Origin of the sequence: Streptomyces sp. KMM 9044 (assembly GCF_024701375.2) — a bacterium.
Classification (GTDB): Bacteria; Actinomycetota; Actinomycetes; order Streptomycetales; family Streptomycetaceae; genus Streptomyces.
On sequence record NZ_CP113910.1, the window covers coordinates 7058037 to 7113624 of the forward strand.

Below are 55588 nucleotides of genomic sequence, written 5' to 3' on the forward strand. Positions count from 1 at the left end.
GGGTGTCCGGCCTGCGCCCACGCCAGGGAGCGGCTCTCGGGCCGGTAGCGCAGACAGAGGCCGCTCCCGAGGGCGGGCTGCCCGGTGGCGTCCAGTAACCGGTTGAGGCAGGTCATCAGAGGTCCGGGCTCGGTGCCGGACATCGCCATGCCACGCATGGCGCCGAGCAGCATCGCCATGCCCGAGGCCACACCGACGCCCTGCCCGGTCAGTCCTCCGACACTGAGCAGGGTGGTGCCGTCGGACAGTTCGAGGGCGTCGTACCAGTCCCTGCCGGTTGCCGTGCCCGTCGCCGACGGGAGGTGCCGGGCGGCGACGTCGAGGGTCCGGGGCCCCCTGCGCGGGAGCCGCAGGGAACCGCACCACGCCGGCAGCACGGCTTCCTGCAGCTCGACCGTGAGCCGGTGCTCGGTCCGCGCCGCGTCCTGTTCCCGGTGGTGCAGCGAGTCACGGGTCTCGACGACCGCCCGTCGGCACCGGCGCAGGTCGCTGACGTCCCGCAGCACGGCCCACATCGAGGCGGTGCTGCCGTCAGTTCCGAGGACCGGTTCGCCCATCATGTGCACGGTCCGGACGCTGCCGTCCGGGCGTACCAGCCGGAACTCCCCGTCAATGGGCCGTGCGTCGACGAGACAGCCCGTGACCATTGCCGTCAGCCTCGGCCGGTCCTCGTGGTGCACCAGCGACGGCAGTTCGTCGAGGGTGAGCGGCGGGGTGGCCGGGTCGCGGTCCAGGATGCGGTACAGCTCCCCGGACCAACTGGCCTCGTCCGTCAGCAGGTTCCACTCGGCACTGCCGACCCGGCCGAGCAGGGCGTCCTGCCTCGGCGCGGGCGCCGTGGCGGGCGACCGGTCCGGCCCCGCGGGAGCGGCCGACGCGGGGACGGACAGCGGGCCGTCCCGCAACTGCGCCAAATGCTCGTCCAGGTCGTCGAGCTGGTGCAGTGCCAGGTCGTACAGGGCGCGCTGCCAGCGGTCCCGCGGGTCCGAGGTGTCCGCCGGGGTGCCGCGCCGCACGGCGTCCACATCGTCCTTGAGCCGCCGGGTCTGCGAGATGAGCGCGTCGACCGGGCCGCGTCCTGGCGGCTGGGCTGCTGAGCGGTCCGCGGAGAGGTGGGGCGGCATGACGCACTCCGATGTGGGACGGTTCGGGCCAGAGTCGGACGGAGGAACCTTTACGACTGTTGCACAGCTCGCGATGCTCTGTAAGGGATTCGGCAAGACACCTCAAGGTCATGCCCTTGGCATATGTCACCGTCTTCGCAGGATTACTAGAGGGGATGTTCCGGGCGCCGACATGTTCGGTCAACCCCCGTGATGTGTAAGTGACTTGATGAGTGCTCCGGTCTGCATTTCCCGCTCGTGCGCATGTTCGACGGATAGGAGTTCGTTTGCGAAAGTGATCTGCATGGTCCCCGTCCCGGGGTGTCCGACCGGATTCTGGCCGGGCGTCTCGGGACGGGCGGTGGGCACCTCCCGGCGGTACGCGCGACACCCTGGGGCCCGCCGGCTGCGGACGGCCCTCAGTACCGCAGTACGCCTGCGATCCGGGCCTCGTCCCCGAGGGTGCCGTCCGGGACGAAGCGGACCTCGGCACCCGTCTCCAGGCACTGCTCGACCAGCTCGTCCACGATGTCCTCGAGAGCGTCCAGGTCGCCGGGCTCGGCGGCGACCAGATGCTCGCCCGCCTCGCGCACCGTCACCCGGAAGTTCTCCTCGACGGCCAGCAGTTGGACCCGGCCGTCCCGGGTGTTCTGCCACAGCTCGTCGACCCCGGCCGCGAACCTCTTGCGTCCGCGTGCCGTCTCCAGTGTCCCGACGACGGCCTCCGCACTCTTGCGGGCCTCGCTCTCGAGCGCGGGGCGCAGGGCCTGCCGCACCGCGTCGGGCGTGCCGTGTGCGAGACCGCCGTGCTGGACGTGCACCGCGTCCCGGGTCACGCTGCCGGCCTCGCCCAGCAGGGACAGCGCCGCAGGCTCACCGGTGACATACAGGGGTCGCGGGTGCCCACGCAGGACCGTGGCCATCGCGGTGCCGGCATCGCGCAGGAACCGTCGGGTGCCTTCGTCCCGGAAGGTGCTCGGCTGATCGCCGACCCGCTCCAGGCGCTCAGGGTCGAAGTTCTCCTCGGCCCGGGTCAGCGGGAAGCCCCCGATGTGCTCCTCGGTGACCCGGTCCGTGCTGCCGTTCCACAGTGTGACCCGGTCCGCGGAGACGGACAGTACCCAGAAGGGGCGCTCTGCCCTGTGGGCGGACACCAGGTTGCGGGTAAGGAAAGTGTCCGAGAGCACCACGCGCTCCGGCACCGGACGGGCGAGCGACCACACCTGGTGCTCGCCCGGAGCGGCGAAGATGACCAGGCCGTCCTCGGCGTGCGCCAGATCGACCTCGGTCAGGGCCTGGTCGAGCTGCAGTTCCACCTCTCCGCGCCGGTCCCTGGTGACCGCGGGATCGGCTTCCAGCTGTTTCTTGGCCCTGGCCACCACATTGCGCAGCCGGACCGGATCCTGGGCGTTGAAGGGCTTGCGCCGGTGCGCCGGTGTCAGCACCGACACCGCGGGGTAGGGGCGCGGGCGGCGAAGCTCGGCAAGGGTCGTGGGACTCAGATCGTGCTCCATGACAGCACCATAGAGCCGAATCACGAATAGGGCATTTGGGGCATTCTTGCGCCGTCCGGGTGTGGACTCACGAACGGGTGACCTCCTCGTCTCCGCAGGAGCTGCCGCTGGGTGGCAGGGTGCCGTAGAGGAGGAAGTCGTCGACCGTGCGGTGGACGCATTCGGACGATCCGTAGCCGGTGTGGCCCTCGCCCCGGTTGTCCAGCACCACCGCGGACGGGCCGAGCCGCTCGGCCGTCTCCACCGTCCACCGGTACGGTGTGGCCGGGTCGCCCCGGGTGCCGACCAGCAGCATCTTCGGCGTGTCGAGGTCCTTGACCTCTTCGCGGATGAAGTCGGTCCCCTCGGGACGGCCGTGGCACATCAGGACCTGGGCGAGCCGGTAGCGGCCGAAGACCGACGAGGCCTCCTCGTAGGCGGTGCGCAGCCGGGCGAGGTCCCGGGTCACCTGCTCGGCGGCCGGGCGGTCGGGGTCGTCCGCGCAGTTCACCGCCATCAGCGCGGCCGGCAGGTTGTCCAGGGGCACCTCCTCCTCGTCGACGAGCGGATCGTCGGCGCGGTGCGGCAGGGGGATCGCCACTCCGCCGGTGGCGAAGGCCTCCACCCCGCGCGTGTCCCCGCCCTCCATCAGCTCCGCGAGCGCCCGCTGCAGCAAGGGCCACAGTTCCTTGCTGTAGAGGCCCTGGCCCAGGGCGACCGCGAGGTCCTGGCCGGTGAACCCGTAGCCGAAGTCCGTCGGTACGGGGTTCTCGTCGAGCGAGTCGACCAGTTTCACGACCGATTCCCTCGCCTCGCGCGGATCCCGGCCGAACGGGCAGACGATGTCCTCGGCGCACCAGGTCAGGAAGTGCTCGAGCGCGGTCTGCTGGCCCCGCACGCCCGCCAGCCCCTGCTCCGCCAGCGGATCGGTCAGTGTGTCCACCCCGTCCAGCACGAACCGGCCCACCTTCTCGGGGAACCGGGCCGCGTACACCGCGGCCAGCCGGGTTCCGTAGGAGAACCCCAGGTAGTTGAGCTTCTTGTCGCCGAGCACCTGCCGCATGACGTCCAGGTCGCGTGCGACGTTCACGGTACCGATGTGCGGCAGGACCGGGCCCGAGTGCTCGGTGCACTCGGCAGCCACCTCACGCAGCTGGGCCAGCGTTTTCCGCGGATCGGACATGTCGTCGCCGCCGGTGGCCTCCAGCGCCTGACCGGTGGCCTCCGTGCCGCAGCTGACCGGTGAGGAACGGCCGACGCCGCGCGGGTCGAAGGACACCACGTCGTACTCGTCGGTGAGGCCCATGAACTCCTTGCCGCCGTGGGCGAGTCCGAGCACGCCCGAACCGCCCGGCCCGCCGAAGTTCAGCACCACCGAGCCGCGGGGCTCGCCCGTGCCGCGGTAACGGGCGAGGGCCAGGTCGAGGGCGCCCTTGCCCGGGTCGGCGTAGTCGACCGGGACGGTGATCTTCCCGCACTGCAGGTCCTCGGGCAGGTCCGTGCCCTCGCACGCCGACCACGTGATCTTCTGGTCGTAGAACCGGTCGAGGCCCCGGTCGTCGGCAGCGGCCGCCGGGAGACCCGCGCCCAGCAGGGCCAGCCCGACCGCTCCGGTGACCGCGCAGCGTCGGAACGGGAGTCGCATAGAGAGCTTGACCAGCATCGATGCCTCCAGGGGCGCCCCACAGCGGACCGGGAACCGGCACCCTCGATCACGATACGGGGGGCTCATCGGCCCCGCCTGTCGGCCGAAGGCGTTCCACGGTGCCCGGCCCGGTACTCCGGAGCCCCGGCGGCACGCGTCTGATCGGCGACCAGTACCCGAGTTCGAGCAGCGGGCGCTCCACTGAGTGAACGGCGTGCGACTTTCGGACAAGCCACAACCCGGTTGGTGCAACCGCGCTCCCTCCGGTGCGGGCGAGCGCCCGCGGCCATGTCCGGAAGGCAGGCAACCTATGACACGGGTTACCCGAAGCGGTCTGATCGCCGTCGCCGTCGCCGCCGCGACGGGCACGATGGCCTTGGTGACACCGACGCACGCCGACGCACGCCGACGCCGCCCCGGAGGGCTCCCCCCGGGGCGGTCTCCGGGAACACCGTCCAGCTCCCGGTGCGCATCCCGGTCAACGCCTGCGGGAACACGATGGACGTGATGGGCCTCCTCAACCCGGCAGCGGGCAACACCTGCGTCAACGAGGGAGCGGACGAGCGGGGTGGGGACGAGGGGGCCCACGGGTCCTCGGGCGGTGCCGCAGCCGACGGCAGCACGCAGGGCGCAGGTCGACGGCCACCTTACGCACGGGCATCGTGCGGACGCGATGCCGTCCTGTCGTCCGGCGCGGGGACCCCGGTCCTCTCATGCCGGGCTCGCGGGATCCGGCACCGGACCCCGATCCCCGGTCCGGCGGCCTGAGCCGAGCGAAAGACCCTAGGTCCTCGGGGCGCTCCTGGACGCCGTGACGGCGCACACGAAGCCGAGCGCCAGCGTCAGGGCACCGATGACGATGTTGTTCCAGATGACGCCCGCGTCCGGATTGGTGCCGACGATCCACGGTGAGACGATCATCCACACGCCGAGGGCGCACATCGCTCCGCTGAGGCCGTACATGCGCGCCGGCGCGGCGGTGAAGCCGAGGGCGAGCAGGCCGATCGCGATGCCGACGATCAGGTTGTGGGGCGCCAGCGCGGGCTGGCTCGTCGTGTAGTGGAGTATCCAGGGGGACACCGCGCAGTAGAGGCCGAGCAGGAACACCGGCCCGTCCACCAGGACCACATCACGACCGCCGAGCATACGGTCGTAACGTGCCTGCATTTCCGGAGCATCGGGGTGGCTCGCGATGTCACCACGGGGATGCGAGACGTTGGCCATGAGTCGTCTCCTTTGACTGACCGGCCTCACCGCTTCTGGGGTGGTGTGCGGCAAGCGCCACTTAGGGTCATTCTGCACTTTTTTCCCTTTTATGTGTAGAGGCTGGGGGCCGTAGCCGCCGAGCGTGTCTTCCGGCTGACGTGTGCGACGCGCGTGGCGGGTTCGGTGCGCCTTCCGGAGGGAGGCGGCGGGGCCGGTTCGTCCGACTGGTCTACACCCTTGACTGGTACAGACCAATGCGGTTGAGTGTGTCCGACACCCCCCACCACGGCCGCCCTCATCCCGTGGCCGGCTCCGCCGGCGCGTGCGGCAAGACCCCGCTCGGGCACGTCATCGCCCGGGATCGGCCGTGTCCCGCGAAGGAGTTGATCCCTTGACGAGACGCCGCACCTCCTCCGTCCTGGCCGCCGTCGTCATCGCCGCCAGTGCACCCGTGCTGCTCCCCGCCGCGACCGCTTCGGCCGCCCCCGCCTCGGCGTCCGCCGCGTGTTCCAGCTATCCGAACTGGGTGGCCGGGCGGTGGTACAACGCCGGCGACATCGTCCGCTACACCGACGGCCGGGCCTACGTCGCCGAGCACGGCAACCCGGGCTACGACCCCGTCATCAGTACCTGGTACTGGGAGCCGTACTCCTGCGACAGCGGCCCCGGAACGCCGGTCGGCAACTTCGTCGTGACCGAGGCGCAGTTCAACCAGATGTTCCCGAACAGGAACCCCTTCTACACCTATGGCGGTCTCGCCGCCGCCCTGAGCGCCTATCCCGGCTTCGCCAACACGGGCGGCGACACCGTGAAGAAGCAGGAGGCCGCTGCCTTCCTCGCCAACGCCAGCCACGAAACCGGCGGCCTGGCCCACGTGGTGGAGCAGAACACCGCCAACTATCCGCACTACTGCGACTGGAACCAGCCCTACGGCTGCCCGGCCGGCCAGGCCGCCTACTACGGTCGCGGTCCGATCCAGCTGAGCTGGAACTTCAACTACAAGGCCGCGGGCGACGCGTTGGGCCTCGACCTACTGGGCAACCCCTGGCTGGTGCAGAACGACTCCTCCGTGGCCTGGAAGACGGCGCTGTGGTACTGGAACACCCAGAACGGCCCCGGCTCCATGACCCCGCACAACGCCATGGTGAACCAGGCCGGTTTCGGCCAGACGATCCGCAGCATCAACGGCTTCCTGGAGTGCGACGGCCGCAACCCCGCACAGGTGCAGAGCAGGGTGGCCAAGTACCAGCAGTTCACCCAGATCCTCGGGACGTCACCCGGCGGCAACCTGTACTGCTGACGCAGGGTGGGCGGACATGATGTCATGCCCCTGACTATCTGAGATCCGGCCGCGTGCCGTCCACGTTCCCCGCGTACGTGGACGGTGCGCGGCCGTCCTCCGGACCGAAGGGCACCCGTCATGCGCACCCCCCACGCCCTGCTCGCCACGACCGTCACGACGACCGCGCTGGTCGCGGCGGTCCTGGCACCCACCCCCGCCGCCGGGACCGAAGTGGTACCCGAGCCCGGCACCTTCTACGTGCAGAGCGCCGCCACCGGACTCAACGCCGCCGGCAACGCCGGAGCCGTCGAACAGCACCGGCCCCGGGGCAACGAGGACCACCAGCAGTGGAACCTGAGGGCCAACGGCACCACCCACCTCCTGGAGAACGCGGACGTCCCGGGCACCTGCCTCGGCCGCACCGGCGACCAGGCCAGGACCGTCCCCTGTGCCGGCGCCGACGCGGCCTGGGTCATCGCCCCCGCCGCTGCCGACCGGTTCACGCTCGCCGTCCCCGGCGCCGACCGGCGTCTCGCGGTCGCCCCCAGGCCCTCCGGCGCCACCCACCCCGCCCGGCTCACCGTCGCCGAAGGCTCCCCGGACCTCGCCCACTGGTATCTCACTCCGGCCTCTCCCCCCACCCGGCCCATGCCGCCCCAGGGCGGCCGCACCCTGGACCAGGTCACCTTCCTCACCTCGCACAACGCCTACGCCAACGGAGTCGACGGAGGTTTCGCCCCGCCCTTCGTCAATCTCTTTCCCAATCAGACGCGCGGCATCGAACGCCAACTGGCCGACGGGGTACGCGGATTCATGCTGGACATCCACCAGACCCCGGACGGCGCGATCCTCTGCCACACCAGCTGCGCCCTGGTCAGCAGGCCCGTCGCGCTCTGGGTCGACCTCCAGCGCATGGTCGACTTCCTCGAGGCCCATCCCGACCAGGTGGTCACCGTGTTCCTGGAGGACTACGTCGACCCGGGTGTGCTGCGTGCCGAACTCGCCCGCGTCAACGGCCTGTCGGACGTGCTCTACCGGCCGGACCGCACCGGCGTGCGGGAGAACGGCTGGCCGACGATGGCGGACCTGACCGCCGCCGGAAAGCGCCTGCTGATCTTCAGTGACCACAGCCGCTCCGCCGACCAGTCCGCCGGGCTGACCCGGGACAGCTTCGGCGTCATGTACCAGCGCGAGTGGACCGTCGAGAACCACTGGTCCATGGGCTCGGGCGTCGGCGCCTCCGACTGGTCGTGCTACAGCCGTTGGTACGACGCCGGTACCAACATCCCGCTCACCCGTACCGAGCCGGGGTTCCGTCCTCTCTTCGTCATGAACCACTTCCGGGACGCCCCGGTCGCCGTAACGGCCGGTACGGACAACGGCAAGCTCGCCGACCGCGCCCGCAGGTTCTGTCAGCCCGCCGCCCGCAAGAAGCCCAACTTCCTCGCCGTGGACCGCTACGACCTCGGCAACCCGGCGGCCACCGTCGACGCACTCAACACATACGTGTACCCGTAGGCCCGGCTCGGGAGCCGGCACCCCGCCTGCCCGCCCCGGTTGCACGCGTGCCTGTACCGGCACGCATTCCGCCCCGCCCCCGCCCGCCCACCGCATCGGCTCCCGTGCGGTGCGGCGGGCGGGCGGCGCCGTCCGGGGTGACGGGCGCGTGCCTGGGTGGTACGTATCACCTCTGCCGATCGATCCCACCCATCGCTTTCCGGAGAGGTCCCGATGAGACGTGTCGCCCTGGTCACCCTGGTCGTCGACGACTACGACGAGGCGATCCGCTTCTACACCGAGGCTCTCGGATTCCACCTGGCCGAGGACACCCCCCGGCCCGACGGCTCCCGCTGGGTCGTCGTCGAACCGGACGCGGGGACCACCGGCACCGGCCTGCTGCTCGCCCGCGCCAAGGGCGACGACCAGGGCGCCCGGACCGGTGACCAGACCGGTGGACGCGTCGGCTTCTTCCTGCACACCGACGACTTCGACCGCGACCATGCCCGGATGACGGCCTCGGGTGTGACCTTCCTGGAAAGGCCGCGCCACGAGCCGTACGGCACGGTCGCCGTCTTCCAGGACCTCTACGGCAACCGCTGGGACCTGCTCCAGCCCGCCGGCTGACCCCGTACTCCGACACCGGCTCCACCACCGACACCGAACCGCCGAGAAACGCCCGCCCATGACCGCGCCCCGCATCACTTCCGACACCGGGGCCCCCGCCGCTGCCCAAGGCCGTACTGCACGACCACCTCGACGGCGGGCCGCGTCCCGCCGCCGTGGTCGAGCTCGCGGACACGACCGGTCACACCCTGCCCACCACCGACCCGGACGAGCTCGCCGCCTGGTACGTCGGGGCCGTCGGCTCCGGTGACCCGGTGCGCTATATCGCCACCTTCGAGCACACCCTCGCCGTCATGCAGACCCGCGAGGGCCTGCTGCGCACCGCCGAGGAGTACGTACTCGACCTCGCCGCCGACGGTGTCGTCTACGGCGAGGTCCGCTATGCCCCCGAGCTGATGACGAAGGGCGGACTGGCCCTGCCCGGGGTGGTCGAGTCCGTGCAGGAGGGCCTCGCGGCCGGCATGGCCGGGGCCGCCGCCGCGGGGACGCCGGTGCGGGTCGGGACACTGCTGTGCGGCATGTGGAGTTCGGCCGGACGCGGGAGAACGCCGACCTGGTGGTGGCGTTCCGGGACGCCGGGGTCGTCGGTTTCGACATCGCCGGTGCCGAGGGCGGCTTCCCCGCCGCCGATCACCTGGACGCCTTCGAGCACCTGCGCCGCGAGAGCGTGTCCTTCACCATCCACGCCGGCGAGGCCCACGGCCTGCCCAGCATCCACCAGACCGTCCAGTTGTGCGGCGCCCAGCGCATCGGTCACGGCGTGCGGATCACCGAGGACATCGTCGACGGCAAGCTCGGCCGGCTCGCGGGCTGGGTCCGTGACCGCCGGATCGCGCTGGAGGTGTGCCCCACCTCCAACCTCCAGACCGGCGCCGCCGGTTCGATCGCCACGCACCCCGTCACCGTGCTGAAGGACCTCGGCTTCCGGGGCACCCTCAACACCGACAACCGGCTCGTCTCCGGCACCACCATGACCCGTGAGACGTCCCTGCCGGTGGAACAGGCCGGCTGGACCGTCGAGGACCTGCGGACCGTCACGGTCAACGCCGTCAAGAGCGCGTTCCTCCCGTTCGACGAGCGCAACGCCCTGCTCAGGGACGTGGTCCTGCCCGGTTACGACTCCGTACGCCGAAGAAGGCCCCGCACGTAGGCGGCCTGTCCGGCGTGCTGGAGATCGTCGGACAGGCCGCTGCCCAGGCGCACCCCCAGGCTCACCGGCGGATGCCAGCGCTCGTCCACGACGCGCGCCAGGTCCTTGGCGGCCAGTGCGCGCCGGACGTCCAGCGTCTGCTCGTGCACCGCGTCGTAGGAGCCGGTCAGCAGGCCGCCCGAGTCGCCCCGTGCCCCGGCGGCCTGCTCCGGGGTGTGGCCGTATCCGGTGTCGTGACGGGGCAGACCGAGCGCGAACCGCTTCTCGAAGCCCTGGGCGAGCCGCACCTGGTCGCGTCCGAAGGCGTCCGCGACATGGTCGTCCCGGATCCGGGTGAGGTGCCAGACGAGCCGGGCGATGGAGCTGGTGCCCGGGACCGGAGGGGTGTTCAGGGCGTCGGGGCCGAGTCCGGTCACGGCGGCGTGGACCTCTTCGCGGACGCGGCCGTAGCCGTCGGTGAGGATGTCCTTGGCAGGCATGGGACCACCCTCGCGCATCCCGCCCCGACACGCGCCCGGTGGACCCGCCCCCGTACACGCGCCGCCCCCGCGCCCGCGCGGTCGTCCCTACGCCTCCCCGCTGTCCAGCAGAACCATCAGTGCCCGCGCCGCCGGGCTGGTGGCCTCTTCCGCCGGGACCAGCACCACGCTCTCGTACACCGACTCACCGGTGTCCTTCAGCGGCAGCGCGGTCAGCGCCGCGCGCTTGTGCCGGAAGTGCTGGGGGACGACGGCGATACCGAGGTTCTCGTCGACCAGGTCCAGCAGGCTGTGCACGTCGTTCACCTCCAGCGCGACCGTGCGCCGCACGCCCGCGGCGGCGAACGCGGTGTCGGTGGCGCGGCGCGGGCCCCAGTCGGGGTGGAAGTCGACGAACACCTCACCGCCCAGATCGTGCGGGGTCAGCGGCGCCCCGGCCCGTGCCAGCCGGTGATCGGGATGGCAGAGCACGGTCATCGGCTCACTGGTGAGCGCCACCGACCGCAACTGGTCGGGGTCCGCGTGGGTCCGGTAGGCGAAGGCCAGGTCGAGGCGACCCGCTGCGACCTCCTCAGCCAGCGCCGTCGAGCCCCACTGCCGCAGCCGGATCTCCACGTCCGGATGGCGCCGCCGGAAATCGGCCAGCAGATCCGCCAGGTCCACCCCGGCGATGCACTGCTCGGCACCCAGGGCGAGTGTGCCCCGCAGCACCCCCTGCACCGCGGCCACCGCCTCGTGCGCCGCCCGTACCTGCGCCAGGATCCGCTCGGCCTCCACCAGCAGCGCCCGCCCGGCCTCCGTGAGTGTCACCCGCCGTGTGGTCCGTACGAACAACGGTGTCTGCAGCTCGCGCTCCAGGGAGCGGATCGACGCCGACAGACCCGACTGGGAGACCAGCAGCCGCTCCGCCGCCCGGGTGAAGTGCTGGTCCTCGGCGACGGCGACGAAGTGCTGAAGGTGACGCAGTTCCATGATTGAGAAGCGTATCCGCTGAATTCCATCGGATTCTTCTGTTGGACCGCTGCACGTGGACCGCGCCAGAGTGGAGCCCAGGTCCCGGTCCGGTTCTGGGGCCACGAAACCGGACACCCGTGTCGCCCGCCTGTGTGCCAACCTCTCTGGAGTCGCGTTGTACACCCCGCACCCCGACCGTTACGCGGACCTGCCCTACCGGCGCACCGGACGCAGCGGCCTGAAGCTTCCCGCGCTCTCGCTCGGCCTGTGGCACAACTTCGGCCCCGACCGCCCCGCAGAGACCCAGCGCGCCATCCTGCGCCGCGCCTTCGACCTCGGCGTCACCCACTTCGATCTCGCCAACAACTACGGCCCGCCCCCCGGCGCGGCCGAGTCCGCCCTCGGCGAGGCCCTGCGCGCGGACTTCGCGCCGTACCGCGACGAACTGGTGATCTCCACCAAGGCCGGCTACCTGATGTGGCCCGGTCCGTACGGCGAATGGGGCTCGCGCAAGTACCTGCTGTCCTCGCTGGACCAGAGCCTCGACCGGATGGGCCTCGACCACGTCGACATCTTCTACTCGCACCGCTTCGACCCCGACACTCCGCTGGAGGAGACGATGGGGGCCCTGCACTCGGCGGTCCAGCAGGGCAAGGCGCTGTACGTCGGCGTGTCCAACTACTCCGCGGAGCAGACCCGCGACGCCGCCCGCGTCCTCGGCGAGCTGGGCACCCCGCTGCTGATCCACCAGCCCCGCTACTCGATGCTCGACCGGCGCCCGGAGGACGAGGGTCTGCTGGACGCCCTGGACGAGCTCCAGGTCGGCTCCATCGCCTACTCCCCACTGGAACAGGGTCTGCTGACCGCCCGCTACCTCGACGGCATTCCCGAGGACTCCCGTGCCGCGAGCGACAGCCCGTTCCTGGACACCGACGCGGTTACCGGTGAACTGGTGGAACAGCTGCGCACGCTGAACAGAATCGCCGAATCCCGCGGCCAGACCCTCGCGCAGATGGCACTCGCCTGGGTGCTGCGCGGCACACGCGTGACCTCGGCCCTGGTCGGGGCGAGCAGCCCGCGGCAGCTGGAGGACAGCGTGGCGGCCACCCGCAACCTCGAATTCGACGCGGACGAACTGGCCCGCATCGACGCCGTCGTCAAGCAGTAGGACCGAGCCCGGGCAGGTTCTTCCCGGCCGCGTCGTCATCGTCGTGACGGCGCGGCCGGCGCCGTGCCGGGCCCGCTCCTTGGCGTGCCGCACCCACTTGCTGCCACGCCGTGCACCGAGAACACGCCATTCCGGCCAACAGGAGGGGCGAATATGCCTGGAGAGTGGCCGGAAAGGCGTGGTGACAGTGATTCGACGGTGAACATACTCGACAACGAGGGCGCTTCACCCGGCGCGACGGCGCCCTCACGCACCGCACGCGACCCGCCGGAGGGACGGCCCGGTCGGCCGACGGGCAACGCAACCGGGGGAGGAAATCGTGCACGACGAGTTCCTGTGCCACGTCACGGCGTACGGAGTCTGCGACGGCCGCCGCATCGGTGTACCCCTCGGCACGTACCGCGCCCCCACCCTGGCCCTCGCCCTGTGGTGGCTGCGCGACCGCGCCTCCTGGATCGCCGAGCGGCTCGACCCGCGGCCCGAGGCCGAGCGCTTACCCCCGGGCGCGCTCGTCCCCGTCGCCGACGGCGTGCCCGACGTGCCCGCCGTGCTGCGTGCCTGGTGCGGCGACGTCGCCCGACAGGAGGAGATGGCCGAGGCCCTGGCAGCCGGACGGATGGTGCGCCTCGCCACCGGCGACGACACCACCGAGTACGAACTCCTGGCCGAATCCGTGGACGCCCTGCGCATGCAGCGCGCGGCCCCGGTGCTGGGCGTCCCCGTCGCCTGACCGCCATCGCATCGCCCTCCCGCCCCGCCCCCACCCGCCGCGCCAAGCACTCGAACGGACCAGTCGGTAGAATCCAGGCATGGTCGAGCGCCGGGTCGCACCGGAGCTCCTCGTGGAGACCGGCAGCGGCTCCACCCTGGTGAGCCCGGGCCGCGACTACATGTCGGACGCGACCCGTTGAGCGACATCGTCATGGACGACGCCCGGGTCTCCTGGCATCACGCGGTGCTCCATCCCGAAGACGGCCACCGGACCCTTGAGGACGAGCACAGCGCCAACGCCACCTACACCGACGGCCACCTGCTGGTTGCGGTGCCCCAGGACCCGCCCGCCCCCGAAGCACCCCTGTCCCGCACCGCCGACCCCCGGCCGCTGCTCACCCGGGCCGAGGAGGTCCTGGCCGGTTACCGGGCCGCCGTCGAGGCACGGGCCGGCGGTCTTGACGGCGAGGGCTTTCGCGTACGCACCCGAGGCCTGCGCGTCGGCCTCGTCGTCGACGGGGAGTCCCTGTGGTTCTACGACTCCGACCACGGGCGCTGGATCTACACCGACGGCACCAGGCTGCACATCTACGCCGTCGACGAACCTCCCCGCGCCACCGAGGCCCCGGAAGCCGTGGGGCACGCTCCCACCCGGATCGTTCCCGGCGAACCCGTCCGGTCCGTACCCGCCGAACCCACCCGCGTCGTCACCTCGGGCCCTCCCGGAGCGTGACGACCGATGACGCACGACACCGGCCTCTTCGCCGGCCGGCCCTCCGAGCTGACGGGGCAGCAGGTCGCGGGCTACCGCATCGAGCGCGAGATCGGCCGTGGCGGCATGGCCGTTGTCTCCCGCGCCCGGGACCTGCGCCTCGACCGCACCGTCGCCCTGAAACCGCTCGCCCCGGAACTCGCCCGCAACGACACCTTCCGCCGCCGCTTCACCCATGAGTCCCGCACCGCCGCCATCGACCACCCGCACATCGTTCCCGTCTTCGAGGCCGGTGAGACGGACGGCGTCCTCTACAACGCCATGCGGTACGTCGAGGGCGGCGACCTGCGCCACCTCCTCGACCGCGAGGGGCCGCTGCCGTCCCGCACGGCGTTGCGCATCGCCGCGCAGGTGGCTTCGGCGCTCGACGCCGCCCACGAGCACGGCCTGGTCCACCGGGACGTCAAGCCCGGAAACATCCTGGTCGCCCGCGGCACCGACAGCGACCACCCCGAGCACGTCTATCTCACCGACTTCGGCCTGACCAAGAAATCCCTGTCCCCGACGGGGTTCACCACCGTCGGCCAGTTCGTCGGCACCCTCGACTACGTGGCCCCGGAACAGATCTCGGGGCGTCCGGTCGACGCCCGCTGCGATGTCTACGGGTTCGCCTGCGTCGTCCACGAGATCCTCGCCGGTCATCCGCCCTTCCGCCGGGACGACGACATGGCCCTGCTCTGGGCCCACCAGTACGCCGACCCGCCACCCCTGACCGCGGTGCGCCCCGCGCTCTCCCCCCCCCGCCGCCCGCCCGCCCAGGTCAGCCGTCCGACCGGCCCCGACGGCGCGTCCTTTGGGCCAGCAGCGCGCCCGCGAAGCCCGCCGTCAGGCCCCACAGGAGGGCAGGCCCCAGCGCGGTCGGCAGGCGTGGTTCCAGCAGGACCTGACCGGAGAGCCCCGTGCCCAGGTCGCCGATGCCGAGCACGGACAGGCCGAGCCGGGCGGAGATCCGGCCGGTCAGGCAGATCATCAGCACCGTCAGCGCGAGTGCCACCGCCAGGCGCACGGCGTGCTGCCAGGCCCGGACCCGGGCCGGTGACAGAGCCGCCATCGCGAACGCCACGGCCAGCAGCAGGACCGCGGCGGCCACCGGCAGCCACCACACCCTGCCGTCGTGCTCGGCGAGCGTGCTCAGGTTCAGTGCCGAGACGTCCCCGGTGCGCAGCACCTCGTCGAGGAGGTGCGGCATGGGCAGCCCGAAAGGGCCTTCCACCCTGCCGTCCCAGGTGGCGCCCAGCCCGATGGTCAGCGCGAGCCAGGTCACGTTGGGCAGGCCGAGCAGGAGTACGGCGAACGTCTCCGCCGGGCGCCCCCGCGTCGCCGCGACGACCAGTGCGATCACGACACCGATGACGACGAAGACGAGCAGCAGTTGCAGCATCGCGTGCGCCGCGGGCCGTACCGCCGTCTGGAACCGGAGCAGCCGGCCCGGCAGCGGGGCGCCGCGCGACACCAGCAGGGCCAGCACCAGGACACCCGCCACCCAGAGCAGGCCGACGAGTACGGTCAGCGGCACATCGGCGGCGAAGCCGACCTCGGGGGTGACCCCGAACAGATCACCGAGATCACCCAGGGCGCCTTCCCCGAGGGAGATCTCGAACGTGTGCCGGGCGGCGAACGCCAGCCCGAGCAGGGCGATCAGCCAGAGGGCGACGATCCTCGCTGCCCATCCGGCCAGCTCCGGCGCCCCGGTGACGGCCCGGTGGCGCAACGGGCGCAGAAAGGCCCAGCCGATGAACAGGGCGCCGGTGAGGGTGACGGACAGCGGCATGACGGTCAGGCCACCCTCCGTGCCGGCCAGGTCCCCCGCGTCGCCGGACAGGTGCACCGACCCGCCGACGGCCGTGACGACGGTCGCCGCGAGCACCTCGGGGAAGGAACCGTCCGGAAGGTCCGCGGCACCGGTCGCCCACAGTCCGAGCGCGGCCACGACTCCCATGGCGATCAGCCCGCCCAGCACCGTGACGAGGGCCTGCGCCCAGCCGTGTCGGGCGATCGCCAGGTCGGCGAGGGTGCGTGAACTCACCCCTGCACGCTAAACAGGCCCCGCACGGGACGCCTGCCGGGAGGTCCGTCCGCGGCGGAGGCGCGGGGCCGTCCGGGCACGGCCCGCGGCCGTGGTGGAAGTCCGTAACCGGGCTCGGGGCGCTCGCCGCGGCCGTGGCGGTGGCCGTGGTCCTGCGGCCGATCAGCTCGTGATGCGGCGGGGCCGCGGCCTGTGCGGAGGACGGGACCGCGATCAGCATGTCCGGGCCGACGGCGTCCAGCGCACCGCAGGCCGGCGCGATCTCCCTGCGCAGCCGTACACGCCGCACCCGTACATGTGTGACGGTGCCGGAGGCCACGTCGACCGTCAGTGTCCGTACGACACCGAGCCGGAGCCCCTCACCCGGGGTCAGCACCGGCAGCCCCCGCACCCGGGAGAACAGCATCACGGCAGCAGGCCCGTCCGCCGGGTGTGGAACGCGCCGGCCCGGGCCACGAGGTCCGGCAGATCGTCGGTGACGCAGGTGGTGGCGTGCGCGGGGACGACCGGCGACCGGCCGGAGACGGACACCGCCTCACCGCGGGGTACGTACACCCGCTACCGCCGGTGCCTCGGACCCGGCACCAGATCCCGGTGCGCGGCAAGCCGGAAGGCGACGCCCCGGCCGCTGGTGCCTCCCTCGACCAGGACGTCGAGCACCGCGCCGAGCGCGTCGCCCTCGTCGGCGAGGACCTGTGCGCCGAGCAGCCGCCCGCGCGGGGCGTCGCGGCGGGCCACCGACAGGGGCAGGTCGCACAGCGCCTCCTCGTCGCGGACCATGACCGTGTGACGGCCGAGGGAGTGCACCGCCGGCCAGGGCAGGTCCCGGGGCAGCGGGCCCGACGGCAGAGTCCGGCCGGTGAGGGTGAAGCTCGTGTTGCAGCCGGCCACGGGGCCGAGGACGGTGTCCTTGACGTGAGCGACGGCATCGCCGCCGAGCGTCACCACGGGCAGCGTCGTCAGGCACCGCACCGTCAACAGCTCGCTCATCGGTCGCCCTTCCCGTCGTTGCCGCCTGCCTCCGGACCCGGCTCCCGCCCTGCTGGAACCGGGCTCCCGCCCTGTGGCGCGTTGAACACCGATCAGGGGACTGAGCAGCCGGACTCGGGGTACGTGCACCAGTGCAGATCGTCCGGCAGTCCGGCTTCCCAGAGAGAACCGCATGACCGACCACCTGGACGGGGCAGTGATACCGACTGGTTTCGATGTACCCGTTGAACCGCTACGGCGGACAGCACACTTCACCGGCGAGCCGGGTTGCATCGCCGAGGCGCGTGCCTTCGCCACGCTGTTCCTCGAACAGCTCAGGGCCGAGTGGTGTGCCACGATCGGTGAGCGGACCGACGGCGCGGCGCTCCTGATCGTGAGTGAACTGGTCACCAACGCCGACCGGCACAGCAACGGCCCGTACATCCTGGAGCTGGAGGGTACGGACGAAGCGATCACGGTCACCGTCTACGACAGCAGCGGCACACTGCCCCGCGTCTACCCCCACGACCCCGAGCGCATCGGCTGCCACGGCCTGGAGATCGTGCAGGCTCTCGCACGTGACGTTCTCGCCGAGCGGATACCGGTCGGAAAGCGGGTCCGTGCTGCGCTGAGCCTCGACGCCGGATGAGCGGCACCGGAGGCCGGAGCACTTTTCCCAAGCGTGCCACCGGGCGGTCTGCACACACCGGACATGGGACATGACACGACGAAAGCGGCTGCCGGCCCCTCAAAGGGGCCGGCAGCCGCTTTCGTCGTCCTCCGGTTTCTTCGTCCTCCGGTCAGGCGCAGCCCAGCTCGCCCAGCATGCCCTCGCGCAGACGGCCGATGATCCGCTTGATCAGCCGGGAGACATGCATCTGCGAGCACCCGAGCCGTTCGCCGATCTCCGCCTGGGTGGCCTCCTCCACGAACCGCATCCGGATGATGTCGCGGTCGCGGTCGCTGAGCTCGGCCATGAGCGGGGCGAGCGCGTGGAAGTCCTCGACGAGCTGCAGCCCCTCCTCCTCCATGCCGATGAAGTCGGCCAGAACGGACTCGCCGTTCTCGGGGCCGTCACCGGTGAGGGCGGCGTCCAGCGACGACGAGTTGTAGCCGTTCGCGGCGAGCCGACCCTCGTTGACCTGTTCCTCGGTGATGTTCATCAGTGTGGCGAGCTCGGCGACCGTGGGCTCGCGGTCCAGCCGGCTGGCGAGTTCCTCGCGGGCCTTGGCGAGTTCCACCCGCAGCTCCTGGAGCCGGCGCGGCACATGGACCGCCCAGGTGGTGTCACGGAAGAAACGCTTGATCTCGCCGACGATGTACGGCAGCGCGAAGGAGGTGAACTCGACCTCGCGCGACAGCTCGAAACGGTCGATCGCCTTGATCAGACCGATCATGCCGGTCTGGACGATGTCCTCCATGTCGTCGCCGCGGCCGCGGAACCGTCCGGCCGCGAACCGTACCAGCGACATGTTCATCTCGATGAGGGTGTTGCGTGCGTACTGGTACTCGTGCGTGCCCTCCTCGAGCTCCGCCAGGCGACGGAAGAACTGACGGGAGAGCTCCTTGGCGTCGCGCGGAGCGACGGCCAGAGGGTTGGCGACCCCGGGCAGGCTTCCGTCGCCCGTCCCGGTCTTGGCGTCCTTCTCGACGACCTGCGCCTGCGACCGGATCACGACGGTTTCCATTGCCTCTCCCCACGAAAGTCCGATGGACATGCCATTTGGCTCTTCGGAGGTGCGGTTACCCAGCCGCAGCCCGAACACTCCTCACGACTTTCAAAAACCTTCGCGGTGACGCACGGTGCCACCCCCTTCACTCAGGGCGGAACGCCGCTGCCTTCCCCTGGGGGCGAGGATTCCTACGCTGGAGGGGTGAGCAGACAAGTGCCCCTCGACGCCCGTGTCATCCCTCTGCGACCCGCACAGGCGCGCCATGTGCCCACGCGCCGCGCCACCGCCCCACCGACCCCGGCCCCCGCCCCCACCGCCCCCACTCCCAAAGAACCCCTGTGGCGCGACCTGGTCGGCGACGCGCTGCGCCGGGAGCGGCTCGCCCAGGAGCGGACGCTGAAGGACGTCGCCGACACGGCCCGGATCTCCCTGCCGTATCTGTCGGAGGTGGAGCGGGGCCGCAAGGAGGCCTCGTCGGAGGTCCTCGCGGCCGCCGCCCAGGCCCTCGGCCTGGGCCTGGGCGACCTGCTGTCGCGGGCCCAGGACGAACTCGTCCGCGTCACCGGCCGGCGGGCTCCCGCGAGCCGGGACACGACCCGCGCCTCGTACGACGGACTGTGCCTGGCAGCCTGACGCGACCGTGCCGGGGCCGGCGCCTCATCCACCCGCCAGGCGCCGGCTCAGCACCTCGTCGGCCAGGCCGTACACCACGGCCTCCTGCGCGGTGAACACCTTGTCGCGGTCCATGTCCGCCCGCAGCGTCGCCACCTCGTGGTGGGTGTGCCGGGAGAGGACCTCCTCCACCTGGGCGCGGATCCGCAGCATCTCCTTGGCCTGGAGCGACAAGTCGGAGACCGTGCCCCGCTGCCCGCCCGCGGCCGGCTGCCCGAGGAGCACCCGCGCGTGCTCCAGGACGAACCGGCGCCCCACGTCACCGGCGGCCAGCAGCACGGCCGCCGTGGACACCGCCTGCCCGACGCAGTACGTCGAGATCGGCGCCTGGACGAACGCCATCGTGTCGTAGATCGCCATGAGCGAGGTGTACGAGCCGCCCGGGGAGTTGATGTAGACCGCGATCTCGCTCTCCGGGGCCGACGACTCCAGATGGAGAAGCTGCGCGATGACGACGCCCGCGACCCCGTCGTCGATCTCGGTGCCGAGGAAGATGATCCGCTCGGACAGCAGCCGGCTGAACACGTCGTAGGACCGCTCGCCCTGCGGGGTGCGCTCGACGACGTTCGGAATCGTGTACGTCCCCATCGTCACAGCCCCATCCTGCGTCGCGTCGCGGCCGGGCGGACGTCGTCGAGCGACTCCACCACCCGGTCCACCAATCCGTACTCCCTGGCTTCCTCGGCCGTGAACCAGCGGTCGCGATCGCCGTCCCGGGAGACGGTCTCCGCCGGCTGGCCGGTGTGCTCGGCGGTGATCCGTTCGATCGTCCGCTTGGTGAACTCCAGGTTCTCCGCCTGGATCTCGATGTCGGCGGTGGTACCGCCGATCCCGGCGGACGGCTGGTGCATCATGATCCGCGCGTTGGGCAGGGCATACCGTTTGCCCGGCGCGCCCACGCTCAGCAGGAACTGGCCCATGCTGGCTGCAAACCCCATGGCGAGCGTCGAGACGTCGTTGGGGATCAGCCGCATCGTGTCGTAGATCGCCAGGCCGGCGTGGACGGACCCGCCGGGGCTGTTGACGTACAGGCTGATGTCGGTGCGCGGGTCCTCCGCGGACAGGATCAGCAGCTGCGCGCACACCCGGTTGGCGGAGACCTCGTCGACCTGCGTCCCGAGCAGGACGATTCGCTGGGCGAGCAACTGGGCGGCCAGGTGGTCGTCGAACCGGGTCGGAGGGGTGTCGCCCTCCTCGGCCCGGGGCAGCGGGGCCGGCGGCCGGCCGGTATGGAGCCCGGCCGCGAGGCCGGATGCGCGTCCGGTGGTGAGTCCGGTACTGAGCGGAGACATCGGCGCTCCCGTGGGTGTCGGTGTGTGACTGTCCGGCGGTGCCCGTGTGTGCCCGGGCCGCTCACCGGTAAGCGGCCGGTACGACCGCGTCCCTCCACTCTTGACGGGAGACGGGGACCCGTGGTGATTTCTCTGCCCGCAGCAGATTCGCCGAGGGCAGAGGCCAACCAACCCGGCGCCGTGGCCCCGCAAGGGCTCCGCCGTCGCCGATGAGTTCCGGGTCCCGGACCGGTCTACACCGATGACCGCGTTCCACACCCCGGGAGGCATCCATGACCACCGACGGATTCACCACGTGTCTCTGGTACGACGGCCGGGCCGAGGAGGCCGCGAACTTCTACGTGTCCGTGTTCAAGAACTCCGGCGTCGGCCGCACCCTCCGGTACACCGAGGCAGGTCCCGGACCCGAGGGCTCTGTGCTCACCGTGGACTTCACGGCCAACGGCCAGCGGTTCGTCGCGCTGAACGGCGGGCCCGAGTTCAAGTTCACCGAGGCGATCTCCCTGCAGATCGACTGCGCCGACCAGGGCGAGGTCGACTTCTACTGGGACAAGCTCGTCGAGGGAGGCGGCGAGCACGGGCCCTGCGGCTGGCTCAAGGACCGGTTCGGCGTGTCCTGGCAGGTCGTTCCCACCCGGCTGACCGAACTGATCGCCGACCCGGACCCCCGGAAGGCGGCCCGCGCGATGAAGGCCATGATGGCGATGGGCAAGCTCGACATCGCCGCCCTGGAGAAGGCCTACACGGGCGAGTGACCAAGGGGGCGCGGCTGGCGGGGCCGCGGGAGGGCCCCGCCAGCCATGCTGCCCGGGCCCTTTGCCTGCCGTATGCCGGCGCCCCGCGCGCCGCCCGCCCGTCTGTCCCGTCAGCGGGCGCGGGCGTGCTCCCCGATCACCCGGGTGATCTCCCGTGCCATGCGCAGGATGCCGGGCGAGCGGACAGGGCAGGGCTTCGGTGTCGACGTCGTGGGCGCCAGACAGAAGTGCAGGTAGTCGTCGTCCCGGTGCAGGGCCGTCCGGTCACGGTCCCGCTGGGTGCAGTACTCGGGATGGACCCGCTCGTAGGCGTTGCAGGGCAGGTACTGCGACCAGGTGTGGCGCGCCCCCGCCGGACTCACCGCCTTGCCCGCGTCCGCCAGGAGGCCGCCGCCGGCGGCGGCCCGCTTCTCGTAGAGTCCGTTCACCCGGCGGATTCGGTCGGGGGTGATCGGGTCGGGGCCCTGCAACATCCACACGATGCGCGGCGGTCGGGCCACGTCGGCCGCGGTGATCTGCTCGGTGAGGCGCCGTGCGTCGGCCGCGTACCGCTCGAGGTACCGCTCCCGGGAGGCATCGTAGGTGACCCCGCCCATGCAGGGGGTGTAACCCCAGGCATTGCCCCAGAACTGGAGCACCACGTAGTCCGGGCGCAGCGAACGCACCAGCGCCGCCGCCTTGTCCGCCGCCGGGACCAGGGAGCGCTCGGCCGTACCCTCCAGGTAGTCGCACAGGGTGGTGCCCGAGTAGGGCGCACTCGTGTAGGACGCGCGTAACTCCCCGCGCAGCTCCCGCCCGAAGACCTCCTGGTTCTCCATCGCGAGCGAGTCGCCGAGGTACAGCACGGAGGGCGGCTTCCCGGCGGATCCGGTGCCGGGCGACGACGTGGCACCGGGGGAGGAGTCCTCGGCGGAAGCCGCGTCGGGAGAGGCCGCAGCACGCTGGTGCGTGGCGGCCGATGCCTCGGGGGCGGCCGACGGCGGTCCGGCGGCCGGTGCGGACGACGGATCCCCGCACGCACCGAGCAGCACGGCGGCCAGCGCCACCCCCACGACCCACGGCTTGCGCATACGTGACTCCCACCCCGTCCGGCCGGAACGGCACCCCAGGCAAGCACAACCCGGCCCGGAGGGGAAGACACGTTTCAGGACAGTCCGTTCACCGGGTCCCGGCCGGTTCGGCGCGCGGGCCCGGGCACCGGCGACGAGCGCGGGGCAAGGACCGACCACGTTGCCGGGCCGCCCGCACGGACATGGCATGATCGGGCGCATGCGTGAACGTGTTGTGGCCGCGTGCGACGGGGCTTCCAAGGGCAACCCCGGACCCGCCGCCTGGGCCTGGGTGATCGCCGACGCCTCCGAGACCCCGGTCCGCTGGCAGGCGGGCGCGCTCGGCAGAGCCACTAACAACGTCGCCGAACTCACCGCGCTGGAGCGACTGCTGACGGTCACCGATCCCGACGTGCCGCTCGAGGTCCGGATGGACTCGCAGTACGCGATGAAGGCCGTCACCACCTGGCTGCCCGGCTGGAAGCGCAACGGCTGGCGGACGGCGGCCGGCAAGCCGGTCGCCAACCAGGAACTGGTCGTCGGCATCGACGAACTCCTGCAGGGCCGCTCGGTCGAGTTCCGCTACGTCCCCGCCCACCAGGCCGACGGCGACCGCCTCAACGACTTCGCCGACCGCGCCGCCAGCCAGGCGGCCGTCGCCCAGCAGGACGCGGGCAGCGACGCGGGCTCGCCCGAGCCGCCGCCCTCCCCGGACACCCCGCCTGCCGGTGCCGCCAAGCGCAGGTCCCCCGGGCCGAAGACGTCCTCCCGGCCGCGCGGCGGCTCCTCGAATCGCACGATCAAGGCGAAGTTCCCGGGCCGCTGCCTGTGCGGTCGGCCCTACGCGGCCGGCGAGCCCATCGCCAAGAACGACAGCGGCTGGGGTCACCCCGAGTGCCGCACGGCCGAGAGCGCCTGAGCACGGACGGACCGGCCGGCCGGACGCCTCACCTACCCGAGGCGCGCCTGTGTGCCGAACCGGCCGTGACGGGTGGCAGACTGAGGTCATGGACGAGCGCACATTCGACAGGTCGGGTCAGCACGCCTCCGTGATCGGTCTCGGCACCTGGCAACTCGGTGCGGACTGGGGGGATGTCGACGACAAGCAGGCCCTCACGGTTCTGGAGGCCGCCGCCGAGTCGGGGGTCACCTTCTTCGACACCGCCGATGTGTACGGGGACGGGCGCAGCGAGCAGACCATCGCGTCGTTCCTGAGCGGACGGCCCGACCTGCACGTACTGGTCGCCACCAAGATGGGCCGCCGGGTCGACCAGATCCCGGAGAACTACGTCCTGGACAACTTCCGCGCGTGGAACGACCGCTCGCGCCGAAACCTCGGCGTCGACCGTGTCGACCTGGTTCAGCTGCACTGCCCGCCGACCCCCGTGTACTCCACCGACGAGGTCTTCGACGCTCTCGACACCCTGGTCGCCGAGGAGCGGATCGCCGCGTACGGGGTCAGTGTGGAGACCTGTGCGGAGGCGCTGACCGCGATCGCCCGGCCGAACGTGGCGAGCGTGCAGATCATCCTCAACCCGTTCCGCATGAAGCCGCTGCGCGAGGTGCTCCCGGCGGCCCGCGCGGCGGGCGTCGGCGTCATCGCCCGCGTCCCGCTCGCCTCCGGCCTGCTGTCCGGCAGGTACACCAAGGACACCGTCTTCCCCGAGAACGACCACCGCACCTTCAACCGGCACGGTGAGTCGTTCGACCGGGGCGAGACGTTCTCCGGTGTCGACTACACGACCGGCGTCGAGTCCGCCGCCGAGTTCGCGGTGCTCGCCCCCGAGGGATACACCCCGGCACAGCTCGCCCTGCGCTGGATCGTTCAGCAGCCCGGAGTCACCACCGTCATCCCCGGCGCACGCTCGCCCGAGCAGGCCCGCGCCAACGCGCACGCCGCCCGGCTCCCGGAGCTGTCCGAGCAGACGCTCGCCGCGATCGACGACCTGTACGAGCGGCGGGTCAAGGAGCAGGTGGAAAACCGCTGGTGAGACACCGTCCCGGCAGCCCGGCGGTGAAGGGCAGGGCGGACACCTGCCGGTGACGGAACCGGTGGGAGCCCGCTCACGCGTGACTGCCAGGCGGTAAAAGCCCCGGACGGTGGGCACCCGAGGGCGAGACGGGCCGAGGCCGTTCCTCACCCCGGGAGGCGCGCCGTGTCACACACGCAGCAGGGCGAGAGCGGTCGCAGAGGCCTCGACGAGAGCGAGGAGGAGCGCGCGGACCGGATGTGGCAGGAACTCGTCCAGGAAGTCCGCGTCGCCCAGACGGGCGTCCGGATCCTCCTCGGATTCCTGCTGACCGTCGTGTTCACCCCCGAGTATGCCGAACTGTCCGACGTCAACCAGAAGATCTGCATCGTCACGGTCGTCCTCGGGGCCTGCGCCGCCGGTGCGCTCATCGGGCCCCTCTCCCTGCACCGGCTCGTGTCCGGGCGGCGGGTCAAACCGCAGGCGGTGCGATGGGCGGCCCGGCTGACCATGCTCGGCCTTCTCCTGCTGCTCGCCACCGCCGCCACCTCCCTGCTGCTCGTCCTGGGGGTCGCCACCGACGACGACTTCGTCCCGTACCTGGTCGCCGGAATGGCCGCCTGGTACCTGCTGTGCTGGTTCGCGCTTCCGATGTGGACCCGGCACCGGCACACGGCACCGTGACCAACGTTGTTCAGTGGCCCGTGAGGACCTCCGTGAGGAAGTCGTCGAGGCGGGTCTCCTCACTGCCGGGCGGGACCGAGTGGAAGGTGTCGCACAGGAAGTCCCCCACCGTGCCGGCCCACGCGAACACCACCGCGTGGTGCCGGCTGCCGTCGGCGTGGGTCTCACCGAGGAACTCCATCCGCAGCTCCCGCTCCACTCCTCTCGACTCCGGGCGCAGTCGCACGTCACCGGTTCCGACCGGGCGGGTGAGGCCGTCGGCGAGCATCCCGCGGTCGAGCCGCCAGCGCGCCAGGACCCGGCCGTCGTGGCTGAAGGCGAGCGTGACGGCGAACGGGTCGGAGGAGTCGTAGCTCAGGTGCGTGAGCACGGGAAAGCGGTCCGTGACGCCCGTCTGGAGCTCCATCACCAAGGTCTTGTGCACTGCCGCGTTCATGGGAGGCCTCCTGGTAGTACCGGCACAGGGACCTCTCCTACCCCGAAGGCGCGGGCATGCTCAGCCGTCCGGGGGATCGATCCGCATCCCGGTGCCGACCCGCCGGGCGGTCCCCACCCACCACCGCCCGCCCGACGGTGCGTCGAGTCCGGTTGGCAGGGCAGGATCCACTCCATGACTGCTCACCCGCTGCCCACCGGCACCCCCGCCGCGCTCGGCGTCGACGCTTCCGGTGTCCACGCCTTCCTCGACGCACTCGGCGACACCCCGGACATCGAGCCGCACAGCCTGATGATCCTGCGCCACGGCCGACAGGCCGCCGCCGGCTGGTGGGCGCCCTACACCCCCGAGCGGCCGCACCTGCTCTACTCGCTCAGCAAGAGCTTCACCGCCACCGCCGCCGCCCTCGCCGAGGCCGAGGGGCTGATCGACTTCGACGCCCCGGTGATCTCGTACTTCCCGGAGTTCGAAGCGGACATCACCGATCCGCGCAGCCGGTCGATGCTGGTCCGGCACGTGGCGTCGATGGCGAGCGGCCACGAGACCGACACCATCGACGTGGCCTACGCGGTCGACCCCGCCGAGCCGGTACGCGGGTTTCTGCTCCAGCCGCCCGACCACGACCCCGGCACGGTCTTCGCGTACAACCAGCTCTGCACGTACACGCTCGCCGCGATCGTGCAGCGGGAGACGGGACAGCGGCTGACCGACTGGCTGCGACCCCGTCTGCTGGACCCGCTCGGCATCGGTGAGACCCTGTGGCAGCGCGACCGCACCGGCCGTGAGCTGGGCTTCAGCGGGCTGCACGCCACCACCGACGCGATCGCCCGGCTCGGCCTGCTGTACCTCGACGACGGGGTGTGGGACGGTAAGCGGCTGCTGCCCGAGGGATGGGTCGCCAGGGCCTCGCGTCCGCACATACCGACCGCCGGGGCCATGGGGGAGAGCGGCCGGCAGGACTGGGACCGGGGCTACGGTTTCCAGTTCTGGATGTCCCGGCACGGGTTCCGGGGCGACGGGGCGTACGGCCAGTTCTGCCTCGTGCTGCCCGAGCACGACGCCGTGATCGCCACGACGGCGGCGACCGAGCGGATGCAGCAGTACCTGGACCTGGTCTGGCGGCATCTCGTACCGGCGTTCCACCCCGGCCCGCTCACCGGACGGAACGCCGAGGACCGGGCCCTCGGCGAGCGTCTCGCCCGGCTCGCTCTGCCGCCGGCCGCAGCAGGGGGACCGGTGCCACCGGAGGGGGCGCGGGACCGGGCCGCCGCGCGCCTCACCCCGTACGGCGGGGTCTGCGCGGAGCATCCGACGCTGACCGCCGCCGAGGTGGCGAAGGACGCCGGGGGCGGCTGGACGCTGAGCCTCGTGGACGACGGTCACCGCCTCGATCTGCCGTTCGGCGGCACGGGGTGGGCGGTCTCGGAGCAGCCCGGCCCGATCGCGGTGAGCGGCGGCTGGGCCGACGACGGCACCCTCGCCGTGGACGTGGCGTTCCTGGAGACCCCGCACCGCCTCCGGGTCACGTGCTCCCTCACGGACCGGACCTTCACGGCCCACTGGCGCACCCGCCCGCTGGGTCAGCCGTCCCTGCGCGGGCTGCGCGCACCGCGCGGTTCGGTCTCAGCACCCGGATCAGTCGGAGGACGGCCGGAAGGTCCGCAGGAACGTCCGTAGCGCCTCCCGGTTCGCGGAGTCCTCCCAGTCGGCGGCCGGGGTCGTCCAACGCAGCGAGAAGCCGCGCCCGCCGCCCAGCAGGAACCCGCGGCCGAAGGTGCGTACCCGGGAGCCGTCGTCCATCGAGAGCCACTCCATGTCGGCGGCCTCGCGCCTCTGGTACGTGGTCGCGCGGATCGCGCCGATCCGCTCGTAGCCGGCCGTCTGTTCCAAGGGCGGCTCCACGTCGTCCCGCCACACGGCCACCGGGTCGGTCCCCACCCGCTCGCTGTAGGTGACCGCGAGGGTGCGGGCGCCGTCGTCCGCGCCGAAGGTGATGCGGTAGGCGAGGTCGGAGACGCGGGAGGTGTCCACGCGCTCGAAGTCCTCGGGAAGCGCGACGGAGAATCCCTCCGGTGCCCGCAGGACGCGATAACCGGGCGGGAGGTCTCCCGTCCCCGAGGGCGCCGGGGTGGCCGGGGCCGACGGGGGCGGGGGAGTGCCGGTGGCGGACGGCACGGGTGTCCTTCGGCCGTCCGGGTCACCGGACGGCCCGGATGCCTGGGGCACGTCCGACGGGGCGGCCGGAGCGGAGGCGGGCGGCACGCTCGGAGTGTCGGTGGCGGACTCGGAGCCGGGCAGCCCCTGGGTGGCCGTGGTGAGCACGGCGACCACAATGGTGACCACGGCCAGGGTGGTGCCGAGGACCGCCGTCCGTCCGCTTCCGTCGAGGCCGACGGTTCTGAGGAGGGTGGGGTACGCGCGGCGCAGCCGAGGGCGGTTCGACACGGCGTCAGGGATCGGTCCGGGGTTCTCCGCGAGAACACGGCCGAGCGCCTCGCGGACCACCTGCCGGGGCAGCCGTTCCACCGGGTCCTTGCGCAGCAGCCCCTGGACGACCTGGGTGAGCGGTCCCGCGCGCAGGGGCGCGTGTAACGGCAGCCGGTCCACCCCCCTCAGTGTGGCCCCCGGCCGCCCTCGGTCGCGGAAGGGCGGGCGCCCCTCGGTCATCGTGTGGAGGAGGGCGCCCAGCGCCCACAGGTCCGCCTCGGGCCCGGTCTCCTCCCCGCGGGCCTGCTCCGGCGCAGCGTACGACGGAGCCGTGAGCCGCTGGGCCGGGCCGGTGCCCGCCAGGCCGAACCCGGTGACCACGACCGGACCGGTCTCCCGGACGAACACCTGGCCCGGGCCGAGTTCACCGTGCGTCACGCCCGCGCTGTGCGCGGCGTCCAGCACGTCGAGCAGTTCCAGCCCGATGCGCGCAGCTCGGACGAAGGGGAACGGGCCCTGCTCGGCCAGGAGTTCGCCGAGGGGAGCGCCGTCGACCCAGGCGGCGGCGGTCCACAGAAAGCCGTTCTCGTCGACGGAGTCGAGGACGGCGGCGATCCGGCCGGGGCACAGCTGCGTCACCGTTTCGGTCGTACGCAGGACATGGGAGGGGATGTGGGCGCGGGGCCCGTCCTCACCCGGGTCCCCGGGTAGCACGACCTGCGTGACCAGGCAGGGGCGGCCCGTCGTGAGGTCGTCGGCGTACCAGCTGACGTGGTGGGTCTCGCGGTGGATGATCTCGACCAGCCGGTACCGCCCGGCGACCGGCTGATGTGTGGAGACGTGCGTCCTGCCCATGGTCATCCCTCGTCGAAGCCGCTGCTTCCCGCCTTTCCCAGTGGTACGCGGGACCGCACGGCCTCCGTTCAAGGGGCGGCGCCCGAATCCCGGCTCCGGCGCATTACTGTCCTTCGGTCAAACTCAGGGTGTGTCCCGGAGCCAGGCCTCGAGCCCGGTCCCGCGCCGGGTGAGGGGCGGACAGGACGTCACGCCCGGGCATCACGGCGACCCGGCCAAAAGGCTCAGCGCAGCCCGAAGCGGACCGCCCAGGCGATCATGTCGCCGGTGGTCGCGTTGCCCCCGCACACCACCAGTCCGATCCTGGCCTCCTCGCCGACCCGCTCCAGCACCCGTCGCGCGGCGGGCAGCAGAGCGCCCGCGGCCGGCTCCGTCCACACCTTGGCATGGTCCGCCAGGTCGAGCGAACCCCGCACGGCCTCCCGGTCGGATACCACCAGCACCTCGGTGACCAGCGCCGACACATGTTCGTACGTCAACTGTGACACCGTCGGGGCGCTGAGCGTGGAGACGATCGACGACAGCCCGACCGGCACCGGCCCGCCCGCCGCGAGCGCTTCGGACATCGCCTGGGCGCCCTCGGTCTCCACACCCCAGATCCGGATCCCGGGCCGCCGCTCCCGCAGTGCCGCCGCCACACCGGAGATCAGCCCGCCGCCCCCGATACTCACCAGGACGTCGGTGAGGTCACCGGCGTCGTCGGCGAACTCCAGTCCCACCGTGCCCTGCCCGGCGACCACCACCGGGTCGTCGAAGGGGTGGACGAGGGTCAGCCCCTCCTGCTGGTACCGCGTCATCAGGGCGAACGCGCCGTCCATGTCGTCGGCCAGCCGCACCGACGCGCCTGCGCTCTCCGCGACCTCCACGGCCCGTGCGGGCGCCGACCGCGGCATCACCACCGTGGCCTTGACGTCGAGGGCGGCGGCCATGACCGCGACGGCGATCCCGTGATTGCCGCCGCTCACCGCCACCACCCCGGCGGCCCGTTCCGCCTCGCTCAGCGACAACAGCTTCGCCACCGCGCCGCGGGCCTTGAACGAGCCGGTGCGCTGCAACAGTTCCAGCTTCGCCGTGACCGGGGCGCCCAGCAGCGCCGACAGCCCGGGGCTCGGCACCGTCGGCGTCCGTACCACGTGCCCGGCGATCCGCCCGGCCGCGGCCTCGATCTCCGGCATCCCGATCACCACAACCACCCTCCCCGGCACGGAGGACATGAACCGTGCCGAGACGAACCTTGACCCGGCCGGACCACCGAGGTCAACACGGTTCGCCCGGCGGGTCGTGCACACCGCGGGCGCGGCCGCACCGGAAGCCGGAGCGGGGTTCGGGGACGGCCCTCAGTGCTGCTGTGCCTTCGACGGCGTGGCCTCGCTGGGCCGCACGATGACGTACCCCTCGCCCTGCAGCACCAGTTGCACCGCCTCGCCCGAGCCGCCGCGCAGCATCGAACCGAGCGACTGCGAACGGTGCAGGGTGGTCGACAGGCCCGCCGTCCAGCCGACGATCGCGTCCGTGTCGACGTGGACCGGGTACTGCGGGGAGACCGGGAGGACCAGCGGGTCGCCCTCGCACACCAGACCCAGCAGGCCGTGTCCCGTGAAGACGCTGTTGAACAGACCGCCACCGGTGATGCCGGCGCCTTTCACGGTCGTGATGCGGTACGACAGCGTGGAGTCGAAGCACAGGACGTTGCGGCCGTTGACGGTGAACTCGTCGCCGGGTTCGACCTGGACGATGAAGCAGTTCTGCGCCTCGTGCGCGAACCAGGCCTCGCCCTGCCCCCGCACCGCCATCAGCGGCAGACCCTCGCCGGTCACCGCGCGCTTGAGCATGCCGCCCACGCCCTGGCCCTTGCGCTCGAACTGGAGCCCGCCGCGGTAGGCGATCATCGCGCCCTGCCGGGCGTGCATCTCACCTTCGACCACGTAGCGGATGCATTTGGCGTTCTCGACCGTCATACCCGGGGCCGAGGCGGGCTGCACCATGTGCTGGCTGGAAAACAGATCACCCTTCATGCAGGCATCCTCACCCGGAGGGACCCCGTCCGCCAAGATCCGGGGCCGCCTCCGCGTTCTATGCCCCGAAGAGCGGGGTCCAGTACGTGCCGGCGCGCCCGCCGCCCGCGCAGCCGACGCCGATGTGGGTGAAGGCGGGCTTGAGGATGTTGGCACGGTGCCCTGGGCTGTTCATCCACCTCTCCACCACCTCGGCGGCCGAGCGCTGACCGCAGGCTATGTTCTCGCCGGTGGTCCGGCGCGCGGAGCCTGCGGCGGCGGCCCGGTCCCAGGGCCGGCCGCCGCCGGGAGCGGTGTGCGAGTAGAATTCGCGGGCCACCATGTCGGCGCCGTGCGCCTGCGCGGCCGTGACGAGCGGCGAGTCGACGGCCAGTGGCGGCAGCCCGGCCCGGGTGCGCTCACGGTTGGTGCGGTCGACGACATCCGTCACCGTGCCCGGGCCAGGCCGGCCGGGGTGAGCGGGGCGGCCCACAGCGCCGTCCAGTAGACGTCACCGGCGGGGCCGCCGCCTGCGTGCGCCAGGCCCGCGTGGGTGAGGGCGGGGCCGTGCAGGGTGCGCCGGGAGGGCTCGTTGCGCAGGCAGTGGGCGACGAACTCGGCGGGGGTGCGCGGACCGGACACCAGATGCTCGCCGGCGGTCAGATACGTGGAGCGGGCGGCGACGACCCGCTGGTGGACGGAGACACCGTCCCGGCTCTCGACGGCGAGGTGCCGCTGTGCCGCCATGGGCGCGGGCCGCCGACATCAGCCGCGCGTCGAGCGCGACCGGCGGTGAACCCGCCTCGGCCCGAGCGGAGTTGACCGGGCCGAGGAAGCCCGCCGGACCGGGGACGGCCGACGGCGCTGCGGCGGCCGGAACCCCGGCCGTTCCGGCCGCCCCGAAGCTCCCGCCCGTCCCTGTCTCCTCCTCGTCGAGCACGTCGACGCCGGAGTCCCGGGCCAGACAGGCCAGTCCGCCGGCGTATCCCTGGCCGAGGGCGCGCAGCCTCCAGCCCTCGCCGCGCCGGTAGATCTCCGCGAGAAGCAGCACCGAATCCTGCCGGGGCCGCGCCGGCGAGAACCGGGCGAGGGAGCGCCCGCCGGCGTCGGTGACCTGGAGGACGGGCGGGGGCGGGTCGCTCAGCGAGGCGGCGGGGTCGGCGGCGCTGACGGCCACCGTGCCCCGGACTGCGCCGGGCCGCAGGGCGCGCGGATCGACGGTGAGCGTGTCGCCGTGCAGGAGGGCGCCGGGGGCGGAGGGATGGTTGAGGAAGACGAAGTCGGCGTCGTCCCGGACCCTTCCGCCGTCATCCGTGATCAGCGCGGACACGTCGTAGGGGCCCGGCACCCGGACTGTCACCGTGCCACCCGGAAGGGCGGAATTGCCGCCGGGGACCAACTCGCTCATCACACCGCCCTGCTGTCGTCAGCCGTCAGGGGTCCTTCGTCGTCACGGACCGGTGAGGGGCGTCCGGACAACGGTCGGCGACGGGCGCGGGTTCCCGGGAGATCGGCCGACCCTTGACGCAGAAGGCGGACTCCAGTGTGCTCATCACCGGGCGTCGTTCGAGGCGGTGGCGAGCGCGGTGAGGCCGCGACCGCCGTCCCTCGAGGTGAACGCGTAGGTGCAGCAGCCCCGGACGGCACCGGTGTGCCCGTACACGGGGAGACTCCGCACGGCAGATCGCGGCGCCGCAGCCCCGGCCCTTACGCCTGACCGTGCCCGCGGGCACCCGGCGCTGCATCTGCTCCGGGCCGGCCGGCGAGCGGCACCGACAGGAAGGTGTTGAGGTCCCGTGTGCGCGAGACGACGGCGCCCGCGCGCTCCGCGCCCAGGCCACCATCTGCTCGGTGGCGTCGACGAGTGCCGTCGCCGGTGCGTCCGGAGTGAGGCAACCGTGCGTGTTGCTGCCGGGGATCGTGGTGCGGGGGTGCGGGTGGGACGTGTCGCTCAGCCCGGGCGGATCGACGGTCCGGCCGCCGTACCCGGTCGCGAGGGAGCGGCCGGTCGGCTTCCCGATGAGCAGGCCCGCGACGACGAAGTTGGTGCTGGAGCAACTGTGGGCGCCGCCGGGGCGGTGGAACTCCGGCGACGGTTCCACCGGCCGGCTCAGGGTGAGGGTCTTCGTGTGGACCGCCCCGAAACCGGGCACCGTCCGTACGAACAGGTCGTTGCTGCAGTCGTACAGACCGCTGCGGTGGCTCAGCACATGCACGTAGCCCCGGGACACCGCGCGGCTCAGGCGTCGCGTGAGGAGAGCACGCAGAACCCGTCGCCTTCCGGGTCGGCCGCGTCCACCGCTACCTGCTCCCGGGCCGAAGTCATGGAGGCAGGTCAGGGAAGACTGGACCGCGCGTAGTGGACACGACACAGGAGGAACCGCATGACACGCCCGATCACGGCAGGGGTCGACGGAACCGAGGAGAGCCTTGCCGGACTGGCCTGGGCGGCGAGGGAAGCGGTCCGCCGGGGGCGGCCGTTGCGGGTGGTGCACGCCTGGCGCTTCCAGACGCACGAGACGGTCGACGCAGGAGACGCCGACACCCAGGAGCGGTGGGTGCGTGAGGCAGTGACCGAGTCGGTCCGCCGGGCCACCGGACGGCACTCCACGCTCGCGGTGACCACCGACGTCCTGGAAGGGGACGCCGTCGAGGCTCTGACCGGTGCCGCCGAGGGCGCCGAGACGCTGGTGCTCGGTTCCCGCGGGCACGGGCAGATCGTGGGCTTTCTGGTCGGCTCGGTCGGTCAGCAGGTGATCGTCGAGGCCCGGCGGCCGGTGGTGTTCGTACGAGCCGGGGACACCACGTCCGGCGAGGTGGCCGGGCGGGAGGTCGTCGTCGGCCAGCAGGGCGACCCGAAGGACAGCGCGGCCGCGCTGGAATTCGCCTTCGAGGCCGCCGCCGCGCGGGGTGCCACCCTGCGGGCCGTGCGGGCCTGGGCCCTGCCGCCGATGTTCGCCTACAGCCCCGACATGCTGCGGCTCATGGACGAGGCGGGGGGCCTGGAGCCGTACGAGCAGAAGTCCCTGTCGGACGCCCTCGCACCGTTGCGCGAGCGCTACCCGCAGGTGCGCGTCGTCGAGCACGTGGAGATGGGCAGTGCCGGGCAGGTGCTGCTGTCGGTGTCCGGCACGGCCCAACTGCTGGTCGTCGGCCGTCGTGCGCGCCGCAGCGCCGTCGGCGCCCGGATCGGCTCGGTCGCCCACGGCGTCCTGCACCACGCGGACTGCCCGGTGGCGGTGGTACCGCACGACTGACCCGGCAGGTTTCGGCCGCACCGGTCCTCCCGGCCGCCCGGCTCAGTCGGTCGTGGGCCGCAGTGTCTCCCGGGCCCTGGGCAGGATGTTCCTGACGTAGTCCTCGACCGCGGTGCCGAGACCGATGTCGTGCTGGGCCCGCTCGGACAGGTACCAGCGGTGCTCGAGGAGTTCGTGGTAGATCTCGGCCGCGTCCATCGGACCGCGGAGTCCGGGTGGCACGGCACGCACGGTAGGGCGGAACACCTCCCGCACCCAGCGGTGGGCGAGGACCTCCGGGCGGGCGCCCGGCAGGCTGCCGTCGGGGACGTGGTCGTCCTGGGTGGCCATCCAGCTCTCCAGGTCGTTCAGCAGCCGCCTGGCCTGGTTCTCCTCGGCGTCCAGCCCGGTCAGGCGCAGCAGCTGGCGCTGGTGGTGCCCGGCATCGACGACCTTCGGCACGAAGGTGACCGTGTCGCCGTTGGAGGCGTGCTCGATCTGCATCTCGGCCACGTCGAAACCCAGGTCGTTCAGGCGGCGGATCCGGCGCTCGATGTAGTGGTACTTGCCCGCCGGGTAGACGGAGGTGCGGGTCAGCTCGCGCCAGAGGTCCTCGTAGCGGGCGCAGATCTCGGTGCCGAACTCGACGGGGTCCACGGACGGGTGCAGTGCCCCGGAGGCCTCCAGGTCGAGCAGCTCGCCGCTGATGTTCACGCGGGCGAGGTCCAGGTCGTACGCGCGCTGGCCGGGGCTCAGCTCCGGGTGCAGCTCACCGGTCTCGGCGTCCACCAGATAGGCGGCGTAGGCGCCTGCGTCCCGCCGGAACAGCGTGTTGGACAGCGAACAGTCGCCCCACGCGAACCCGGCGAGATGCAGCCTCACCAGGAGCACGGCGAGCGCGTCCATCAGCCGGTGCATGGTCGCCGGGCGCAGCGTCGTCTCGAACATCGACCGGTACGGCATCGACCCGCCGAGGTGCCGGGTGACCAGCACGCTCTCCAGCGGCTCCCCGCCCGTGCCCGCGCGGCCGGTGACCACGGCGAGCGGGTCCACCGCGGGGATGCCGATCCGGTCCAGGTCGCGCAGCAGCTCGTACTCGCGCAGCGCGGGCCGCCGGGCGAGTTCCTTGACGGCGATCACCTCGTCACCGGCGCGGGCGTAGCGCACCACGTGCCGGGAGATACCGCGCGGCAGCGGTACCAGGTACCGCTCGGGCCACTCCTGGAGCGACAGATGCCAGGGCAGTTCCAGCAGGAGCGCGGGGTGCTCCGGGTTGGTCGCGCTGATCTGCAGGGCCATGGCTCGGGTGTCCTCGTTTCATGGGCGGCCGTCTCCGGTGTGATCGTCGCACCGGTGATCGTCCCCTCAGCCTATTGCGCGCGTTCGCGGGCCAGCTCCGCCGCCTCCTTCAGGGGACCCCGGTGCGCGGGGCCGTGTCCGGGCAGTGTCAGGTCGCCCTCCAGCTTGGCCAGGATGCCCAGCGACTCGAGGGCTGTGGCCCGCTCGTGGTGGAACATGCGGGGCAGCAACTGCGGTCCGTCGATCCGGGAGGTCGGGTGGGCACTCACCAGGGCGTCGCCGGACACCACTGTCCCGATGTCCGGGAGATGGAAGACGCAGTGCCCGTCCGTGTGGCCGGGTGTGTGCACGGGGACCGGCCGGCCGGGCAGGTCCAGCGGGCCGGGCCGCAAGAACGGCTCGGGTGCGGCGACCGGCACGTGCGCCGTGCCGCCGGAGCGCACCACGTGCAGTGCCCAGGGCAGCACACCCGGCCGCCAGCTGTTGCGCAGCACCTGCCCGATGGTCACCTGGTGCAGGAAGTCCCGCCGGGCGTGGGGGACTTCGGCCTCGTGCGTGTACACGGGCATGCCGTACGTGGCCCGCAGGTACTCGGCGGAGCCCAAGTGGTCCGTGTGGGCGTGGGTGATGAGGACGGCCGCGACCGACTCCGGTGAACTGCCCACCTCCGCAAGGGAGGCGAGGAGCTGTCCGCGGTCGCCCGGGTACCCGGTGTCGATCAGTGTGACGGCGTCCCCCTCCTGGATGATCACCCAGTTGGTGTTCGAGCCGTGCACCAGGTGGGTGCCGTCGGCCACCTGCCGTACCGCTGCGCGCATGATCGTCCCGAGTGCGTCGTTCCTGTCGGAGCCACCAGGAAAGCAGATCAGGGCGTCGACGGATACGGTTCCGGTCATGTCGCAGCCGGGCCGGGGGCGCGGTGCGCATCCCGAGCAGGAAGCGCACCGCCGGGGTTCCGCACACCCCGAACTCGTGGGCGGCGAGAACGACGGCCGGTGAGGAGGCCGTGATCGCCGCTTCTTGACGGCCGCCGGAACGGACCGGCCGACCGCTCCGTGGGCGAAGGCGACCACGTTCGGCCGGTGCGGCACGCACGACGGCAGCGCGGCAAGCGGCCCCGGCCCGGGCGTCGGCCGGTCGTCCGGCGTCCGTGCTCAGGGCACACGCACAGCCGGGGGCGGGCGTCCAGATCACGCCGTGGGGGCGGGACCGGACGCCGATGCGCGGGCCGACCGCACGGGCGCTCCCGGGGACGCAGCGCTCCCGGGTGCGCTGACAGGAGCCGCCCATGACGATCAGTCCGCCGTGGCCCGGGGAACGGCGCACCGCGGGGCCGCCCATCGGGTGCGGCAGCAGACCGCGGGGCGCGCCCATGGGCAGGACCGCCACCATCGTGTCCTGGGGCGCGTCCCGCCCGGCCCGGTCGCGGTGCCGGGCGACACCGTCCCGGCCGTCGCGGCGGTGGCACAGCCCGGTCGTGGTGAACGGCTCGCCCGGCTCGGCGCCGTAGTACGCGCCCGCCGCACCGCTTGCCTCGACCAGGACCGGATACGGCAGCGGGCCGCCCGCGGGCAGTACGACAGCGGCCGGGGCACGTCGACGAGCTGGTCGTCCATGGTGCGCCGCTCCGCCGTCAGGGCACCTCCGCGGCCGGATACGCGTGGAGCGCGTCCGATCCGCCGATCCGTTCCGGCCGTACACCGATCCAGGCGCCGGGCCCCGGTCCGCAGCGGTGGGTCCCGGCCGGTGGACGCGGTCGCGGCTCGTCGGCCTGGTCGAAGAGCGATGCCCGGAGGGCCGGGGAGGGCCGGGGAGGGGCGGTGCGGGGAGCGCTGCGTACTCATGCATGCAGCGCACTCTTGTTCGAGCAACCGTTCCATTGGGTGACGGGGAGGGCTCCCGGGAAGCCCGCGAGGTTCCCGGGAGCCCGGGAAGTGCCTGCCACCGATGTCTATGGATGCGTTCACGTATCGGATACGTTCGTGTATCGGACGGAGGTGGCGGGACGACTGTGAACAGCAGCACCGGGCGTGTGGCCGGGCGGGTGACCGGGCGCCGCGTCCGCACGCGCGCCAACCTCCTCCGGGCGGCGTTCGCCGTGTTCGCGGACAAGGGCTTCGGGCACGTCTCCATCGAGGAGGTCTGCGAGGCCGCCGGATACAGCAGGGGTGCGTTCTACTCGAACTTCGCCACCCTGGACGAGCTCTTCTTCGCCCTGTACGCGGAGCGTGCCGAGCTCATCGCCGAGCAGGTCTCCAGAGCCCTTGCCGGCGGCGGACCCGACCTCGACGTGCCCGCCGCCGTGGACCGCGTCACCGAGGTGCTGCTGCTCGACCGGGACTGGCTGCTGGTGAAAACCGACTTCCTGGTGTGTGCCGCCCGCGACCCGGAGGTCTCCCGCACCCTGCTGGAACACCGCGCACGGCTGCGCCGGGCCGTCGCCGACCACCTGGGCCGGGCCCGCGGCCACACCGAACTGCCCGCCGTCCTCGGTACCGCCGACGGTGCCGCGCACGCCGTAGTGGCCGCGTACGACGGAGTCACCACCCAACTGCTGCTGGACGAGGACGTCGAGCACGCCCGCGCCTGGCTGAAGCAACTACTGACCGCGCTGCTGACCGACGGCAGCGCCGAACCGGCCGCGCACCGACGCGGATGAGGAAGGGACGGTCGCCATGGACGCCGACGTCATCGTCGTCGGAGCGGGGATCGCGGGTCTGGTCGCGGCCCACGAACTGACCAGCCGGGGCCGCAGGGTCGCCCTCGTCGACCAGGAGAACGCCGCCAACCTCGGCGGTCAGGCCTTCTGGTCCTTCGGCGGGCTGTTCCTCGTCGGCTCCCCGGAGCAGCGGCGCCTCGGCGTCAAGGACTCCTTCGACCTCGCCTGGAGCGACTGGCAGGGCAGCGCCGGATTCGACCGGCTCGAGGACGAGGACACCTGGGCGGTGCGCTGGGCGCGGGCCTACGTCGAGTGGGCGGCGGGGGAGAAGCGGTCCTGGCTGACCGGTCACGGCATCTCCTTCCTGCCCACCGTCGGCTGGGCCGAACGCGGTGACCTCCGCGCGGACGGGCACGGCAACAGCGTGCCCCGCTTCCACGTCGCCTGGGGCACCGGTACCGGTGTCGTCGCGCCCTTCGTCTGCCATGCCCGGCAGGCCTCGTGCGAGGGACTGCTCACCTTCCACCACCGGCACCGGGTCGACGAACTGGTCGTCCGGGACGGCACCGCGAGCGGAGTGCGGGGCGTTGTCCTGGCCCCGGACGACGCGCCGCGCGGTGTCGCCTCCAACCGCGAGACGGTCGGTGACTTCGAACTCACCGCCCAGGCCGTGATCGTCACCAGTGGCGGTATAGGCGCCGACCACGACATCGTGCGCCGTCACTGGCCCGAGAGGCTCGGCACCCCGCCCCGCGAGATGGTCACGGGGGTCCCCGCCCACGTGGACGGGCGGATGCTCGGCGTCAGCGAGCGCGCGGGCGCGCGCCTGGTCAACCGGGACCGGATGTGGCACTACACCGAGGGCGTGCGGAACTGGGACCCGGTCTGGCACGGTCACGGCATCCGCATCCTGCCCGGACCGTCCTCGATGTGGTTCGACGCGCTCGGCCGCCGGCTGCCCGAGCCCTGCTTCCCCGGGTACGACACCCTGGGTACGCTCAAGCACCTGCGCACCACCGAGGACATCGCCGGATACGACCACTCCTGGTTCATCCTCACCCAGAAGATCGTCGAAAAGGAGTTCGCTCTGTCGGGCTCCGAGCAGAACCCCGACATCACCGCCAAGGACCGGGCCGGGTTCCTGCGTGAACGTGTGCTCGGCAAGGGCGCCCCCGGCCCGGTCGACGCCTTCCTGCGCGAGGGCGCGGACTTCGTGTCCGCCCCGGCCCTGGAGCGGCTCGTCGACCGGATGAACGCCCTCACCGACGAGCCGCTCCTCGACGCGTCCGCCGTCCGGCGCCAGATCGAGGCCCGCGACCGCCAACTCGGCCACACCTTCGGCAAGGACGCCCAGGTGCAGGGCATCCGCAGTGCCCGCCGTTACATCGGCGACCGCCTCGGCCGCGTGGCCGCCCCGCACCGCATCCTCGACCCCGCGGCCGGCCCGCTGATCGGCGTCAAGCTGCACATCCTCACCCGCAAGACCCTCGGCGGCATCCAGACCGATCTCGAATCCCGCGCGCTGGACGGCCAGGGCAGTCCGATCGAAGGGCTGTACGCGGCGGGCGAGGTCGCGGGGTTCGGCGGCGGAGGCGTCCACGGCTACAACGCCCTGGAGGGCACCTTCCTCGGCGGCTGCCTCTTCTCGGGCCGTGCGGCAGGCCGGGCGGCAGCGCGGCAGACGGCGTAGTCGGCGGGTGCCGGAGGCGTCTGCCGTGTCAGCCGTCGAGGAGGCGGGCCAGCACCTCGGCGTGGCTGGTCTCCGGCTCCCTGGCCGCGGTCAGCAACGTCACCCTGCCCTGCGTGGCCAGCTCCCGTACGCGGTCGAGGAGTTCGGCCGCCTCGGGAGTGGTGAGCTCCTTCTCGTAGCGCCCGCGGAACTCCTCGTACGGCCGCTCGCCCGTGTGGTACCAGCGGCGCAGATCCGTGGAGGGGGTCAGCTCCTTGGGCCACTCGTCCACGCGGGCCAGGTCCTTCGCCAGGCCACGCGGCCACAGCCGGTCGACCAGGACACGGGTTCCGTCGTCCGGCTCGGGCTGTTCGTAGACACGGCGCACACGCACGCTCATGGTCGGCCCCTTCCACGCTCTCTCACGAGCCCCACACCGCGCACCGGGCCGGGCACGGCGGTGACGCAGGGCACGACGCGGGCCTGCCTCAGGCGCGTCGCGCCTTCAGACGGCGCTTCAGCGCGCGCCGCTCCGTCTCGCTCGTACCGCCCCACACCCCGAGGGACTGCCCCGACTCCATCGCCCAGTCGAGGCACTGCTGCTGGACGGCGCAACGTCGGCACACCGCCTTCGCCTGCTCCGTCTGGAAAAGGGCCGGGCCGGAGGTCCCGATCGGGAAGAAGAGGTCGGGATCCTCGTCCCGGCAGGCCGCGCGGGTCCGCCAGTCGTCCATGGAAAACCACCTGTGATCGAAGTGGAGACGCACCCTTCGGATGCCTGTTCCGTTACGGGTCACCTGTCGGCGCCGGATGAAACAGCGCCGCCGGTGTCGTGTGTCACCGCGGCCACGCCCGGCCGGCGGCGGACGGGCGACGCCTCCTCAGCTCCGCAGTGCCGTGGCCGCAGTTGCCGCCACCGACTCGGCCACCGCCGCCAGGGCGGGGGAGTCCAGCTTCCACTGCTGCCAGTGCAGGGGGGTGTCGGTCGCGCGGTTCGGGGCGAAGACGGTGAGCCGGCCGGTCCGCAGCAGGGGATCGGCCTGCTTCTCGGGGACCATGCCCCAGCCCAGGCCGGCGGTCACCGCTTCGACGAACCCCTCCGAGGTCGGCACGAGGTGCCGGCTCGTGCTCGCCCCGGTGCGGCCACGGGTGAGCCGGCGTACGAAGGCGTCCTGGAAGTCGTCCCGCCGGTCGAAGGTCACCACCGGTGCCCGCGGCAGCGTTTCCTCCAGTGGCCCGGCGAGATACCGCGCGGCGAACTCCGTTTCTGCCACGGGGAGATAACGCATCCGCCCCAGCGGTCGTACGGAGCAGCCCGGCACCGCGTCCGGCGACGAGGTCACCGCGGCCATCACCGCGCCCTCACGGAGCAGCGCGGCGGTGTGGGCCTCGTCCTCGCGGCGCAGCTCGAAGCAGAGACGCAACTCGTCCGGGACGCGGGTGAGGGCTCCGAGGAACCAGGTCGCCAGCGAGTCCGCGTTCACCGCCACCGACACCCGGGTCGGCTCTCCGGCCGGGCTCAGTCCCAGCTCCGCGTACGCGTCCCGCTCCAGCCGGGACACCTGGCGGGCCAGCCGTACCAGCACCTCGCCCGACTTGGTCGGCCGTACCGGCCGGGTACGTAGCAGCAGCACCCGCCCCGTGTGCTGCTCCAGTGCCTTCACCCGCTGGCTGACCGCGGAGGGCGTCACGTGCAGGGCTGCGGCCGCCGCGTCGAAGGTGCCCTCGTCCACCACGGCGAGCAGGGTCCGCACCTGGTCCAGGGGCAAGTCATCCATCACATTGGCTAAGGATACGTAAGAATGATTAGCTGTACTGCACCAGGCCGTGGCCTCTAGCGTCCTCGGCATGACCAGCACCCTGACCACCGCCGCCGCCGGATTCGGCACCGGCCTCTCCCTGATCGTCGCCATCGGTGCCCAGAACGCGTTCGTCCTGCGCCAAGGGGTCCGCCGCGAGACGGTGCTCGCCGTCGTGGGCATCTGCGCGGTCTCGGACGCGCTGCTCATCGCCCTGGGTGTCGGCGGAGTCGGCGCCCTGGTCGTGGCGTGGCCCGGCGTGCTGGCGGCGGTCGGCTGGATCGGCGGCGTGTTCCTGCTCGGCTACGGTGCCCTGGCCGCGCGCCGGGCGGTCCGGCCGGACGGAGCCGGGCTGAAGGCGGAGGGCGAGGCCGTGACCTCACGCCGCCGTGCCGTGCTCACCTGCCTGGCGATGACCTGGCTCAACCCGCACGTCTACCTCGACACCGTGTTTTTGCTGGGCTCCGTCGCCACCGACCACGGGCCGCTGCGCTGGACGTTCGGGCTCGGCGCGGTGCTGGCCAGCCTCTGCTGGTTCGCCGTCCTGGGCTTCGGTGCCCGGCTGCTGAGCCGCTTCTTGGCCCGGCCCACCGCCTGGCGGGTCCTGGACGGCCTGGTCGCGGCCACCATGATCGCCCTCGGCTGCACGCTCATTACCGGAAGCTGAGAAGAGGGCGGCCCTACAGGGCCCGGCGTGTGCGCGTGAACTGATGGCCCATCAGTTGGCCTCGCGTCGCCTCCAGCCGGTGCGCGAGGATCTCGGCGACGCAGCGCACCAGCGTCAGCCCGAGCGCCGGATCTTCCTCGCACAGCTGTAGGACGGCCGCCGCGTCGAACTCGTAGGCGCGGACCCGGCTGAAGGCCTCGGCTCCGAAGTCCCACTCGTGGGGCGGGAAAAGCCATGACCAGCCCAGCAGGTCGCCCGCGCCGAGCGTGGCGACCGTGACCTGCTGGAACTCGTTCACCCGCTGATCCAGCGACACCGCCCCGGAGCGGACGACCCAGAAGCGGTCGGCGGTGGTCCCGGCCTCGAAGATCCGGGTGTCCTCGGGGAAGGACACCTCCCGCGCGAGCGCCATCAGACGCTCCCGCTGCGGCGGGGGCAGGGCGGTCAGGAGTTTGATCGCTTTGGTCATGGGACAGGGCTCCTCGCCGGGCAATCGGTACGGGACCTCCGTCCATTGGAGCCGCTGCCGCTGTCCGGGGCACCTCGACGGTGACGGGGACCGTGTTCCGGGGCATGGGAAAGCCCTGGCTGGACGGGGGGAAGCCAGCCAGGGCGGCAAAGAGGTGGTCGGGAGGATCTTCGTCGACTCCGTCACCACGTATGCATGAACGATAAACCATCGCTCCGAGCCCGCGTCGCAGTAAGCGGGGTACGTGACCCGTTTCACTCCGGCGTGCGTTTCGGAACGGCCTGGAAGGTTTGCCGGTGCCAGGAGGGGTCAGCCGGAGGGGGGTGACCCCTTTCGTCGAACAGGGAGCCGAACAATGTGCGAGCAGCACATCACCCCAGGAGGTACGGAGCGCCCCGATGCGGACCCGCCCCACAGGGAACCGCCTGGCGCTGTGTGCGCCGCACCCCGGCACACCTACCGGCCGGCGCAGGTGCGGGAGGCCGTGCAGCGGGTGGTGGGCGAACGCTGTCGCTCCACGCGTACTCCGTGCGGCGCCGCAGCCCTGGCGGACGCCCTGCTCGTCGCCTCCGAACTCACCACGAACGCGATCCTGCACGGCGGCGGCGTCACCGACGTCCGGGTCGACGTTGTCGACGGCGCCGGACCCGGCGTAGAGGTGTCGGTGAGCGACCGCAGTACGGAACTGCCCGTCGCCCGGGCGACGGCCGACCCGCGGGGGCGCCTCACGCCCGGAGGGCGCGGCTGGCTCATCGTCTGCCTGCTGTCCCGCGACATCCGCGTGCGGGACCTGCCTGCGGGCGGTAAGTGCATCACCGCCCTGGTCCCCCTGATCTGAGCCGTGATCCAACCTTTTGCACCGATTTGAAAAGTTAAGCGGAGTTTGCGCCACCGGTCACCGGGCAGACGGAGGGTCGTGCTTCGGACCGGAGGCGCGCCAGCGGGAGAGACGACTGCTGCGACACCCGCACCGGACGTCCCCACAGCCGCCGTCCCGCGGTAGACCGCCCATGACACCAACTGTTCGGGAGCGAAACCGCATGCTCATCGACTCGTCCACCGACCGCCCCGACACCCTCGTCCCCACGACCGCCCCTTCCCCCGGTGGGGAAGAGATCGCCACGACGTCCACGACCGTCACCCCCGAAGCGGCCACCACCCCGGCCGCGGACGGTCGCAGGCGGCACGACGACTCCCCCGACACCACCGCCCTGTTCCGTCGGCTGGCCTCACTGGACGACGGCCCCGAACGGGACGCCGTCCGTGAGGAACTCGTCACCGCGTGGCTGCCCATGGCCCACCGCATCGCCGGCCGCTTCCGCGACCGCGGCGAGTCCGTCGAGGATCTGCGCCAGGTGGCGGCTCTGGGCCTGGTAAAGGCGGTGGACCGCTTCGACCCGGACCGCGGAGCCTTCGAGAGCTACGCCGTCCCGACCATCACCGGCGAGGTCAAACGGCACTTCCGGGACCGGATGTGGGCCCTGCGGGTGCCCCGCCGGGTACAGGAACTGCGGAACAAGGTACGGATCGCCCGGCGGGACCTCACCCAGACGCCCGGCAGCCCCGAACCCACTCCCGCTGACCTCGCCCGGCACACGGGACTGACCGAGGAGGAGGTCGCGGCCGGGCTGGAGGCGCTGGAGAGCTTCAGCACCCTGTCGCTGGACGCGGAGATGTCGCCCGACGACGACGGTTACAGCCTGGTCGACACCCTGGGCGCCTCGGACTCTTCCTACGACGTCGTGGTCGACCGGGAGTCCGCCAAGGAGGGCCTGCGCCGCCTGCCGGAACGCGAGCGCACCATCCTGTACATGCGCTTCTTCGAGGACATGACACAGAGTCGCATCGCCGACCAGCTGGGGATCTCCCAGATGCACGTCTCCCGGCTGATCAGCCGGAGCTGCGCCCGGGTACGAGCCGACGCCATGGGCGGCCGCATGAGGGGAGCACGGAGCCGATGAGTGAATCCGAGATTCCGCCGGACGACGGCCGGCCCGTGGACGTCTACCTCGACCTTCTGAGCATCCGGATGGACACCGAGGACTACCGCCTGCTGCTCCGCGTGGTGGAGCCGGTGCTCCGGGCGATCGAGGAACACCGGCTGTCCGGTCTCGACCTCGCCCTGGACGGCGGTGACGAGGAACTCCCCCAGGAGGTCCGCGACGAGGCAGCCCTCGTCATCGCCACGGCCGTCACCGGCCGCATGGACAACGAGGTGGTCGAGCTGGAGGTCGACGAGAGCGGACCGGTCAGGGTGGTCACCGACGCGACGACCGCTGCCGACCCGTCGCGCCTCGACGAGATCGCCGGCTACATCAGGCAACGCCACCGGCAGAACGACGAACTGCGCGGCATCGCCGAGGCCAGCGGCCTCCCCACCGATTTCTGAAACCCGGTGCCCACCGGCTTTCGGACCCGCGCGCCCGTGCCCCGCTGACCACGGCGTCCGGGCATACCCTCTCCGTCGTCCGAGCCACCGGCTTCACCGCGGGCCGTCGCCCGCCAGCGGGACGTCCAGCGGGCGGGCGAGACCCACCACCGCCTCGTCCAGCCGCTCCAGATGCCGCAGGACGCGGCCGGTGATCCGTCCGTAGCGCGACGCCCCGTCGTCGTCGGAACCGCCCAGCAGCGAGGCGAAGCTCGGCCCCGTCTCGATCCCCGACTTCGTGTCCTCGCCCGCGACCCGGGCCGCGATCGTCGAGATGTTGCGCACGGTACGCGCCGTCGCCCCACGCAGCCGGGGGTCCGCCGCGATCGAGGGATGTGTCGGCAGCAGCTCGGCCGTCGCCGCCAGCGAGCGCGCATGATACGCGCAGGTCTCCAGGAGCGCTACGACGTACCGTGCGGTGTCGCGCCGGCCCCGCAGCGGAGTGACCGGATGGGTGAGCGGCTTGGTCGCGGCGCGCAGCTCGCCCAGCGCCTTGTCCAGCTCCCGCGCCCGGTCCAGCAGATCGGCGGCCGGCCCGCCGCTGAGCTGGTCGACGGCGGCCTCGGTGACCTCGGTGAGCCGTTCCAGCACGGTGCCCAGCAGCTCGTTCGTCCTCCGGTCCGTACGCACCGGCAACACCAGGAACGCGGCGAACACCCCGCAGGCTGCGCCCAGTGCGGTCTCGGCCACGCGCAGGACCAGTACCTCCCAGCTGTAGGTGTGCAGCAGTGTGTACAGCAGCCCCACCATCGCGGTCACGAAGAACGACATCAGCGTGTACGAGAGCGGTGCCGTGTACGCCATCGCGAAGACCAGCACCAGCATCAGGGCGAACGCCGTCCAGGTGTGCCCGCCCACCAGCCCCGCAAGCGCGATGCCGGCGACGACGCCGAGTACCGTCCCCAGCAGCCGCCGGTAGCCCTTGACCAGGATCTCGCCCGTCGACTCGGTGTTGATGAAGACGAGCCAGCAGGTCAGGACCGCCCAGTGCCAGCCCTGGGAGGACAGCAGCGCACCCCCGGCGATGGCCAGCGACGAGCCCACGGCGACCTGGACGGCGGCCCGGGTGGTGGGCCGTCGCAGCCCCTTGTCCCCCTCGGCCGGCTCGTCCTCCTCACCGGCGTCGATCGCGGCGTCCTCGGCCTCCAGCTCCTCCCGGGAGCGGGCCGCCGCGGGAGTGTCGTCCGACTCGTCCTGCGGGCCGTCCAGAGCGATCCGCAGGCCCATCACCGCGCGGGACGCCTCGCCGATGGCCCGGAACACGTCCTGGAGAGCCGGGGAGCAGGCCGGGAGGTTCTCCTCGTCCCGGTAGGCGAGCAGCCGGTTGCGTACGTGGGCGATCGACGTCCCCTCCACCCCGGGCCCGGCGTGCAGGACCTGGATGCGCAGAGAGAGCAGATCACGGTGCAACGCCGCGGTGACCTCCTCCGGCGCGTCCGTCCAGCCGGCCTCCGGGGCGGGCGCACCCGGCAGATGCAGGGTCAGCGTATCCGCGCGTTCCTCGCTGCGGGCGCTCAGCAGCAGCAGGCCGAGCCGCTCCGCGGCGATCTCGGCGTCCGCGATCCGACGCTGCACCAGCCGTGCCGACGACGCGTCGGGGGTGCCCCGCTCCAGCCGTGTCTGGATCATCAAGGCCGTCTCGTGTAGCCGGGCGGTGCCCGCGCGGACGTCCGCCAGGGCCTTGTCGACCTGGTCCCCCTCGGCGTCGAGCAGCGCCAGCTGCGCCGTCACGAGCTGCGCCAGCCGGGCGCGGAAGGCCTCACGCAGACGTGCGAGAAGTCCGGCCGGGACCACGGGAACGACGGCGAACCGCATGACGGCACTGCACCCGAACGCGACGGCCAGCGCCGCCCAGATCCCCGGCAGACCGCCGGGGGACGCGCCGATGAACAGGGAGGCGAAGTAGACCTGGAAGCCGATCAGCCCGAGCGCGGTTCCGCGGTCGCCGAATCTGCGGGCGTACACCGCGCAGTAGATGAGGACGACGAAGAAGACGTCCCCGGCGGCCCGCTCGCTCAGCACCGTGGCCAGCGACATGGACACGAGCGCCACGGGCAGCCCGAGGGCGAGCGTGACGGCCTGCGCTCCGCGTTGCTTCTCCCGGATGGCGAAGGTGGCGACCATCGCAGTCATCGCCCCCGCCACGAGCTGGGTGACACCTGCCCCCGTCAGGGTGAGGACGGCCAGCGTCAGCGCGAGGGAACCCACCGTCCGCAGCCCGGCCGTCATCCGCAGCATCCCGGGATCGGATGCCACCAGGCGGTCCCGCAGCCGCGTCCGTACCGAGCGCTCCGCCGCCGCCTTCACGCCGCCGCACACTCCCCGTCGCTCGCGTTGATCAGAATGCAAGCATGACACGTGCCATCACGGACCCACCGGGTGGCTCCCGTCGGCCGGAGCACCCGGTCCGGCAGGCCCCGGAAAAGGCGGAGCCGCTGCGGAGGCCGGGTCACCGCACGGGCAGGCCCGCCTCCTCGACGTGCGCCCGCACCTGCTCCGGAGTCAGATAGGCGTTCGTGTACTCGAAGTCCCGCAGCTTGGCGGGCCGGCGGGCCTGGAAGCCGGTCCGCACGAAATCGTCGCCGGCGATCGAGTTCAGCAGCCAGTTGGTCATGACCCTCGTCTTGGCGACATTGGTGCGCAGCGCCGACCAGTGGTATCCGCGGGCCGCCACCTGGGCGGGCAGGCCCCGCAGCTCCACACCGAGCGGCCTGGAGACGGCGTCGGTACCGCCGAGGTCCACGACCAGCCCGAGGTCCTTGTGGTGGTACGGCTGAAGCGGCCGGCCGGTCAGCGTCGCGATGATGTTGTCGGCGACCTGCCTGCCCTGACGCAGGGCGTGCTGCGCGGTCGGCGGGCACACCGCGTCCTCCACACCCTTGGCACGGTCGGGCACCGCCGCGGCGTCACCGAGGGCGAACACCCCGTCCTCGCCCGGCAGGCACATGTCCGCGGTGACCGCGAGCCGCCCGCGGACGGTCTCGGCGCCGAGCGTGGCGATCAGCGGGCTGGCGACCACGCCGGCCGTCCAGATGAGGGTGCGGGTGGGGATCACCCGGCCGTCGGTGAAGGTGACCTCCTCCGGTCCCGCCTTCGCGACGGAGACGCCGAGTGAGATCTCGATGCCGCGCCGGGTGAGGATCTCCTGCGCGCTGCGCCCGAGCTTCTCGCCCAGTTCGGGCATGAGCTTCGGGGCGATGTCGATCAGATGCCACTTGATCAGCCCCGGGTCCAGCCGCGGGTAGCGCTTGACGGCCGCATGGGTCAGGCGCTGCAGGCAGGCGGCGGTCTCGGTGCCCGCGTAGCCCCCGCCGACCACCACGAACTGCAGCCGCGAGGCACGCTCGGCCGGATCGTCGCTCGCGTCGGCGAGGTCGAGCTGGGCGATGACGTGGTCGCGGATGTAGGCGGCCTCGGCCAGTGTCTTCATGCCGAACGCGTGGTCCGTCAGCCCCGGGATGTCGAAGGTACGGGTGACACTGCCGGGGGCCAGCACGATGTAGTCGTACGCCTCGTTGACGATCCGGTCGGTGATGCTGCGAATGACGCAGACCTTGGCCTTCGGATCCACGCCGATGGCCCCGCCGGGGATGATCCGGGTGCGGTACTTGGCGCTGCGGCGCAGCGACACGGCTACCGACTGCGGGGTCAGCACACCGGAGGCGACCTGGGGGAGCAGCGGCAGATAGAGCTGGTAGGAAAGCGGCGTCACCAGAGTGATCTCGGCATCGCCGGGGGCGAGTTTCCGCTCCAGCCGACGGACGCACTCCACTCCGGCGAAGCCTGCGCCCACCACCAGGATCCTGGGTCGTGTCACGGTGTTCATCCCTTTCTGCGGCTCCACACGGTCTGCCCCGAGCCCACGGGTCTGCTCGGACGTCGACACCCCTTCGTCTGCCCGTGGATGGCTGCCTTGCACCTTCTTGATCGCAGAGCGGCGCGGTCGCGGCACATCGCGGTTCACCGGGGCACGCCGTGTCCGGACGTGGAACCGGAACGCGCAGGTGTTCAGCACCACGATGCCCGCACCGGCGCCGGAGCGCACCGGGAGCCCCGTGCCGGCCGGCGGTCGGCTCTCACCGGTCGACGGGCGGTGAGAGGCGGCGCGCGATCAACGGTGCAGGTGACAGAGCAGCAGACGGACGTCGTCGTCGCGCTCGGAGTCGCTGAGAAGAAGGTCCAGGAGGCGGTCCGCCGCACCCTCCAGGCCCGTGCCGGGCTCCGTGGGGCGGTGAATCCGGCGGTGCCCGAGTTCTCGGCGCGCTGCGCGTCGGCGCGACCTGGGCCAGGGCGTCGACAACCGCCCTGCCGGGGTCTAGACCGCCTCATCGCGCGAGGGGTGAAAACCGCACGGAACAAGGGCTCGTCCGCCCATCGCTGGGCGATCTGCTCACGCCTGCGCCGCAGGAAGTCCCTGACCTCGAGCGTCGGCGTTCCCGGCGGCACGCCCGCTTCGCGCTCAGGTACCGATGTCTCCTCGTTGCCGTTGTCCCACCGGGTCCGTGCCGGGCCCCGACACCGTGCCGCGCCCCGGCCGGGCGACTGCTCCAACGACGCTCCGGGCCGGTGCGGCAGCCCTTGCGGGGAGGTCCGGCGTACGCGGACCTCCCCGGGCCGGCTCAGGACTCGGGGCGTCCGGACGGTGTTATGTCCTGTGCGCGCTGTCGACCCGCTCCAGTGCCTCCTCGGCGCTTTGGGACACCGGAACCGTGATGCTCACGCCGGTCAGGTCGAGGACGCGGCGCACCGCGGGCATGGGGGAGATGATGTGCACGCTCCCCGGCAGTTCCCGGGCCTCCTGGTAGACGCGCAGGACGATGTTCATGCCGGACGAGTCCATGAAGGGGACCGCGGACAGGTCCAGCAGGAAGTGCCGGCGTCCGTGATGCAGCTGGTTGGCCAGGTGATGCTGGAACTCGGTCGCGGTGTCGGCGTCCAGATCGCCCTGCACTGTGAACAGGGCGACATCCTCCCGGACCACGGACACCTCCACGGACAACGGGTTCGGGGCCATGGACACACATACCTCCCAATCAAGCCGACGGCCGGGTCCGGCCGCACGCGCAGCCGTCTACCCCGGGATCTCCACTCCATGCCGGGGCCGCCCGCACCGGTCCGGGAGACGTCGCCTTCACATCAGGCCCGGCTCGGTGCGGGTTTTGCGTCTTCGTCGGCCGAATGCGCCCGCTCCAGAAGGGTAGTTGGCTGCTGTGGAGACGGGCGGGGCCAAAGAGCGGGCCCCGCCCGCTTCGGGATCGTCATCACAGTGGAGGCAAGGAGCAGCGTGCCCATGGACAGCATCTGGTCATACGCGCCGGAGCTGGGTCTTGCCCAGGGGCAGGATCCGGACCTCACGGGATACACCGTCGTCGCGAGCGACGGGAGCACCATCGGCCATGTGGACCGGCAGGCCGACCACCACGCCATGCGGCACCTGGTCGTCGACACCGGCGTCTGGGTGTTCGGCCGGAGTCTCCTCGTACCGGTCGGCGTCGTCGCCGCCGTCGACTCCGGCGAGCGCAAAGTCACCGTGTCCCGCACCAGACCCGAGGTGAAGGCTGCACCCCGGTTCAGGACCGACAGCGAGACCATGGACCCGGGCTATCTCACGGCGGTCGGCGACTATTACTGGGCGCTGACCCGGCCCGAGCCCCCGCCCGAGCGTGCTCCCGGCACCCCGGCCGGCTGACCGTCGCCCGGTGATTTCCGCACCGGTCGCCGGCCGGCTCACCCCACGGAGCCAGGCCGGCCCGGCGCAGAAGTCACCGGGCACGTGGCCGTCACCAGGGCAGGAACACATGGATGTCCTTGCCGCCCGCGGTGCCGACCACGCTGACCTGATCGCACAGCGTGTGGATCAGGTGCCAGCCGATCCCGCCCCCGCCGTGACTCGGCCTGAAGGGCCGGGGCGTGGGCTCGGTCGTGCTCGTGTCGTGCATCACCACATGCACCCCGTCGAATGTCCTGCGCAGCCGCATCCCGAACGGTCCCGGCGCGTACTGGACCGCGTTGGCTGCGAGTTCCGTGACCACCAGAAGTATGTCGTCCCAGTGCTCCGGGGCCGTCGGCGGGGAGACGCGGGCCAGTTCGAGGAGGAACTCCTCCGCCACCAGGCGTGCGTCGGTGACGTCGTGCAGCTCCCCGGGGAAGCCGGCGACGCGTTCCGTGATCTCCTCTGCGGCCAGTGGCCTGTCCCTGTGCGGATCGGATGCCATGTTGCCTTCCCTGCCCCGGCTTCCACGGGCCAGTCGTTCATGCGCGGTCCGTTCTTTCTTCCTCCTGTCTGTGGGTTCCCGGGCCGCGGGACCCTACGCGCCCGTATCCGCGGGTGAGCGAGGGGTGACGGGCAGGTCACCCCGGGCGGTCAGCGGAAGACGTTGTCCGAGTCGTCCCAGACCGACGGCTCCTCCGGCTCCGGACGCGAACGGGAGTGGTACATCGCGTCGATCTCCAGCGCGTACCGCTGCACGATCTCGTCCCGGCGCAGCTTCATCGACGGCGTCAGCAGACCGTTGGTCACGTCGAACGGCTCCGGCAGCACCCGGAACACCCGGATCGACTCCGGACGCGACACACTGCTGTTCGCCGCGGCGACCGCCCGCGCGACCTCCTCGCGCAACGCGTTCTCCTCCCGGGCCTCCCGTGTCGCGGCGTCGCCCGGCAGGGCCAGCGCCGCCCGCCAGTGCGCCAGGAAGTCCGGGTCCAGCGTGATCAGCGCCCCCACACAGGGCCGGTCGTCCCCCACCACGACCGCCTGGTGGACGAGCGGGTGCATCCGCAGCCGCTGCTCCAGGGCCGACGGTGCGACACTCTTGCCGCTGCTGGTGATGATGATGTCCTTCTTGCGGCCGGTGATCGTCAGATAGCCCTCCGAGTCCACCCGGCCGATGTCCCCCGTGGCCAGCCAGCCGCCGGCCAGCGCGGTCAGGGTGGCGGCCTCGTCACCCACGTACCCCTGGAACACCGACGGCCCACGCACCAGGATCTCCCCGTCGTCGGCGACCCGGATCTCGCTGCCCGGCAGCGCCAGCCCGACGGTGCCGGACTTCTCCCGGCCAAGTGGCTGCATCGTCACACCGCCGCCGGTCTCGGTGAGCCCGTAGCCGTCGTGGACGTAGATGCCGATGCCCTCGTAGAAGAGGGACAGGTCGCGGCTGAGCGTCGAGCCGCCCGAGGTGGCCCTGCGTACCCGGCCGCCCAGCGCGGCCCGCAGCCTGCGGTACACCGTCCGCTCGTACAGGGCGTGCTGGAGCCGCAGGTCGAAGCCGGGCCCCGAGCCCCGGCCCAGCCGCTGCCGCTCCACGGCGGCGGCGAAGTCGCGCGCCGTGTCGGCGGCCCGTTCGAACAGGGCACCGCGGCCCGCCTGTTGGGAGGCGCGCAGGAAGTTCTTGTAGATCTTCTCAAGCAGGGAGGGGACCGCGTACAGATAGGTGGGCCGCAGGGTGCGCAGCGCCGAGGACAGGGCCTCCGAGCCGAGATCGGGCTCGTGCCCCATCAGCAGGCCGCCGCGTACGCACAGGCCCTGGATCATCAGTCCGTACACGTGGGAGAACGGCAGGAAGGCGAGGACCACGGCCTGCTCACCCGGCTCCGCCGCCGTATGGGCCCAGCCCTCCAGCAGGACGTCGCACGGGGCGGCCAGACTGCGGTGGCTCAGCGCGCATCCCCTCGCCTGTCCCGAGGTACCGGACGTGTAGGCGACCACGGCCGTGGAGTCCGGCAGCACGATCCGGCGCAGCGAGTCCACCGTGGCCGGCGGTATGTACTCGCCGCGCGTCACCAACTGTTCCAGCGCACCCGAGTCCAGTTGCCAGACGTGCCGCAGCCGTGGCAGCGCGGCGCACACGGAACCGACGGTCATCACGCCCTGCTCGTCCTCGACCACCACCGCCACGCAGCCGGAGTCCCTGAGGATCCACTCCACCTGCTCCCGCGACGAGGTCGGATAGATGGGGACGACCTCCGCGCCCACGGTCCACAGCGCGTAGCACAGGACCGTCCACTCATAACGGGTCCGCGCCATGATCGCCACCCGGTGGCCCGGGGACAGCCCGGAGGCGACCAGTCCTTTGGCCAGGTCGACGACCTGGTCGCGGAACTCCAGCGCGGTGACCTCCTTCCAGGACGCGGAGGCCGGATCGGCGCGGCGGGCGAGCATCGGCAGATTCGGGCTCTCGGCCGCCGTCTCGAAGAGACTGTCCGCGAGGCCGCCCGTCAGGGGTGAGGCGGCCTGCGGAGCGAGAGCGAGGTCGCGCATGTACTGCTCCTGACATGTACGGGCTGTGACTCGGCCGACGAGCAGAGTCATCGGCGGTGCTTGAATCTAGCCGAGCCCGGGCCTTCCGGGGCCGGATCGCCGGAACTGTGGCCGTACTGATGATCACATTGCTCTGGCGGCCCGCCCCTGCCCGTACATTCCGCCCGTATCTCCCGCCCGCGGCTTTCCTTCCAGCGTTCCGCCCGTGCGCGCCGTACCCGCGTCGGCTGCCGTCCGGGCGCGGGTACGGGGCGGAGGGAGCGAGGGCTGCCGGGCCTCACCGGCCGTGCGGCACCAGCCACACCGTCGCGAGAGGCGGAAGGGTGATGCCGACGCTGCTGTCCTCGGGTTTGACCGGGTCCGGGTTGGTGACGTCACCGCCGCCGTACCGGGCCGCATCCGTGTTGAGGACCTCCCGCCAGGCGATCACGTCGTCTGAGACCCCGAGCCGGTAGTCGTGCCGGACGACGGGGGAGAAGTTCGACACCGAGAGCAGCGGACGGCCTCCGGTGTCGTACCGCAGGAACGCGAACACGTTGTCCTCGGCCGCGTCCACCGCCACCCAGCGGAACCCGCCCGGATCGGTGTCCCGCTGCCACAGCGCTTCCGTCTCCCGGTAGCGGGCGTTGAGATCGCGCACCAGGTCCTGCACGCCGCGGTGGTCGCCCGCGGCGTGGTACGCGTCGTCCAGCAGCCACCACTCCGGGCCCCGCTCCTGCGACCACTCCGCTCCCTGTGCGAACTCCTGTCCCATGAAAAGCAGCTGCTTGCCGGGGTGGGCCCACATGAAGCCGAGATAGGCCCGGGTGTTCGCACGCCGCTGCCACCAGTCGCCGGGCATCTTCGAGACCAGTGACCGCTTGCCGTGCACGACCTCGTCGTGCGAGATCGGCAGCACGTAGTTCTCGCTGTAGGCGTACACCATCGAGAACGTCATCCCGTGGTGGTGGTACCTGCGGTGCACCGGCTCGTGGCTCATGTACTCCAGCGAGTCGTGCATCCAGCCCATGTTCCACTTCAGCCCGAACCCCAGGCCGCCGGTGTCGGTGGGCCGGGTCACCCCGCCCCACGCGGTCGACTCCTCCGCGATCGTCACCACACCCGGGCACCGCCGGTACAGGGTCGCGTTCATTTCCTGGAGGAACTCCATGGCCGCCAGGTCCTCCCGGCCACCGTGCGCGTTGGGCTCCCACTGGCCGGAGTCCCGCGAGTAGTCGAGGTACAGCATCGAGGCGACGGCGTCCACGCGCAGCCCGTCGATGTGGAACTCCTCGCACCAGTACACGGCGTTGGCGACCAGGAAGTTGCGCACCTCGGTCCGGGCGAAGTCGAACGTGTACGTCCCCCAGTCCGGGTGCTCCGCCCGCCGGGAGTCCCCCGGCTCGTACAGCGGGTCCCCGTCGAACCGGGCCAGCGCCCAGTCGTCCTTCGGGAAATGCGCCGGCACCCAGTCCATGATCACGCCGATGCCGGCCCGGTGCAGGGCGTCGACCAGGTACCTGAAGTCGTCCGGGGTGCCGAGGCGGGCCGTGGGCGCGTAGAAACCGGTGACCTGATAGCCCCAGGACGGGCCGTAAGGATGCTCGGCGACCGGCATCAGCTCGACATGGGTGAAGCCGAGGTCCTGGACATAGGCCGGCAGCGCCTCGGCGAGCTCGCGATACGTCAGCCCCGGCCGCCAGGACGGAAGATGGACCTCGTACACCGAGAACGGTGCCCTGTGCGGGGGCACTTGAATGCGGCGCTTCATCCACGCGGCGTCCTCCCACGTGTAGTGCGAGACCGTCACGACCGACGCGGTGTTCGGCGGTTCCTCCGCGAGGCGCGCCATCGGGTCGGCCTTGAGCATCCGATGGCCGTACCGGGAATGCACCTCGAACTTGTAGCGGGCGCCCTCTTCGATCCCCGGCAGGAACAGTTCCCACACGCCGGACGAGCCGAGCGAGCGCATCGGGAACGCCGTGCCGTCCCAACAGGTGAAGTCGCCGGCGACCCGGACGCCCTGCGCGTTCGGCGCCCATACGGTGAAGCGGGTGCCCCGCACGCCCTGGTGGGTCATGGGGTGCGCGCCGAGCGCCGTCCACAGCTCCTCGTGGCGTCCCTCGCCGATCAGGTGCAGATCGAGTTCGCCGAGCGAGGGCAGCATCCGGTACGGATCGTGCACCTCGACGGCGTCCTCGTCGCCGTACGCCACCGCCAGCGTGTACGCGGGGACC

52 protein-coding genes and 4 pseudogenes (2 of these 56 only partly in view) are annotated in these 55588 nt (G+C 71.9%); 24 read left to right on the top strand and 32 right to left on the bottom strand.

Features of this window, described 5'->3' with window-relative positions; translation table 11 throughout:
• From HUV60_RS31720 to HUV60_RS31730, 3 genes are all read right to left on the bottom strand, one after another.
• Positions 1–1124 carry the 5' portion of a PP2C family protein-serine/threonine phosphatase gene (locus tag HUV60_RS31720; RefSeq protein ID WP_257853489.1) on the bottom strand. 316 nt of this gene lie to the left of the window's left edge, so 1124 of the gene's 1440 nt are visible here — the first part of the coding sequence; it begins with the start codon at positions 1122–1124; its stop codon lies off the left edge, out of view.
• Between the two features lie 398 nt (positions 1125–1522).
• Positions 1523–2617, bottom strand: coding sequence for a baeRF3 domain-containing protein (locus HUV60_RS31725; protein WP_257853490.1), 1095 nt, complete (start codon positions 2615–2617; stop codon positions 1523–1525).
• Between the two features lie 67 nt (positions 2618–2684).
• Positions 2685–4259, bottom strand: coding sequence for an alpha/beta hydrolase (locus tag HUV60_RS31730; protein ID WP_443047466.1), 1575 nt, complete (start codon positions 4257–4259; stop codon positions 2685–2687).
• 270 nt (positions 4260–4529) lie between these two features.
• Between HUV60_RS31730 and HUV60_RS33700 the strand changes: the two genes are divergently transcribed.
• Positions 4530–5009 carry a chaplin gene (locus HUV60_RS33700; RefSeq protein WP_331462031.1) on the top strand — a complete coding sequence of 160 codons (480 nt, stop codon included), beginning with the start codon at positions 4530–4532 and terminating at the stop codon, positions 5007–5009.
• A 15-nt stretch (positions 5010–5024) separates the two neighbouring features.
• On the opposite strand, the gene HUV60_RS31740 is transcribed toward HUV60_RS33700, so the two are convergent.
• Positions 5025–5465: an SPW repeat protein gene (locus HUV60_RS31740; protein ID WP_257853492.1), complete on the bottom strand. Its 441-nt coding sequence runs from the start codon at positions 5463–5465 to the stop codon at positions 5025–5027.
• A 373-nt stretch (positions 5466–5838) separates the two neighbouring features.
• On the opposite strand from HUV60_RS31740, the gene HUV60_RS31745 reads away from it, so the two are divergent.
• The 4 genes and pseudogenes from HUV60_RS31745 (at position 5839) to HUV60_RS31760 (ending at position 10003) form a co-directional block, all read left to right on the top strand.
• Positions 5839–6747 carry a glycoside hydrolase family 19 protein gene (locus HUV60_RS31745; protein WP_257853493.1) on the top strand — a complete coding sequence of 303 codons (909 nt, stop codon included), beginning with the start codon at positions 5839–5841 and terminating at the stop codon, positions 6745–6747.
• Positions 6748–6867: 120 nt separating this feature from the next.
• The gene (locus HUV60_RS31750; RefSeq protein WP_257853494.1) at positions 6868–8247 is read left to right on the top strand and encodes a PI-PLC domain-containing protein; all 1380 of its coding nucleotides are present in this window, start codon (positions 6868–6870) and stop codon (positions 8245–8247) included.
• A gap of 213 nt (positions 8248–8460) precedes the next feature.
• On the top strand, positions 8461–8853 hold the full coding sequence (locus HUV60_RS31755) for a VOC family protein (protein WP_257853495.1): 393 nt from the start codon (positions 8461–8463) through the stop codon (positions 8851–8853).
• 58 nt (positions 8854–8911) lie between these two features.
• Positions 8912–10003, top strand: a pseudogene (locus HUV60_RS31760) (adenosine deaminase).
• Here HUV60_RS31760 and HUV60_RS31765 read toward each other — a convergent pair.
• A complete protein-coding gene (locus tag HUV60_RS31765; protein WP_257853496.1) occupies positions 9967–10482 on the bottom strand; it encodes a mycothiol transferase in 516 nt (171 codons plus the stop codon). The pseudogene HUV60_RS31760 and the gene HUV60_RS31765 overlap by 37 nt on opposite strands.
• An 87-nt stretch (positions 10483–10569) precedes the next feature.
• Positions 10570–11454, bottom strand: coding sequence for a LysR substrate-binding domain-containing protein (locus HUV60_RS31770; protein ID WP_257853497.1), 885 nt, complete (start codon positions 11452–11454; stop codon positions 10570–10572).
• 157 nt (positions 11455–11611) lie between these two features.
• On the opposite strand from HUV60_RS31770, the gene mgrA reads away from it, so the two are divergent.
• From mgrA to HUV60_RS31790, 4 genes and pseudogenes are all read left to right on the top strand, one after another.
• A complete protein-coding gene (gene mgrA / locus HUV60_RS31775; protein WP_257853498.1) occupies positions 11612–12604 on the top strand; it encodes an L-glyceraldehyde 3-phosphate reductase in 993 nt (330 codons plus the stop codon).
• 319 nt (positions 12605–12923) lie between these two features.
• Entirely contained in the window at positions 12924–13334 is a 411-nt protein-coding gene (locus HUV60_RS31780; protein ID WP_257853499.1) for a hypothetical protein, read from the top strand.
• Positions 13335–13511: 177 nt separating this feature from the next.
• Positions 13512–14048, top strand: coding sequence for an FHA domain-containing protein (locus HUV60_RS31785; protein ID WP_257853500.1), 537 nt, complete (start codon positions 13512–13514; stop codon positions 14046–14048).
• Between the two features lie 6 nt (positions 14049–14054).
• A pseudogene (locus HUV60_RS31790) lies at positions 14055–14820 on the top strand (serine/threonine-protein kinase); the annotation flags it as partial.
• A gap of 27 nt (positions 14821–14847) precedes the next feature.
• Here HUV60_RS31790 and HUV60_RS31795 read toward each other — a convergent pair.
• The 3 genes from HUV60_RS31795 to HUV60_RS31800 all read right to left on the bottom strand — a co-directional run bounded on the left by HUV60_RS31795 (position 14848) and on the right by HUV60_RS31800 (position 17103).
• Complete coding sequence (locus HUV60_RS31795; protein ID WP_257853501.1) at positions 14848–16113, bottom strand: streptophobe family protein; 1266 nt, start codon at positions 16111–16113, stop codon at positions 14848–14850.
• 405 nt (positions 16114–16518) lie between these two features.
• Entirely contained in the window at positions 16519–16668 is a 150-nt protein-coding gene (locus HUV60_RS33705) for a hypothetical protein (protein WP_331462032.1), read from the bottom strand.
• A gap of 3 nt (positions 16669–16671) precedes the next feature.
• Positions 16672–17103, bottom strand: coding sequence for a PRC-barrel domain containing protein (locus HUV60_RS31800; protein WP_331462033.1), 432 nt, complete (start codon positions 17101–17103; stop codon positions 16672–16674).
• A 172-nt stretch (positions 17104–17275) separates the two neighbouring features.
• Here HUV60_RS31800 and HUV60_RS31805 point away from each other — a divergent pair, with 172 nt between their 5' ends.
• Complete coding sequence (locus HUV60_RS31805) at positions 17276–17731, top strand: ATP-binding protein (RefSeq protein WP_257853502.1); 456 nt, start codon at positions 17276–17278, stop codon at positions 17729–17731.
• Between the two features lie 151 nt (positions 17732–17882).
• Here HUV60_RS31805 and HUV60_RS31810 read toward each other — a convergent pair whose 3' ends face one another.
• A complete protein-coding gene (locus HUV60_RS31810; protein WP_257853503.1) occupies positions 17883–18770 on the bottom strand; it encodes an RNA polymerase sigma factor SigF in 888 nt (295 codons plus the stop codon).
• A gap of 186 nt (positions 18771–18956) precedes the next feature.
• On the opposite strand from HUV60_RS31810, the gene HUV60_RS31815 reads away from it, so the two are divergent.
• Entirely contained in the window at positions 18957–19388 is a 432-nt protein-coding gene (locus HUV60_RS31815; RefSeq protein ID WP_257853504.1) for a helix-turn-helix domain-containing protein, read from the top strand.
• A 24-nt stretch (positions 19389–19412) separates the two neighbouring features.
• Here HUV60_RS31815 and HUV60_RS31820 read toward each other — a convergent pair whose 3' ends face one another.
• Both HUV60_RS31820 and HUV60_RS31825 read right to left on the bottom strand, forming a co-directional pair.
• Entirely contained in the window at positions 19413–20015 is a 603-nt protein-coding gene (locus tag HUV60_RS31820; protein WP_257853768.1) for a ClpP family protease, read from the bottom strand.
• A 2-nt stretch (positions 20016–20017) separates the two neighbouring features.
• Positions 20018–20719, bottom strand: coding sequence for an ATP-dependent Clp protease proteolytic subunit (locus HUV60_RS31825; RefSeq protein ID WP_257853505.1), 702 nt, complete (start codon positions 20717–20719; stop codon positions 20018–20020).
• A gap of 272 nt (positions 20720–20991) precedes the next feature.
• On the opposite strand from HUV60_RS31825, the gene HUV60_RS31830 reads away from it, so the two are divergent.
• Complete coding sequence (locus HUV60_RS31830) at positions 20992–21474, top strand: VOC family protein (RefSeq protein ID WP_257853506.1); 483 nt, start codon at positions 20992–20994, stop codon at positions 21472–21474.
• A gap of 110 nt (positions 21475–21584) precedes the next feature.
• Here HUV60_RS31830 and HUV60_RS31835 read toward each other — a convergent pair whose 3' ends face one another.
• The gene (locus HUV60_RS31835; protein ID WP_257853508.1) at positions 21585–22544 is read right to left on the bottom strand and encodes an SGNH/GDSL hydrolase family protein; all 960 of its coding nucleotides are present in this window, start codon (positions 22542–22544) and stop codon (positions 21585–21587) included.
• Positions 22545–22731: 187 nt separating this feature from the next.
• Here HUV60_RS31835 and HUV60_RS31840 point away from each other — a divergent pair, with 187 nt between their 5' ends.
• The 3 genes from HUV60_RS31840 to HUV60_RS31850 all read left to right on the top strand — a co-directional run bounded on the left by HUV60_RS31840 (position 22732) and on the right by HUV60_RS31850 (position 25177).
• Positions 22732–23442, top strand: a complete 711-nt coding sequence (locus tag HUV60_RS31840) for a ribonuclease H family protein (RefSeq protein WP_257853510.1) — start codon at positions 22732–22734, stop codon at positions 23440–23442.
• An 88-nt stretch (positions 23443–23530) separates the two neighbouring features.
• Complete coding sequence (locus HUV60_RS31845) at positions 23531–24514, top strand: aldo/keto reductase (RefSeq protein ID WP_257853511.1); 984 nt, start codon at positions 23531–23533, stop codon at positions 24512–24514.
• A gap of 165 nt (positions 24515–24679) precedes the next feature.
• Positions 24680–25177 (top strand): DUF6328 family protein, encoded by a 498-nt coding sequence (locus tag HUV60_RS31850; protein ID WP_257853512.1) that lies wholly within the window; start codon positions 24680–24682, stop codon positions 25175–25177.
• Positions 25178–25187: 10 nt separating this feature from the next.
• Here the strand turns inward: HUV60_RS31850 and HUV60_RS31855 are convergent, their stop codons facing one another.
• Positions 25188–25613, bottom strand: a complete 426-nt coding sequence (locus HUV60_RS31855; protein ID WP_257853513.1) for an SsgA family sporulation/cell division regulator — start codon at positions 25611–25613, stop codon at positions 25188–25190.
• A gap of 174 nt (positions 25614–25787) precedes the next feature.
• Between HUV60_RS31855 and HUV60_RS31860 the strand changes: the two genes are divergently transcribed.
• On the top strand, positions 25788–27290 hold the full coding sequence (locus HUV60_RS31860; RefSeq protein ID WP_257853515.1) for a serine hydrolase domain-containing protein: 1503 nt from the start codon (positions 25788–25790) through the stop codon (positions 27288–27290).
• Here the strand turns inward: HUV60_RS31860 and HUV60_RS31865 are convergent.
• The 5 genes and pseudogenes from HUV60_RS31865 to HUV60_RS31885 form a co-directional block, all read right to left on the bottom strand.
• On the bottom strand, positions 27249–28895 hold the full coding sequence (locus HUV60_RS31865; RefSeq protein WP_257853516.1) for a serine/threonine-protein kinase: 1647 nt from the start codon (positions 28893–28895) through the stop codon (positions 27249–27251). The genes HUV60_RS31860 and HUV60_RS31865 overlap by 42 nt on opposite strands.
• Positions 28896–29119: 224 nt before the next feature.
• Entirely contained in the window at positions 29120–30079 is a 960-nt protein-coding gene (locus tag HUV60_RS31870; protein ID WP_257853517.1) for a threonine/serine dehydratase, read from the bottom strand.
• 153 nt (positions 30080–30232) lie between these two features.
• Entirely contained in the window at positions 30233–30910 is a 678-nt protein-coding gene (locus tag HUV60_RS31875; RefSeq protein WP_257853518.1) for an AIM24 family protein, read from the bottom strand.
• Between the two features lie 58 nt (positions 30911–30968).
• A pseudogene (locus HUV60_RS31880) lies at positions 30969–32297 on the bottom strand (CAP domain-containing protein).
• A 25-nt stretch (positions 32298–32322) separates the two neighbouring features.
• Positions 32323–33120: a serine hydrolase domain-containing protein gene (locus tag HUV60_RS31885; protein WP_257853519.1), complete on the bottom strand. Its 798-nt coding sequence runs from the start codon at positions 33118–33120 to the stop codon at positions 32323–32325.
• Positions 33121–33273: 153 nt separating this feature from the next.
• Between HUV60_RS31885 and HUV60_RS31890 the strand changes: the two genes are divergently transcribed.
• Positions 33274–34146, top strand: a complete 873-nt coding sequence (locus tag HUV60_RS31890) for a universal stress protein (protein ID WP_257853520.1) — start codon at positions 33274–33276, stop codon at positions 34144–34146.
• A 42-nt stretch (positions 34147–34188) separates the two neighbouring features.
• Here the strand turns inward: HUV60_RS31890 and HUV60_RS31895 are convergent, their stop codons facing one another.
• The 3 genes and pseudogenes from HUV60_RS31895 to HUV60_RS31905 form a co-directional block, all read right to left on the bottom strand.
• Positions 34189–35424: a DUF4032 domain-containing protein gene (locus HUV60_RS31895; protein WP_257853522.1), complete on the bottom strand. Its 1236-nt coding sequence runs from the start codon at positions 35422–35424 to the stop codon at positions 34189–34191.
• Between the two features lie 71 nt (positions 35425–35495).
• A complete protein-coding gene (locus HUV60_RS31900; RefSeq protein ID WP_257853769.1) occupies positions 35496–36242 on the bottom strand; it encodes an MBL fold metallo-hydrolase in 747 nt (248 codons plus the stop codon).
• Positions 36243–36615: 373 nt separating this feature from the next.
• Positions 36616–37219, bottom strand: a pseudogene (locus HUV60_RS31905) (alpha-ketoglutarate-dependent dioxygenase AlkB); the annotation flags it as partial.
• A gap of 216 nt (positions 37220–37435) precedes the next feature.
• Here HUV60_RS31905 and HUV60_RS31910 point away from each other — a divergent pair.
• Together HUV60_RS31910 and HUV60_RS31915 are read left to right on the top strand one after the other, a co-directional pair.
• The gene (locus HUV60_RS31910; RefSeq protein ID WP_257853523.1) at positions 37436–38083 is read left to right on the top strand and encodes a TetR/AcrR family transcriptional regulator; all 648 of its coding nucleotides are present in this window, start codon (positions 37436–37438) and stop codon (positions 38081–38083) included.
• A gap of 16 nt (positions 38084–38099) precedes the next feature.
• On the top strand, positions 38100–39773 hold the full coding sequence (locus tag HUV60_RS31915; protein WP_257853524.1) for an FAD-binding dehydrogenase: 1674 nt from the start codon (positions 38100–38102) through the stop codon (positions 39771–39773).
• Positions 39774–39801: 28 nt separating this feature from the next.
• Here HUV60_RS31915 and HUV60_RS31920 read toward each other — a convergent pair whose 3' ends face one another.
• The 3 genes from HUV60_RS31920 to HUV60_RS31930 form a co-directional block, all read right to left on the bottom strand.
• Complete coding sequence (locus HUV60_RS31920; protein WP_257853525.1) at positions 39802–40152, bottom strand: DUF488 domain-containing protein; 351 nt, start codon at positions 40150–40152, stop codon at positions 39802–39804.
• A gap of 88 nt (positions 40153–40240) precedes the next feature.
• Complete coding sequence (locus HUV60_RS31925; protein ID WP_257853526.1) at positions 40241–40486, bottom strand: WhiB family transcriptional regulator; 246 nt, start codon at positions 40484–40486, stop codon at positions 40241–40243.
• Positions 40487–40633: 147 nt separating this feature from the next.
• Positions 40634–41530, bottom strand: a complete 897-nt coding sequence (locus tag HUV60_RS31930; RefSeq protein ID WP_257853771.1) for a LysR family transcriptional regulator ArgP — start codon at positions 41528–41530, stop codon at positions 40634–40636.
• Between the two features lie 70 nt (positions 41531–41600).
• On the opposite strand from HUV60_RS31930, the gene HUV60_RS31935 reads away from it, so the two are divergent.
• Positions 41601–42218: a LysE/ArgO family amino acid transporter gene (locus HUV60_RS31935; protein WP_257853527.1), complete on the top strand. Its 618-nt coding sequence runs from the start codon at positions 41601–41603 to the stop codon at positions 42216–42218.
• Between the two features lie 13 nt (positions 42219–42231).
• Here HUV60_RS31935 and HUV60_RS31940 read toward each other — a convergent pair whose 3' ends face one another.
• Positions 42232–42687 carry a cyclic nucleotide-binding domain-containing protein gene (locus HUV60_RS31940; protein WP_257853528.1) on the bottom strand — a complete coding sequence of 152 codons (456 nt, stop codon included), beginning with the start codon at positions 42685–42687 and terminating at the stop codon, positions 42232–42234.
• A gap of 355 nt (positions 42688–43042) precedes the next feature.
• On the opposite strand from HUV60_RS31940, the gene HUV60_RS31945 reads away from it, so the two are divergent.
• From HUV60_RS31945 to HUV60_RS31955, 3 genes are all read left to right on the top strand, one after another.
• Entirely contained in the window at positions 43043–43525 is a 483-nt protein-coding gene (locus HUV60_RS31945) for an ATP-binding protein (RefSeq protein ID WP_443047470.1), read from the top strand.
• A gap of 202 nt (positions 43526–43727) precedes the next feature.
• Entirely contained in the window at positions 43728–44648 is a 921-nt protein-coding gene (locus HUV60_RS31950; RefSeq protein ID WP_257853530.1) for a SigB/SigF/SigG family RNA polymerase sigma factor, read from the top strand.
• Positions 44645–45076: a hypothetical protein gene (locus tag HUV60_RS31955; protein WP_257853531.1), complete on the top strand. Its 432-nt coding sequence runs from the start codon at positions 44645–44647 to the stop codon at positions 45074–45076. Before HUV60_RS31950 ends, HUV60_RS31955 begins: the two co-directional genes overlap by 4 nt.
• Positions 45077–45169: 93 nt before the next feature.
• Here the strand turns inward: HUV60_RS31955 and HUV60_RS31960 are convergent, their stop codons facing one another.
• The 3 genes from HUV60_RS31960 to HUV60_RS31975 form a co-directional block, all read right to left on the bottom strand.
• The gene (locus HUV60_RS31960) at positions 45170–47353 is read right to left on the bottom strand and encodes an FUSC family protein (RefSeq protein ID WP_257853772.1); all 2184 of its coding nucleotides are present in this window, start codon (positions 47351–47353) and stop codon (positions 45170–45172) included.
• 211 nt (positions 47354–47564) lie between these two features.
• Positions 47565–48941 carry an NAD(P)/FAD-dependent oxidoreductase gene (locus tag HUV60_RS31965; protein ID WP_257853532.1) on the bottom strand — a complete coding sequence of 459 codons (1377 nt, stop codon included), beginning with the start codon at positions 48939–48941 and terminating at the stop codon, positions 47565–47567.
• Between the two features lie 819 nt (positions 48942–49760).
• Positions 49761–50135 (bottom strand): STAS domain-containing protein, encoded by a 375-nt coding sequence (locus HUV60_RS31975; RefSeq protein ID WP_257853533.1) that lies wholly within the window; start codon positions 50133–50135, stop codon positions 49761–49763.
• Between the two features lie 264 nt (positions 50136–50399).
• On the opposite strand from HUV60_RS31975, the gene HUV60_RS31980 reads away from it, so the two are divergent.
• Positions 50400–50804, top strand: coding sequence for a PRC-barrel domain-containing protein (locus tag HUV60_RS31980; protein WP_257853534.1), 405 nt, complete (start codon positions 50400–50402; stop codon positions 50802–50804).
• A 91-nt stretch (positions 50805–50895) separates the two neighbouring features.
• Here HUV60_RS31980 and HUV60_RS31985 read toward each other — a convergent pair whose 3' ends face one another.
• The 3 genes from HUV60_RS31985 to glgB form a co-directional block, all read right to left on the bottom strand.
• Complete coding sequence (locus tag HUV60_RS31985) at positions 50896–51330, bottom strand: ATP-binding protein (RefSeq protein ID WP_257853535.1); 435 nt, start codon at positions 51328–51330, stop codon at positions 50896–50898.
• Between the two features lie 149 nt (positions 51331–51479).
• Positions 51480–53372: an AMP-dependent synthetase/ligase gene (locus HUV60_RS31990; RefSeq protein WP_257853536.1), complete on the bottom strand. Its 1893-nt coding sequence runs from the start codon at positions 53370–53372 to the stop codon at positions 51480–51482.
• 277 nt (positions 53373–53649) lie between these two features.
• Positions 53650–55588: the 3' portion of a 1,4-alpha-glucan branching enzyme gene (gene glgB, locus HUV60_RS31995; RefSeq protein ID WP_257853538.1), read on the bottom strand. 287 nt of this gene lie beyond the right edge of the window; only the last 1939 of its 2226 coding nucleotides appear in the window; its start codon lies off the right edge, out of view — the gene reads right to left on this strand; its stop codon occupies positions 53650–53652.

Bases quoted from the DNA above. Each gene is read 5' to 3' on its own strand.
- HUV60_RS31725 (WP_257853490.1), bottom strand. From the start codon at position 2,617: ATGGAGCACGATCTGAGTCCCACGACCCTTGCCGAGCTTCGCCGCCCG.
- HUV60_RS31730 (WP_443047466.1), bottom strand. From the start codon at position 4,259: ATGCTGGTCAAGCTCTCTATGCGACTCCCGTTCCGACGCTGCGCGGTC.
- HUV60_RS33700 (WP_331462031.1), top strand. From the start codon at position 4,530: ATGTCCGGAAGGCAGGCAACCTATGACACGGGTTACCCGAAGCGGTCT.
- HUV60_RS31740 (WP_257853492.1), bottom strand. From the start codon at position 5,465: ATGGCCAACGTCTCGCATCCCCGTGGTGACATCGCGAGCCACCCCGAT.
- HUV60_RS31750 (WP_257853494.1), top strand. From the start codon at position 6,868: ATGCGCACCCCCCACGCCCTGCTCGCCACGACCGTCACGACGACCGCG.
- HUV60_RS31755 (WP_257853495.1), top strand. From the start codon at position 8,461: ATGAGACGTGTCGCCCTGGTCACCCTGGTCGTCGACGACTACGACGAG.
- HUV60_RS31765 (WP_257853496.1), bottom strand. From the start codon at position 10,482: ATGCCTGCCAAGGACATCCTCACCGACGGCTACGGCCGCGTCCGCGAA.
- HUV60_RS31770 (WP_257853497.1), bottom strand. From the start codon at position 11,454: ATGGAACTGCGTCACCTTCAGCACTTCGTCGCCGTCGCCGAGGACCAG.
- HUV60_RS31800 (WP_331462033.1), bottom strand. From the start codon at position 17,103: ATGAGCGAGCTGTTGACGGTGCGGTGCCTGACGACGCTGCCCGTGGTG.
- HUV60_RS31805 (WP_257853502.1), top strand. From the start codon at position 17,276: ATGACCGACCACCTGGACGGGGCAGTGATACCGACTGGTTTCGATGTA.
- HUV60_RS31810 (WP_257853503.1), bottom strand. From the start codon at position 18,770: ATGGAAACCGTCGTGATCCGGTCGCAGGCGCAGGTCGTCGAGAAGGAC.
- HUV60_RS31820 (WP_257853768.1), bottom strand. From the start codon at position 20,015: ATGGGGACGTACACGATTCCGAACGTCGTCGAGCGCACCCCGCAGGGC.
- HUV60_RS31825 (WP_257853505.1), bottom strand. From the start codon at position 20,719: ATGTCTCCGCTCAGTACCGGACTCACCACCGGACGCGCATCCGGCCTC.
- HUV60_RS31830 (WP_257853506.1), top strand. From the start codon at position 20,992: ATGACCACCGACGGATTCACCACGTGTCTCTGGTACGACGGCCGGGCC.
- HUV60_RS31835 (WP_257853508.1), bottom strand. From the start codon at position 22,544: ATGCGCAAGCCGTGGGTCGTGGGGGTGGCGCTGGCCGCCGTGCTGCTC.
- HUV60_RS31840 (WP_257853510.1), top strand. From the start codon at position 22,732: ATGATCGGGCGCATGCGTGAACGTGTTGTGGCCGCGTGCGACGGGGCT.
- HUV60_RS31845 (WP_257853511.1), top strand. From the start codon at position 23,531: ATGGACGAGCGCACATTCGACAGGTCGGGTCAGCACGCCTCCGTGATC.
- HUV60_RS31855 (WP_257853513.1), bottom strand. From the start codon at position 25,613: ATGAACGCGGCAGTGCACAAGACCTTGGTGATGGAGCTCCAGACGGGC.
- HUV60_RS31860 (WP_257853515.1), top strand. From the start codon at position 25,788: ATGACTGCTCACCCGCTGCCCACCGGCACCCCCGCCGCGCTCGGCGTC.
- HUV60_RS31865 (WP_257853516.1), bottom strand. From the start codon at position 28,895: ATGGGCAGGACGCACGTCTCCACACATCAGCCGGTCGCCGGGCGGTAC.
- HUV60_RS31875 (WP_257853518.1), bottom strand. From the start codon at position 30,910: ATGAAGGGTGATCTGTTTTCCAGCCAGCACATGGTGCAGCCCGCCTCG.
- HUV60_RS31890 (WP_257853520.1), top strand. From the start codon at position 33,274: ATGACACGCCCGATCACGGCAGGGGTCGACGGAACCGAGGAGAGCCTT.
- HUV60_RS31895 (WP_257853522.1), bottom strand. From the start codon at position 35,424: ATGGCCCTGCAGATCAGCGCGACCAACCCGGAGCACCCCGCGCTCCTG.
- HUV60_RS31900 (WP_257853769.1), bottom strand. From the start codon at position 36,242: ATGCGCGCAGCGGTACGGCAGGTGGCCGACGGCACCCACCTGGTGCAC.
- HUV60_RS31915 (WP_257853524.1), top strand. From the start codon at position 38,100: ATGGACGCCGACGTCATCGTCGTCGGAGCGGGGATCGCGGGTCTGGTC.
- HUV60_RS31920 (WP_257853525.1), bottom strand. From the start codon at position 40,152: ATGAGCGTGCGTGTGCGCCGTGTCTACGAACAGCCCGAGCCGGACGAC.
- HUV60_RS31925 (WP_257853526.1), bottom strand. From the start codon at position 40,486: ATGGACGACTGGCGGACCCGCGCGGCCTGCCGGGACGAGGATCCCGAC.
- HUV60_RS31930 (WP_257853771.1), bottom strand. From the start codon at position 41,530: ATGGATGACTTGCCCCTGGACCAGGTGCGGACCCTGCTCGCCGTGGTG.
- HUV60_RS31935 (WP_257853527.1), top strand. From the start codon at position 41,601: ATGACCAGCACCCTGACCACCGCCGCCGCCGGATTCGGCACCGGCCTC.
- HUV60_RS31940 (WP_257853528.1), bottom strand. From the start codon at position 42,687: ATGACCAAAGCGATCAAACTCCTGACCGCCCTGCCCCCGCCGCAGCGG.
- HUV60_RS31945 (WP_443047470.1), top strand. From the start codon at position 43,043: ATGTGCGAGCAGCACATCACCCCAGGAGGTACGGAGCGCCCCGATGCG.
- HUV60_RS31950 (WP_257853530.1), top strand. From the start codon at position 43,728: ATGCTCATCGACTCGTCCACCGACCGCCCCGACACCCTCGTCCCCACG.
- HUV60_RS31955 (WP_257853531.1), top strand. From the start codon at position 44,645: ATGAGTGAATCCGAGATTCCGCCGGACGACGGCCGGCCCGTGGACGTC.
- HUV60_RS31960 (WP_257853772.1), bottom strand. From the start codon at position 47,353: ATGCTGCGGATGACGGCCGGGCTGCGGACGGTGGGTTCCCTCGCGCTG.
- HUV60_RS31965 (WP_257853532.1), bottom strand. From the start codon at position 48,941: ATGAACACCGTGACACGACCCAGGATCCTGGTGGTGGGCGCAGGCTTC.
- HUV60_RS31985 (WP_257853535.1), bottom strand. From the start codon at position 51,330: ATGGCATCCGATCCGCACAGGGACAGGCCACTGGCCGCAGAGGAGATC.
- HUV60_RS31990 (WP_257853536.1), bottom strand. From the start codon at position 53,372: ATGCGCGACCTCGCTCTCGCTCCGCAGGCCGCCTCACCCCTGACGGGC.